This is a genomic window from Paraburkholderia sp. RL17-337-BIB-A (assembly GCF_046025895.1).
GTDB classification, from domain to species: domain Bacteria; phylum Pseudomonadota; class Gammaproteobacteria; order Burkholderiales; family Burkholderiaceae; genus Paraburkholderia; species Paraburkholderia fungorum_C.
In genome coordinates, this window is sequence record NZ_JARESY010000003.1 from 342810 (window position 1) to 400480 (window position 57671).

The 57671-nt window shown below is 60.7% G+C and carries 43 protein-coding genes and 14 pseudogenes (2 of these 57 cut by a window edge); 36 read left to right on the forward strand and 21 right to left on the reverse strand.

From position 1 onward, the window contains the following. From P0D84_RS39465 to P0D84_RS39495, 7 genes and pseudogenes are all read right to left on the reverse strand, one after another. A protein-coding gene (locus P0D84_RS39465) for a glycosyltransferase family 4 protein (protein ID WP_408347291.1) crosses the window boundary here: on the reverse strand, window positions 1–569 show its 5' portion. It extends 388 nt beyond the left edge of the window; the window shows 569 of its 957 coding nt (coding positions 1–569); it begins with the start codon at window positions 567–569; its stop codon lies beyond the left edge, outside the window. After that, window positions 559–1690 (reverse strand): annotated as a pseudogene (locus P0D84_RS39470) (glycosyltransferase family 9 protein). The gene P0D84_RS39465 and the pseudogene P0D84_RS39470 overlap by 11 nt, the downstream one beginning before the upstream one ends. Further along, window positions 1687–2724 carry a glycosyltransferase family 2 protein gene (locus tag P0D84_RS39475; RefSeq protein WP_408349699.1) on the reverse strand — a complete coding sequence of 346 codons (1038 nt, stop codon included), beginning with the start codon at window positions 2722–2724 and terminating at the stop codon, window positions 1687–1689. Before P0D84_RS39475 ends, P0D84_RS39470 begins: the two are co-directional and overlap by 4 nt. A 35-nt stretch (window positions 2725–2759) precedes the next feature. Further along, a complete protein-coding gene (locus P0D84_RS39480) occupies window positions 2760–4505 on the reverse strand; it encodes a carbamoyltransferase family protein (RefSeq protein ID WP_408347294.1) in 1746 nt (581 codons plus the stop codon). Between the two features lie 23 nt (window positions 4506–4528). Further along, window positions 4529–5770: a lipopolysaccharide heptosyltransferase II gene (waaF, locus tag P0D84_RS39485; RefSeq protein WP_408347297.1), complete on the reverse strand. Its 1242-nt coding sequence runs from the start codon at window positions 5768–5770 to the stop codon at window positions 4529–4531. Beyond that, entirely contained in the window at window positions 5767–6372 is a 606-nt protein-coding gene (locus P0D84_RS39490) for a D-glycero-alpha-D-manno-heptose-1,7-bisphosphate 7-phosphatase (RefSeq protein ID WP_408347300.1), read from the reverse strand. The genes waaF and P0D84_RS39490 overlap by 4 nt, the downstream gene beginning before the upstream one ends. Window positions 6373–6479: 107 nt before the next feature. Continuing rightward, entirely contained in the window at window positions 6480–7775 is a 1296-nt protein-coding gene (locus P0D84_RS39495) for a glycosyltransferase family 4 protein (protein WP_408347303.1), read from the reverse strand. Between the two features lie 468 nt (window positions 7776–8243). Here P0D84_RS39495 and P0D84_RS39500 point away from each other — a divergent pair, with 468 nt between their 5' ends. Next, the gene (locus P0D84_RS39500) at window positions 8244–10919 is read left to right on the forward strand and encodes an ATP-binding cassette domain-containing protein (protein WP_408347306.1); all 2676 of its coding nucleotides are present in this window, start codon (window positions 8244–8246) and stop codon (window positions 10917–10919) included. A 534-nt stretch (window positions 10920–11453) separates the two neighbouring features. Here P0D84_RS39500 and P0D84_RS39505 read toward each other — a convergent pair. After that, window positions 11454–12290: a PIG-L deacetylase family protein gene (locus P0D84_RS39505; protein ID WP_408347309.1), complete on the reverse strand. Its 837-nt coding sequence runs from the start codon at window positions 12288–12290 to the stop codon at window positions 11454–11456. Between the two features lie 20 nt (window positions 12291–12310). On the opposite strand from P0D84_RS39505, the pseudogene P0D84_RS39510 reads away from it, so the two are divergent. The 3 genes and pseudogenes from P0D84_RS39510 to P0D84_RS39520 form a co-directional block, all read left to right on the forward strand. Then, window positions 12311–12583: pseudogene (locus P0D84_RS39510) on the forward strand (chemotaxis protein CheB); the annotation flags it as partial. 174 nt (window positions 12584–12757) lie between these two features. Further along, on the forward strand, window positions 12758–12898 hold the full coding sequence (locus P0D84_RS39515) for a hypothetical protein (RefSeq protein ID WP_408349881.1): 141 nt from the start codon (window positions 12758–12760) through the stop codon (window positions 12896–12898). Between the two features lie 502 nt (window positions 12899–13400). Continuing rightward, window positions 13401–14126 (forward strand): annotated as a pseudogene (locus P0D84_RS39520) (IS6 family transposase). A gap of 493 nt (window positions 14127–14619) precedes the next feature. Here P0D84_RS39520 and P0D84_RS39525 read toward each other — a convergent pair. Then, the gene (locus tag P0D84_RS39525) at window positions 14620–15636 is read right to left on the reverse strand and encodes an IS110 family RNA-guided transposase (RefSeq protein WP_408347312.1); all 1017 of its coding nucleotides are present in this window, start codon (window positions 15634–15636) and stop codon (window positions 14620–14622) included. Window positions 15637–15944: 308 nt separating this feature from the next. Here P0D84_RS39525 and P0D84_RS39530 point away from each other — a divergent pair, with 308 nt between their 5' ends. The 3 genes from P0D84_RS39530 to P0D84_RS39540 all read left to right on the forward strand — a co-directional run bounded on the left by P0D84_RS39530 (window position 15945) and on the right by P0D84_RS39540 (window position 17460). Continuing rightward, window positions 15945–16487, forward strand: a complete 543-nt coding sequence (locus P0D84_RS39530; RefSeq protein ID WP_408347315.1) for a DUF4142 domain-containing protein — start codon at window positions 15945–15947, stop codon at window positions 16485–16487. A 112-nt stretch (window positions 16488–16599) separates the two neighbouring features. Next, on the forward strand, window positions 16600–16818 hold the full coding sequence (locus P0D84_RS39535; protein ID WP_408347318.1) for a DUF2795 domain-containing protein: 219 nt from the start codon (window positions 16600–16602) through the stop codon (window positions 16816–16818). Between the two features lie 399 nt (window positions 16819–17217). Continuing rightward, on the forward strand, window positions 17218–17460 hold the full coding sequence (locus tag P0D84_RS39540; RefSeq protein WP_408347321.1) for a hypothetical protein: 243 nt from the start codon (window positions 17218–17220) through the stop codon (window positions 17458–17460). Window positions 17461–17914: 454 nt separating this feature from the next. Here the strand turns inward: P0D84_RS39540 and P0D84_RS39545 are convergent, their stop codons facing one another. Beyond that, the gene (locus P0D84_RS39545) at window positions 17915–18139 is read right to left on the reverse strand and encodes an integrase core domain-containing protein (protein ID WP_408347323.1); all 225 of its coding nucleotides are present in this window, start codon (window positions 18137–18139) and stop codon (window positions 17915–17917) included. Between the two features lie 418 nt (window positions 18140–18557). Between P0D84_RS39545 and P0D84_RS39550 the strand changes: the two genes are divergently transcribed. The 3 genes from P0D84_RS39550 to P0D84_RS39560 all read left to right on the forward strand — a co-directional run bounded on the left by P0D84_RS39550 (window position 18558) and on the right by P0D84_RS39560 (window position 22103). After that, window positions 18558–19085: a hypothetical protein gene (locus tag P0D84_RS39550; protein WP_408347326.1), complete on the forward strand. Its 528-nt coding sequence runs from the start codon at window positions 18558–18560 to the stop codon at window positions 19083–19085. Between the two features lie 680 nt (window positions 19086–19765). Then, a complete protein-coding gene (locus P0D84_RS39555; RefSeq protein ID WP_408347329.1) occupies window positions 19766–20158 on the forward strand; it encodes a hypothetical protein in 393 nt (130 codons plus the stop codon). A 928-nt stretch (window positions 20159–21086) separates the two neighbouring features. Beyond that, a complete protein-coding gene (locus tag P0D84_RS39560) occupies window positions 21087–22103 on the forward strand; it encodes an IS110 family RNA-guided transposase (RefSeq protein ID WP_408347312.1) in 1017 nt (338 codons plus the stop codon). A gap of 493 nt (window positions 22104–22596) precedes the next feature. Here the strand turns inward: P0D84_RS39560 and P0D84_RS39565 are convergent. Beyond that, window positions 22597–22794 (reverse strand): annotated as a pseudogene (locus tag P0D84_RS39565) (IS6 family transposase); the annotation flags it as partial. A 62-nt stretch (window positions 22795–22856) separates the two neighbouring features. On the opposite strand from P0D84_RS39565, the gene P0D84_RS39570 reads away from it, so the two are divergent. The 8 genes and pseudogenes from P0D84_RS39570 to P0D84_RS39605 all read left to right on the forward strand — a co-directional run bounded on the left by P0D84_RS39570 (window position 22857) and on the right by P0D84_RS39605 (window position 31777). Beyond that, window positions 22857–23558 carry an IS6 family transposase gene (locus tag P0D84_RS39570; RefSeq protein ID WP_408347332.1) on the forward strand — a complete coding sequence of 234 codons (702 nt, stop codon included), beginning with the start codon at window positions 22857–22859 and terminating at the stop codon, window positions 23556–23558. Between the two features lie 112 nt (window positions 23559–23670). Next, window positions 23671–23847: pseudogene (locus P0D84_RS39575) on the forward strand (glycosyltransferase); the annotation flags it as partial. A gap of 102 nt (window positions 23848–23949) precedes the next feature. After that, on the forward strand, window positions 23950–25371 hold the full coding sequence (gene hpnJ / locus P0D84_RS39580) for a hopanoid biosynthesis associated radical SAM protein HpnJ (RefSeq protein ID WP_408347335.1): 1422 nt from the start codon (window positions 23950–23952) through the stop codon (window positions 25369–25371). 7 nt (window positions 25372–25378) lie between these two features. Further along, a pseudogene (hpnI, locus tag P0D84_RS39585) lies at window positions 25379–26468 on the forward strand (bacteriohopanetetrol glucosamine biosynthesis glycosyltransferase HpnI). Between the two features lie 960 nt (window positions 26469–27428). Beyond that, on the forward strand, window positions 27429–28562 hold the full coding sequence (locus P0D84_RS39590) for an EAL domain-containing protein (protein WP_408347338.1): 1134 nt from the start codon (window positions 27429–27431) through the stop codon (window positions 28560–28562). 95 nt (window positions 28563–28657) lie between these two features. Beyond that, the gene (locus P0D84_RS39595; protein ID WP_408347342.1) at window positions 28658–30241 is read left to right on the forward strand and encodes a methyl-accepting chemotaxis protein; all 1584 of its coding nucleotides are present in this window, start codon (window positions 28658–28660) and stop codon (window positions 30239–30241) included. Between the two features lie 202 nt (window positions 30242–30443). Beyond that, window positions 30444–31538 carry an IS630 family transposase gene (locus tag P0D84_RS39600; RefSeq protein WP_408347345.1) on the forward strand — a complete coding sequence of 365 codons (1095 nt, stop codon included), beginning with the start codon at window positions 30444–30446 and terminating at the stop codon, window positions 31536–31538. After that, window positions 31535–31777 (forward strand): DUF6429 family protein, encoded by a 243-nt coding sequence (locus P0D84_RS39605; protein ID WP_408347348.1) that lies wholly within the window; start codon window positions 31535–31537, stop codon window positions 31775–31777. The genes P0D84_RS39600 and P0D84_RS39605 overlap by 4 nt, the downstream gene beginning before the upstream one ends. Before the next feature lie 303 nt (window positions 31778–32080). Here P0D84_RS39605 and P0D84_RS39610 read toward each other — a convergent pair whose 3' ends face one another. The 6 genes and pseudogenes from P0D84_RS39610 to P0D84_RS39630 form a co-directional block, all read right to left on the reverse strand. Further along, entirely contained in the window at window positions 32081–32323 is a 243-nt protein-coding gene (locus P0D84_RS39610; protein WP_408347351.1) for a hypothetical protein, read from the reverse strand. An 81-nt stretch (window positions 32324–32404) separates the two neighbouring features. After that, entirely contained in the window at window positions 32405–33310 is a 906-nt protein-coding gene (locus P0D84_RS39615) for an MlaA family lipoprotein (RefSeq protein WP_408347354.1), read from the reverse strand. Window positions 33311–33373: 63 nt separating this feature from the next. Continuing rightward, a pseudogene (locus tag P0D84_RS39620) lies at window positions 33374–34065 on the reverse strand (LpxL/LpxP family acyltransferase). A 347-nt stretch (window positions 34066–34412) separates the two neighbouring features. After that, a complete protein-coding gene (locus P0D84_RS49110) occupies window positions 34413–34664 on the reverse strand; it encodes a glycosyltransferase (RefSeq protein ID WP_459252229.1) in 252 nt (83 codons plus the stop codon). Beyond that, window positions 34658–34933: a glycosyltransferase gene (locus P0D84_RS49115; protein ID WP_459252230.1), complete on the reverse strand. Its 276-nt coding sequence runs from the start codon at window positions 34931–34933 to the stop codon at window positions 34658–34660. The genes P0D84_RS49110 and P0D84_RS49115 overlap by 7 nt, the downstream gene beginning before the upstream one ends. Before the next feature lie 530 nt (window positions 34934–35463). After that, window positions 35464–35799: a hypothetical protein gene (locus tag P0D84_RS39630; protein ID WP_408347356.1), complete on the reverse strand. Its 336-nt coding sequence runs from the start codon at window positions 35797–35799 to the stop codon at window positions 35464–35466. A 276-nt stretch (window positions 35800–36075) separates the two neighbouring features. On the opposite strand from P0D84_RS39630, the pseudogene P0D84_RS39635 reads away from it, so the two are divergent. Next, window positions 36076–36291: pseudogene (locus P0D84_RS39635) on the forward strand (response regulator); the annotation flags it as partial. Window positions 36292–36467: 176 nt separating this feature from the next. Here the strand turns inward: P0D84_RS39635 and P0D84_RS39640 are convergent. Further along, on the reverse strand, window positions 36468–36755 hold the full coding sequence (locus tag P0D84_RS39640) for a DUF4148 domain-containing protein (RefSeq protein WP_408347359.1): 288 nt from the start codon (window positions 36753–36755) through the stop codon (window positions 36468–36470). Window positions 36756–37027: 272 nt separating this feature from the next. Between P0D84_RS39640 and P0D84_RS39645 the strand changes: the two genes are divergently transcribed. The 3 genes from P0D84_RS39645 to P0D84_RS39655 are packed head-to-tail and all read left to right on the forward strand — an operon-like array spanning window position 37028 to window position 43127. After that, window positions 37028–40273: an efflux RND transporter permease subunit gene (locus P0D84_RS39645; RefSeq protein WP_408347362.1), complete on the forward strand. Its 3246-nt coding sequence runs from the start codon at window positions 37028–37030 to the stop codon at window positions 40271–40273. A 19-nt stretch (window positions 40274–40292) separates the two neighbouring features. After that, window positions 40293–41609, forward strand: a complete 1317-nt coding sequence (locus P0D84_RS39650) for an efflux RND transporter periplasmic adaptor subunit (protein WP_408347365.1) — start codon at window positions 40293–40295, stop codon at window positions 41607–41609. A gap of 27 nt (window positions 41610–41636) precedes the next feature. Then, a complete protein-coding gene (locus P0D84_RS39655; protein ID WP_408347368.1) occupies window positions 41637–43127 on the forward strand; it encodes an efflux transporter outer membrane subunit in 1491 nt (496 codons plus the stop codon). Window positions 43128–43310: 183 nt separating this feature from the next. Here P0D84_RS39655 and P0D84_RS39660 read toward each other — a convergent pair. Together P0D84_RS39660 and P0D84_RS39665 are read right to left on the reverse strand one after the other, a co-directional pair. Beyond that, a pseudogene (locus P0D84_RS39660) lies at window positions 43311–43758 on the reverse strand (winged helix-turn-helix domain-containing protein); the annotation flags it as partial. Between the two features lie 156 nt (window positions 43759–43914). Further along, a pseudogene (locus P0D84_RS39665) lies at window positions 43915–44139 on the reverse strand (DDE-type integrase/transposase/recombinase); the annotation flags it as partial. Between the two features lie 80 nt (window positions 44140–44219). On the opposite strand from P0D84_RS39665, the gene P0D84_RS39670 reads away from it, so the two are divergent. The 14 genes and pseudogenes from P0D84_RS39670 (at window position 44220) to P0D84_RS39735 (ending at window position 56528) form a co-directional block, all read left to right on the forward strand. Further along, entirely contained in the window at window positions 44220–44942 is a 723-nt protein-coding gene (locus P0D84_RS39670) for an IS6 family transposase (RefSeq protein WP_408347371.1), read from the forward strand. 216 nt (window positions 44943–45158) lie between these two features. After that, window positions 45159–45437, forward strand: coding sequence for a hypothetical protein (locus tag P0D84_RS39675; protein WP_408347374.1), 279 nt, complete (start codon window positions 45159–45161; stop codon window positions 45435–45437). Next, window positions 45437–45679 (forward strand): annotated as a pseudogene (locus P0D84_RS39680) (IS6 family transposase); the annotation flags it as partial. The gene P0D84_RS39675 and the pseudogene P0D84_RS39680, both read left to right, overlap by 1 nt. 742 nt (window positions 45680–46421) lie before the next feature. Continuing rightward, window positions 46422–47900 (forward strand): group II intron reverse transcriptase/maturase, encoded by a 1479-nt coding sequence (ltrA, locus tag P0D84_RS39685; protein ID WP_459252231.1) that lies wholly within the window; start codon window positions 46422–46424, stop codon window positions 47898–47900. Window positions 47901–48120: 220 nt separating this feature from the next. After that, entirely contained in the window at window positions 48121–49365 is a 1245-nt protein-coding gene (gene ltrA / locus P0D84_RS39690) for a group II intron reverse transcriptase/maturase (protein ID WP_408347377.1), read from the forward strand. Further along, window positions 49361–49897, forward strand: a pseudogene (locus P0D84_RS39695) (DDE-type integrase/transposase/recombinase); the annotation flags it as partial. The gene ltrA (P0D84_RS39690) and the pseudogene P0D84_RS39695, both read left to right, overlap by 5 nt. A 58-nt stretch (window positions 49898–49955) precedes the next feature. Beyond that, window positions 49956–50444, forward strand: a complete 489-nt coding sequence (locus P0D84_RS39700; protein WP_408347380.1) for a transposase — start codon at window positions 49956–49958, stop codon at window positions 50442–50444. A 40-nt stretch (window positions 50445–50484) separates the two neighbouring features. Continuing rightward, the gene (gene tnpB, locus P0D84_RS39705; protein WP_408349704.1) at window positions 50485–50775 is read left to right on the forward strand and encodes an IS66 family insertion sequence element accessory protein TnpB; all 291 of its coding nucleotides are present in this window, start codon (window positions 50485–50487) and stop codon (window positions 50773–50775) included. Window positions 50776–50805: 30 nt separating this feature from the next. Then, window positions 50806–52163: pseudogene (tnpC, locus tag P0D84_RS39710) on the forward strand (IS66 family transposase); the annotation flags it as partial. Window positions 52164–52311: 148 nt separating this feature from the next. Continuing rightward, entirely contained in the window at window positions 52312–53559 is a 1248-nt protein-coding gene (locus P0D84_RS39715; protein WP_408347383.1) for a tyrosine-type recombinase/integrase, read from the forward strand. Then, the gene (locus tag P0D84_RS39720) at window positions 53559–54365 is read left to right on the forward strand and encodes a tyrosine-type recombinase/integrase (protein WP_408346594.1); all 807 of its coding nucleotides are present in this window, start codon (window positions 53559–53561) and stop codon (window positions 54363–54365) included. The genes P0D84_RS39715 and P0D84_RS39720 overlap by 1 nt, the downstream gene beginning before the upstream one ends. 136 nt (window positions 54366–54501) lie before the next feature. Beyond that, complete coding sequence (locus tag P0D84_RS39725) at window positions 54502–55497, forward strand: tyrosine-type recombinase/integrase (RefSeq protein WP_408346597.1); 996 nt, start codon at window positions 54502–54504, stop codon at window positions 55495–55497. 99 nt (window positions 55498–55596) lie between these two features. Next, window positions 55597–55872 (forward strand): annotated as a pseudogene (locus P0D84_RS39730) (transposase domain-containing protein); the annotation flags it as partial. 521 nt (window positions 55873–56393) lie between these two features. Beyond that, the gene (locus P0D84_RS39735; RefSeq protein ID WP_408347386.1) at window positions 56394–56528 is read left to right on the forward strand and encodes a hypothetical protein; all 135 of its coding nucleotides are present in this window, start codon (window positions 56394–56396) and stop codon (window positions 56526–56528) included. Window positions 56529–56720: 192 nt separating this feature from the next. On the opposite strand, the gene P0D84_RS39740 is transcribed toward P0D84_RS39735, so the two are convergent. Beyond that, window positions 56721–57671, reverse strand: partial view of a tyrosine-type recombinase/integrase gene (locus tag P0D84_RS39740; RefSeq protein WP_408347389.1) — the 3' portion only. 225 nt of this gene lie beyond the right edge of the window; 951 of the gene's 1176 nt are visible here — the last part of the coding sequence; its start codon lies beyond the right edge, outside the window; its stop codon occupies window positions 56721–56723.

Genomic DNA, 57671 nt, shown 5'->3' on the forward strand with positions numbered 1-57671 from the left:
AGCGGCACGCGCGTGCGGATTTCGCTGAATACATCCGCGCCGAGCCGCCGTCCGCGCTGCGCCAGGTGGTTCACCACCACGATGCCGCGCTCAAGCTCACCGCTGTAACGCACGCCCGCGGGCACGAACACGCCGTGCTCGATGACACGCGTCGGCGTGACGCCGCAGTCCCACATCAACTGGTTGAAGTGGGTGACGTGAACCAGCAGCGTGTCGGGGTCGTCGACCCAATGCCATTGCTGGAATGGATTGTCCTGCGGCGGATCGTGCTCGATATAGACGCGCGGCAGGCGCCGTTGCGCCGCGCTCAATACGTGCTTGCGGTCGTGTTCCCAATGGTCTTTGTGCTGGTACAGGATCACGTCGAATTCCTGATCGGGCACATCGTCCACAGCGATTTCGTGGACGTTGTCACCCCACGGCAGAACGCCTGTTTTGCCCGCATAGCCGGGTGGATTGCCCGGTTTGGTGACGAGATAGAAGTCGTGCGGCGTCTGCGTGAGGTAGTACAGGTAATTGCCATGTACGTGCCAGGTCAACACGCGCAGACGGCGGAGGCTATGCAGCATGAGGCATCTCCTTCAAAGTCCGGCTGTCCGCGTGCAATGCGTTCGGCGCGCCCGGACATGCACCCCGAACTTGCGCGAGTTGTGCGCGGGCGGCCTCGACGACGTGTTCGACGCTGACGTTCAATGCACAAGGATGCCCGTACGGGCAATCGCGGTACGCGCACGGCCGGCACGCGGGGTAGTCGGCGAGGACGCGATGCCGTGCGTGGTCCAGCGGCGCCCAGCGGCGCGTATCGCTGCCGGACGCGATCACTACCGATGCCGTGGCCACGGCTGCGGCAATGTGCGAGATGCCGGTGTCGTTGCAGACCACGAGTCGCGCGCGGGCAACCAGCGCGGCCAGTCCACCGAGCGAAGTGGCGCCCGCCAGGTACAGCGCGGGCGCGGTGATCGCGCCTAACACGGCGCCCGTCAGTGCCGCTTCGGCGGCGGTGCCGGTTGGCGATCTGCCAGCCGTCGCCGGCCAGGTGGTCGGCCACCGCGGCAAAACGCTCCGCGGGCCAGCGGCGCGACGGCAATTGCGCGCCGGGATGAATCAGCACAAGCCGCTGTGCTTCCACGCCATGCACCGCCGCAAGCTCGGCGTACTCGTGGCCGTCGCGCCAGGTCAAGGGAAACGCAGATTGCCGTTCGACCACGGGCGCACCGATGGCGCTGGTCAGGGCAAGATAGCGTTCAGACTCTGGCAGGTCGTCTGGCCAGTCAATGAAGCAACCATGCCTCACCGGTTCGCCAGGCTGTACGAAACCGGCATGGGCTCGTGCGCCGAGTTCGTGCAACAGATCATTGGCGATGCCGCCGCTGCCGTGCCACTGGATCGCGAGATCGAAACGCCTTCCACGCATTTGCGAAAAGAATGCGGGTAGCCCGGCGTTCGATTCTGACTGTTCGGGGAAGCCCACCGCGCCGGGAAAGACGATCAACTCGTCGATGAGATCGCCGTAGCGCTCGACGAACGCCTGCGCCCACGGTAACCCGATCAGCGCGATATGCGCTTGCGGGGCTGCATTTCGTAGCGCCCGCAGCGCGGGCACTGCACACAGCATGTCGCCGAGTTGCAGCGCGCGAAAAATGACGATACGGCGCGGCGCGAATGCCGTCAGGAACGAGGGTGCGTTCATAGAAAGAACACCTTGAAGCGAAGGGCGCCATAGAGCCGCCAGAAGATCGAAAGAAACGGAATGGGGATTGACGTCCATGCCATCTCGGCGACGTGCCGCCAACTGCGATCGCGACCGCGCAAACGCATCACGCAGAAGTAGCCCGTGAGTGCCAGCCACGCAATCAGCGCCGTGAGCGCTGTGGGGGCGTTGCCGGCCAGCATACCGCCCAACGCCGCCACCGCACTGCACACAGTCGCGTAATACAGGAGCGGCGGCGTCGCGCGAATGCGTGTTCTGAATAATTCGGGATGTTTCCTGTAGAGCAGCGCGTCGAACTGGCTTTTTTTCTGCTGCGCAATGCTGACCCCCCAGCGCGCGGGCCTGACCGGATGCACGACTACTGCACCGGGCGCGCGCACGATCTCGCCGCCCGCCTGCATCAGCGTGAACTGCAGGTCGGAGTCCTCACGCCATGCCGACGTGAAACGTTCGTCGAAGCCGCCCGTCGTGGCGAGGAACGAGCGGACGACAAAGGCATTCGCGGTCGCGAACTCGGCGCGTTCGAGGCCGCTTGCATCGGCTTCGTAATCGGTCGGCAAGGGCGGTAGCGGCACGACGATCGCTCCGGGGGCGGCCGCGGCGCCGTGCACGAGCGCCGCGACGCCGGCCGTCAGCCAGTGCGGGTCGGGCAGGGTGTCGTCGTCGGTGAAGGCGATCACTGGCGAGCGTGCCTGCTGCCAGCCGGCGTTGCGTGCGCCGGCCGGCCCTTGGGTGCGAGTGACCGGCACATAGCGGACGGCGGGTCCACGCGCGGCCAGGGCTTCGGCAAAGCGCTCGACGCAGGCTCGCGTAGCCTCGTCGGGACCGTCATCGCAGACTACGATCTCGTAGCGCCCGGCGGGAAAATCCTGCTCGGACAGCGCGGCGAGACACGCGGCGAGCATTGCCGGACGACGGTAGGTCGGCACGACCACGGAGACATCGAAATGGGCCGGCAGCGCGCCGGGATAGCCGGACGCGACCGGTTCGCTCACAACGCGCGGGTTGGCCATTGCGCCGGCTGGTTCGATCGGACCGGTCACTGAACTCATGCGCCGGCTCCAGATTTTTTGACGAGGAACGGGCCGATCACAAGCGCGTCGAGAGGCGACGTCCAGAACGATTCGACGGCGTCGCGCGGCGAATTCACCATCGGTTCGCCACGCGTATTGAACGACGTGTTGACGAGAATCGGCACCCCCGTGCGCTGCCTGAACGCGTCCAGCAGGTCGTAATACAGCGGATGCTGCGAGCGGTTGACAGTTTGCACCCGCGCCGTGCCGTCGACGTGCCGCACAGCCGGAATGCGGGCGGCCTTGTCGGCGCGCACGTCGAAGACGAACAGCATGAAAGGCGCGACCTTGGCGTCGACGAACCATTCGTTGGCGTGTTCTTCCATCACCACCGGCGCCACGGGGCGAAAGTCTTCGCGGTCCTTGATCTCGTTGAGCTTCGCCTGCATGTGCGGGTCCACTGGCGAGGCGAGGATCGAACGCGCGCCGAGTGCGCGCGGTCCGAATTCCGTGCGGCCCTGATACCAGCCGATGACCTTGCCGTCGGCGAGCAGATCGGCGGTCTCGCCGGCAATGTCGGACAGGCGCCGGTAGGGCACTTTCGACCAACTCAGGAATTGCTCGATTTCCGCTTCGCCGTATTCCGGTCCGAGATACGCGTGATCCATCACCCAGTGACGCTGGCGGTCGCCGTGCGCGCTGCGCTCCCGGTAGTCGATCCACAGCGCGGCACCCAGCGCCGTGCCGGCATCGCCCGCAGCGGGCTGAACCCAGACGTCGGAAAACGGACCCGCGTCGCGCAGTTTCGAATTCATCACGCAGTTCAACGCAACGCCGCCGGCCATGCCCAGCTTGCTCAAGCCGGTGCGCTGATGCAGCCAGCCCGCCAGTTGCAGCACGGTCTCTTCGAGCACACGTTGCAAGGAGTGCGCGATATCGAAGTGACGCTGTTCAAGCGGAGCGCCGCGTTCGCGCGCTGGTCCGAAGCGCTCGGCAAGACGCGTCGCTTCCACGGTATAGCTCCCATCGTTGCGATAGCGAACGATGTCGCGGAATACATCGACGTATTGCGGCTGGCCGTATGAGGCGAGCGCCATGACTTTGTATTCGTCCGATGAGTGCAGAAATCCGAGCCAGTCGGTGACGGCTTCGTAAAGCAAGCCAAGCGAATGCGGTAACTCGACCTGTTTAAGCCGCGTATATTCACCACCGACGAATTGCCCCATGCTCGTAGTCACGCCTTCGCCGCGGCCATCGATGGTCAGGACCGCGGTGTCGCCGAAGGGCGCGGCGAGGAAGGCGCTTGCTTCGTGCGCGAGGTGATGCTCGACAAAGTGCCATTTGAAGCCGGTGTCCCGGCCCACACCCTGGAAGCGCTTGCGCAGATGATGCGGTGCGCCGTCGAGCAATTGCCCTTTGGCAGTCGCGATGTAGCTGAGGAAGAGGGGATCCCAGGGCGACGCGGACGCGTCCGTCAGCCGTGTGCTGGCGGGATCGAACGGCAGTTCGATGGTGGCGCCCGGCCGTCTGTGCCTGCCGCCGAACAGGGTGGGATCGTACGAATAAGCCACGTGGTCGACGTCGGCGAGGGTGATGCCGGCGGCCTTCAGGCAATAGTCGATCGCATCGAAAGGCAGTTGCCAGGTCGAGAACGGCACAGGACGTTTCGCATGTTTGACGTGGGTGAAGCGTTCGTCCTCGGCGGCGGCGAGCACCACCCCGTCGCGCAGCAGGGCTGCGGCGCTGTCGTGATAGACGGCATTGATTCCGAGTGTGTACATGGGCGTTCGCGATGGAAGAGGGTTCAGGGGGCTACGGGCACATCGGCAAGCGGCGGGGTGTCGGTGCTACGGGCACTGTCGCGCGTCTCGGCAGCGGGGGCGGCAACGCGCGACGGCGCCTGGGCATGCAGTTCGAGCGCCGCCTGCACGACTTCGCCCGGCGCGACGCCGAGCAGACAGGCGTGATGCTGTCGCGGACACACACTGCGATAGCACCAGCGGCATTCGACGTCGCGAAACAGCACGCGCTGCGGTGTCTGCCACGGCGTATGTTGCGGATTGGTCAGTGCGTACAGATCGACGACCGGCGTGCCCAGCGCGGACGCCAGATGTACGGGACCGCTGTTGTTGGAGACGAGCACGCCTGCACGCTCGATCAGCGCGGCCAGTTCACCGAGCGTGAGTGCGCCGCTCAGATCGTGCAGTTGCGTCCGCACGCCGGGCGCGGCCGATCGGATTACCGCTTCCACTAGCGAACGTTCGCTCGAACTGCCGGTGATCAGCACCGGGGCGCCGGTTTCGCGCACCAGCCGCGTGGCCACTTCGCCGAACCGCTCCGGCGGATAGCGGCGCGACGCGGCGGTGGCGCCGGGGTGCAACACGAACCAACCGACTTCGCGATCGACGCCGCGCGCCGACAGTTGCGCGTCGAGTGTTCGCCGGTCGGCTTCGTCCACGCTGAAGCGCATGCGCGTATCCGGCGTGTGTGCGCCGACGTGGCGCGCGAGATCGAGCTGACGTTGTACTTCATGGCGCGTGCGCTGCTGCGGTTCCGGTTCGCGCAGCCAGTCGGTCAGCAACGCATAGGGGTTCTCGCGGCAATGAGCGAGGCGCCGTGGAATGCCAGCCAGATAGCAGAGCATCGCCGCAGGTAACGGGCTTTGACTGTAGACGGTGAAAATCACAGCAGCGTCGAAACTGCCGCGGCGCAAACGATCCTGCATCCGCTGATCGTCGACCAGCGTGCGCGTGTCGCTCAGCGGTTGGGCGACCCACGGCGCGTCATACTCGATCACTTCGTCGACGTCATCGAGAAAGGGGGCGAGAGCGACCCCGCTGCGCGAGGCGAGCAGTGTGATATGACGATTCGCGGCGGATCGACGCAGCGCGTGCACTGCGGGGGTGGTCATCAGCACGTCGCCCAGATTGTCCAGACGCACGCAGAGGATCCGTTTGACATCTTCGCCCCACCATGACGGCTGCGACGTATCGGGCACGCGTGCGTGCGCCTGGGTCGGCTGGGCGAGCAGCAGCGGGGCGTTCATCGGGCAGCTTCCTGGCGGCTCGGGGCTCGCTGCGTTCCGTCACGGCCGCTGCGCACGACAATCCGCGCGGCCTCGTGCAGATCGGCGGCGCGCGCGCTCGGCGCACGCTGCGCTCTGTCCAGCCATTCGGTTTCGTGGCCGTTGTCAAGCAGCACGGTGCGACAGCCTGCACGGTTGCCCGCTTCGACGTCGTCGAGAATGTCGCCGATAAACCAGCATTGGGCGAGATTGAGCCGGTGTTCGTGCGCCGCGCGCAGCAGGAGGCCAGGGGCAGGCTTGCGACAGCTGCACACGGCCGCATAGCGCGCGACGCTGCCGTGAGGATGATGCGGACACCAGTACACGCCGCTCAAGCTCGCGCCGCACCCGGCGAACATGCGATGCAATTGGGCTTCAACCTCGTTCAATGCCGCATGCTCGAACTTGCCCAGCGCCACGCCCGACTGATTGCTGATTACGAACAGTGCGAACGGATGCGCTGCGAGCAACGTCAGTGCCTCGTGCGCGCCCGGCCCGAAACGCATCAGCGAGGGATCGACGTTGTACGGCACGTCGTCGAGCAGCGTGCCATCCTTGTCGAGGAACACAGCGGGTTGCATCATGATCGTCCAGACAAGAAGCGTGAGGGGCGATATCGACAGCGGCGCCGCGGGTCGGCGCCTGCAGGTCGGGCGAACAGAACAATAAGAGGCGCGGCGCGCTCGCTATCTCAGCCGAAAGACGCGCCAGCCATGGCGCGCTTCGGTATCTCGACCTGTTCCACTCCGGTTCTTTCCGGCACGAATCCCGCCGCGCGCGCATAGATCTGCGCTAGTGCTTCGCCGACGCCCTGCCAGGTGAATTCCGCCTGTGCGCGCGCGAGGCCCGCTTCGCCCATGCGGCGCGCGAGCGCCGGGTCGCGCCGCAACTGGTCGAGGCGCGCGGCAAGTGCGACTGGATCGCGCGGCGGCACCAGAAATCCGGTCACGCCGTCGGCCACCGAATAGCGGATTCCGCCGACGTCGGCGCCGATCACGGGCGTGCCGCAAGCCATTGCCTCGACCGGTGTGATGCCGAAGGGCTCGTACCACGGCGTGGTTACGAAGACATCGGCGGCGCTGTAGAAATAGCGCAGTTGCGCCCGTCCGCGCCGTCCGACGAAGGTAGTCTGCCGGGCCACGCCGCATTCCCGGGAAATGCCGCGCAAACGCGCGATCTCCGGCGTGGCCAGTTCATTCGGCGCGTCAGAATTGCCGCCCACCACATACAGTCGCGCGGAGGCTCGGAAAACCTGCTTCAGAACGCCCACGCCGCGCACCACGTTGTCGATGCCTTTACGTTGCACCAGCCGGCCGAGTTGCAGCACGGTAAATTCGTCCTTGTGCCAGCCAAGCGCCTCGCGCGCAGTGGCGCGCTCGATGGGCCGGAATTCGTCGGCGTCGAAACCGCAGGGCACGATTTGGATGCGGGACGGATCGGCCCGGTAGTGCTCGATCAGATCGGCCTCGTCCTGCGGGCACTCGGCGACGACAATGTCGGATTGGGCGACCAGTTCGTCTTCGATCGTCAAACGCTCGTCCGGAAAGCCATCGTCCGCGCCTTGGTGAATCCGGCGTACGCGTCCCAGCGCATGGAAGGTGGTGACGAGCGGAACGCCGAGGGCCGGCTTGACCTTCAACGCGGCGAGGCCGGACATGAAGAAGTTCGCGTGCATAACCTGGTACGGGTCTCTTTCCCGCTGAAAGAATTCGATGAGAAACGCTGCGAACTCATCCATGAACGGCAGTAGCTGTTCCTTCGGCAGTTGCTTCGGCGGCCCGGCTGGCACATGAATCACCCGTACGCCGTTCATGTCCGAGATGAGCGGGAGCAGCGCCCGGTCGCAGCGCGTGAAGACATCGACCTCATGGCCCATCTCCACGAGTTGGCGCGCAACGTTGGCAACGTAGATGTTTTGTCCTCCGCTGTCGACGCCGCCGGCAACCGCAAGTGGCGAGGCGTGTTCACTGATGAGAGCGATCTTCATGACGTTCCTTCGCTAGCGGACAGTATCGGAAGTCGATACGGCTGCTTTGTCTAATGCGGCTTGGAAACCCCACGCGACGAAGCCGACACTCGACCGCAGCATGCGGTGTGCCACTCGCGTGAACAGAGGCCTTAGAAAGATGCAGCGCTTTTGCAGGCGGACTTCTCGCTGTGCGCGCCCCGTTTTTCACATGAGAAACGCTGTGGCGTTCCCTGTTTTTACAACGCGGATGTAAATTCACGTGGCCGAAACATTTGTTGGTACTACGATGATTTCAATGTGAAAAACGGATCGAGCCGCGACGCTACACAGGTGTCACTTTTGACCAATTTGCAGGCGCGTTGCTTGCTCAAAGGTCGCTCGCTGCGCATTTCTTTTCGCTTAATGTTGGCAATGCCGCGGCGCGGCATCGGAATTGCCGGACAACCACGAGTCAACCACTATCGCGCGTGCAATTACAGGAGCACCATGCCCTCCGCGAAGCTGCCCCGTTCACGACTGACAGCCCGCATGGCCGGCGACCTCGCGCGTGCCGTATGGCGCTATCGCAAGCAAACCGTGGTGTCCGTTGTCCTCATGATGGCCGCAAAGCTGTCCCTTGTGCTGATCCCGCTCGCGCTCAAGCACATCGTCGACGAACTCGGGCGGCCGGTGGCGCAGGCGCTGTTTCCGGTCTTTCTTGTGCTGGCCTATGCGTTGCTGCGCTTTCTCGGCGATGCGCTGAACGAAGCGCGCGACGTGGTCTTCAGTATCGTCACGCAGCGTACGGTGGCTGCATTCACTGAGCGGACCTTTGCGCATCTGCATCGGATGAGCGCGCGCTTTCATACGCGGCGCGAGACCGGCGCGATTGTCCGCGACGTCCAGAAAGGGGCCGACGGAATCGGGTTTCTGCTAGGCGTTGCGCTGTTCACCATCGTTCCGACCGCTTTCGAGATTGCGACGATCGTTGCAATCATGGTCCACAACTATGCGCGCGAATTCACGCTGGCAATCGCCGTCACCTTCGTTTGCTACGCGGTGTACACGTTCATTTTCACGCGCCGGCGGGTCGCCTTCCAGCGCGCTGTCAACGACCTGGAAGCGCAATCGGATGGCCGGCTCGTCGACAGTCTGCTGAACTACGACACCGTCAAGTATTTTGCGACGGAAGAAACCGAAACGCGCCGGCTGAGCGAAGTGCTGGAAAAGTGGGTTCACGCGAGAACGGTGAATCAACGCGCGCTGACCGCCTTGCACGTCGGGCAGAGCGCGGCGATCGCGCTCGGCATCGCGGCGGTCATGCTGCTCGCCGCGCAGCACGTGGTGGGCGGCAGCATGAGCGTGGGCGATCTGATTCTGGTGAATGCCTATATCGTCCAGATCTGCATGCCGCTGAACACGCTCGGATTTGTGTTCCGCGAGACGAACGACGCGCTGGTCAACGTGGAGCGTATGTTCACCATTCTCGGCACACAAGGGCGAGTGGGTGAAGATATTGACGACCCAGCGGCGAAGCCGTTGATAGTGAGTGCGGGGAAAATCGACTTCGAGAATGTGAATTTCGGTTACGACCCGGCGCGCCAGATATTGCGCGATGTCGACTTTCACGCTTATGCCGGCAAGACGCTGGCTGTGGTCGGCGGCAGCGGATCGGGAAAATCGACGATCGTGAAGCTGCTTTTCCGGCTCTATCAGCCAGGAAGCGGCACGATCCGGATCGACGGCCAGGGGATCGGCCTGGTGACGCAAAAAAGTTTGCGCGAGGCGATTGGCATTGTGCCGCAAGACACCGTGTTATTTAACGAGACGATCGCCTACAACATTGCCTATGGGCGGCCCTCCGCAACGCGCGCGGAGGTCGTGCGCGCAGCGCGCGCCGCACAACTGGACCAGTTTATCGAGCGACTCCCGGACCATTACGATACCCGCGTGGGCGAACGCGGCGTGCGGCTCTCGGGCGGCGAGCGGCAGCGCATCGCCATTGCCAGGGCGATTCTGAAAGATCCTCGCATCATCGTGTTCGATGAAGCGACCTCCGCGCTGGATACGCGCTCAGAACGCGCGATCCAGGCTGAGCTGACGCGTCTGGCGCGAGGCCGCACTTCGATCGTCATTGCGCATCGTCTTTCGACCGTGGTGGACGCCGACTGGATTCTGGCGATGGAGCACGGCAGAGTGGTGGAACAGGGTACGCACCGCGAACTGCTCTCGCGCGAGGGCGTCTACGCGAAGATGTGGTCACTGCAATGGCAGCAGGGCGAACTGGAACATGCGCAGCGCAAGCTGACCGCGCAGTCGGTCAGCGTGGCCGCGCTGATGACGGCCGTGATCAGCGCATTGCGTGATGAGATCGCCGCGCAGCGTGTGACCATCCACACTGAACTCAGTGACAACGATCTGCGTGTGACGGGTGATCCGAGCGTGTTGCAGCCGCTGATCGTGGAGTTGTGCCGCAATGAGATCGCGCAGGCGAAGCCGGGCCATCGAATCGCGCTGCGCGGGGAGCGTCATAACAACCATGCATGGGTCAGCATGCTCGGCATGGGCGGCGAGCCGGCGGAGCTTTCGCAGGCGGCCGCGCAGCATATCGAGGCGTCGCTGGCCGCCGCAGGTGGCAGTTTTTCGCTGATGCCGTTGCATGGGCGGCTCGCGTATATCGCGATGCTGCCGCTGCATCCGGTGGCGGGTGCGGAGTCGCGCGCAGCGCCGACAGAGCAGCCGGACGGCACGCGGCCGCTGGACAATCTGTTCGTCATGGCGATCGACGATCAGGAAGAAGCGCGCGATGCGCTCGAAGCGGTGTTGAGCGCGAGCGGTGCGCGCGTGCAGCTCGCGTCATCTGGCGACGAGGCGCTGGAGTGGCTTACCCACGCCGACGCAAACAAGTGGCCGCAAGTCCTGCTATGCGACATCGTGCTCGCGGACGAAGACGGCTACGAAGTGCTGCGGCGACTGCGGGCGCTGGAAGGCGAACGGAACTTGCCGCCGGCGTCGCATCTGCCGGCGATCGCTTTGACCGGCTACGCCGAAGTGGAGGACCGCCTGCGCGCGCAGCAAGCCGGCTTTGAGGCGCATTTGAGCAAACCGGTCTCGCCTGATAGGTTAATCAGCGAAATCAGAAAGCTGACAAGTGCGGATGCGCGTGCAAACGCAGGTCAATGACGCACGTGCCATGATGAGCAAAAAGTAAGCTCGGGGGTAGTGTCCGTTTGCCCGTCGGCTTGTAAAGAGATTGCGCGTTACCCGCGTTCGAGCCTGGCGGGTCAGATGCGCGCGTCGAGCTTGCCGACCGGGGTTTTGCGTCGGTGTTTCGCCGCTGTCGCGGGGATATGCCGTTCAACGGCGTGCACACGCGTGCGCAGGTTGGATACTTGCGCCGGAACGACCCGCCGCCGCGGCAACGTCCACGCGAGCCGCGCAGTAACTCCGCACTGTCGCGCGCGAAGTTGCCCTCGCGCGCGAGCAGGTCCACCGCGCGCAAGGTCGTGCGGCAGGCCTCCTGCCACGGCAGACGCAGCCACGCGATCCTGGCGGCGGTACGGCCCAGCGTGCGGCGTCGCAAGCCGCGATCGCGTGAGAACGGTGCGTGATAGTGCACCGCTAACTGGTGGGATCGCCTGGTAGGCGGCGAGCGGGTCGAGCGCCACCAGTTCTTCTCCGCCGCCAATGGAGAGCCGTGGTTCGTAGCCACCCACCTCACGGAACACCGACGCGCGAAACACGCACGCACGCGCCCGGCCCTATAGCAGACCAGCGCGGGGCCCGGCAACCTGTTGAGATTCTTCTTAGAGGCGGTAACGGCATCGAGCAAGCGTTGTGCCCATCGTCCTGCGCGCGAGCAGTATCGTGGCCGGCGATGTCGAGAAGTCGCCAGTAACGCTCAGGTGAATCGAGGCTGGCTTGCGCGTCAGGACCAAATGCGCGTAACTGGCTCTGATAGGAGTTGATTGCGGTCTGCTTCAACTGATGATGCCGCGCGTCCGTCTTCACGCTGGTGATGTCCGCGGGATCTGCTATGAACCCGCGTTCTAGTAGCACGCTCAAACGGTCTTGGAGAATGCCGGGGATTTTTCGGTAGGGCACGTCTTCGTAAGCGAGGACCGACATGTTCTCGAACGATCGCATCGATGCGAGGCAGGCGTCCGCCACCATGACGTGATCCGAATGGAAGAGTCCCAAGGGCATCAGCAAGGTCGCGGGCTCCAGTTCGACGAACGTCTTTTTTAACGCTGCGACCAGCGCTGCGTGCGAGGGCGATGACAGGTATTGCGCGTCACAGAATGGCAAATGAATGGGCGAAGCACCTAGCGTACTCAGAGCGCGTGCGTCCTCCGACTTGCGTGCGCGCATCGCTTCAAATGCGTCCGTAAATCCTGAATCGCGATCCCAGTCGGTCGTCATGTTCGCTTCGGGTGGCGCCGTGAAGATCGTACATACGACCGCATTCGAATGCCCGGCCAGGAATAGGCCGCAACTGAGCACTGCGTCGTCGAGATGTGGAGAGACGACGAGCAGTCGGACGGAAGAATTCATGAGCTTATCCTGACGTGCGCGTGGCAGCGCGTGGGTCTTCGCCGCGAGCGAACAGCATTCCCATAGTGGCTCCCGCGTGCTACGGTGGCAGTCTTTCCCTCATGCCACTGAGGAACCTCGAGCTGGAGCAGGGGCCCAAGGTCCGCCACCCACTACCCGCCTTGGACCGCCGGCTTGCGATGGCGGCTCGTATCTTCGGCGCGCGCGATCTCGGAGTCGTGTTGTCGGGCGGCGATAATGATCGAACAAATGGGCTAATCGCAATAGGCGACGCCCGGGGCATACCTATCGTCCAGATCCCGAGAGGAGGCGCGATCCCCAAATGCCTTTTAGCGCCGTGCGGACTGATCATCCGAACTACATCGTCGATGTGGATAAGAGCGTGCCGCGTTTGTTCGGCTCACGCGTTGAACCGTCAAAGGCGGCAAGTTCTGATCGCGGGCCCGCGGGGGACGGGTGGCTGCGGCTTGCCGCAAGCGTACGAACCTCCGCTCGATGGCCGCTATTGGCTCGCTCCGGCGGATCTGTCGCTGGCGGCCGTGGTGGGCGCTGCCACTGCCGGGCCACTTTGCGCGGCGGCGCTTGCTGCGGCGGCACCGCCCGCTTGACCGCCACCTGCCGATCCTGAGCGATCGCAGCCCGGCAGGGCGATCATCAATGTCAATGCGGCTGTGCTGAGCCATGTGAAGCTACGGTGCGTGGTCATGGTAAACTCACCTGGAAGGGGGCGGCAGGGGCCGCGAATGTGATGTCTCCGACGATGCAGCAACGCATGTGCCGCATGTGCCGTTATCAAAACTGCGAGCACGGCCGTGTAAAACTTGGCGGACACTCCGCGCTGGACCCGAAGTCCGTTCGGGTGAACGGTGCCTGATTTGCGGAGACGTCCTGTTGATCCATCGGCGCACCCGCTCGAGAACCAGACGTACATGGAGTCGACCGCGGCGATCGCGGCCATGTGTGCGTATGTGCGCCAGCTATCCGGCGTGGCGTCGCCGCGATTATGGATGCGCTCGCTGAGGCAAGACCTATGCGATCCGGTATTGCGTCGGGCTGCTGCATCTGGAGGGCACTGTCAGGTTGATGGGGAGGCGGCGGTAGAATGAAGTGATGAAGAAAACGAAATCGCTTTATCACGGTCACCGCTTCCCGTTGTCATCAGCTGCGCGGTTCGGTGGTATTTCCGGTTCAGCCTTAGCCTGCGCGACGTCGAGGAGTTGTTGCTCGAGCGTGGTGTCGTGGTCACTTACGAAACGATCCGTTGCTGGTGCGACAAATTCGGCGCTGAATTCGCCCGGTGCGCCAAAGCGGTGAGACCCAGGCCGGGCAGCATATGGCATCTGGACGAGATGTTCGTGACGCTGCGCGGCGAGCCGTATCTGTTGTGGCGAGCGGTCGACGGGCACGGCGCTGAGCTCGATGTGCTGGTGCAAAAACGGAGCGAAGGCTGCGGCAAAGCGCTTCTTCCGGAAGGTGCTGCGTTCAAACCCGGTGCCGCGCAAGATCGTGACGGACCAGTTGCGCAGCTATCCGGCGGCGAAGGCTGACATTCCTGAGCTCGCTCATGTGAAGCACGTTTTCGTCAAGGCGGCTGCACGTGTGAACAACCGTGCCGAGAACAGCCACCAGCCGACCCGCAGGCGCGAACGCCAGATGTGCGGCTTTCGCGATGCGCGTCGCACGCAAGCGTTTCTTTCATGTTTTGGCCCGATCCGGCAGCACTTCGCACTGCCAAGACATCAGATGAAGGCAGCATGTCATCGCGCCGTACTCCAGGAACGCCTCGCCACATGGCATGGTTGGACTGTCACTTCCGCATCTCAGAAAGCTATTTAATAAAGACAACTACACTTCAGCCAAACAGGTAGTCTAAAGCCGTCAACTTGACACCCATTAGTCGGCCGGAGTCAAGGTACAAATCTCTTCCCCCTTGCGATTGCCATGTCGATATGTTTTTCATCGACATGGCAATCGCAAGGACGCTTGTGGTGCGTCTCCTGTCTGCATGATCAGTATCGCATCCGGTTTCTCAAAGCTGGTTGCGAAACGGATCGCACCAGACACCCATCTGGATCAAGCATGCCGTGAGGTAAGTCACGTGTGCCCTGGCGGCCATGGCCGCCCCGGAGAAACGTTGGTGCCGGACGAGGTCCAAGGGGTTGGTCAAAGCCGTGGCTGTTGCGTTTGCAGCGCCAGTCAAACGTGGCTCCCCGCCCGGGCGACCCGATTGCTTGCAGACAGTCGGTGAGGTGAAGCAAAGGGAAGACCCAATCAAAGCCATGGCTGTGCACCAGTCAAGTTACCGGGTTCGTTCCCCTTGCATCACCTGCTAGCCAAAACAGCGAACTGTCTCAAATGGTTTGTGCTCCCGAAGCATGTGATAGCAGGCGCGGGCCAGCTTGTGCGCCAGTGCCTTGATCGCAACGATGCCGTTACGCATTCGCTTCTTGCGTTCGTAAAAGCGCCTGGCTTGCGGACACGTACGGATCGCGAAGTTGGCCGCTTCGACAAACGCCCATGCCAGGTAGCGGTTCCCGTTCTTCGTGTTGCCTTCGCCTTTCTTCCTGCGGTTGCTTTCGCGCCTGCTGTCCACGCAGCGACAGTAGGAACTGAAGTGGCCAACGGTGGCAAAGCGCGAGATGGTGCCGGTTTCCAGCATGATGGTGGTCGCCAGCACTGGACCAATGCCGGGCACCGTGTTCAGCAGCGCGTAATCCGGATTCAGTTTCACCTGCTGCGTGAGTCGCTTTTCGACGATCTCGATTTGCTGCTGAAGCGTTTGCAGGACCGCTAGGTTGGCCCGGATCGCGAGCGTTACGTCGGGCGCAAAACCGAATCGGCTCACCTGCGCGCCATCGAGGCGCTTGACCTGCGGCCCGTGCATCTGAGAACCAGTATGCCGCGCGAACAGGTTGCCGATCGCGAGAATCTGGGCGGTGCGGCACTGCACGAGCTGCATCCGTTTGCGTGCAAGGTCGCGTACCTGCCGTCCGTCCGCGGGGTAGATGTAGCCTTCGGGGAGCAGCCCCAGACGCAGTAATTGTGCGAGATGGGCCGCATCGGTGAAATCACCACTGTATTTCAGCCCCTCGTACTGCCTGATCGCTGCGGGGTTGGCGAGATGAACATGATATCCATCCGCAAGCAGTGCATCGACCAACCAGTACCAGTTGTACGTCGCCTCGATGACCACGCCTTCCAGTTCTTCGCGATGCGGCGCCAGTGCGGCGCGGATCTGCACCGCGTCGTTTGGCAACCGCCGCTGATAGACGATGTGGTCCACCTCATCGCTGACCACGACCACACTGTTGTTCGAGTGCAGGTCGATTCCGCTAAACTTTTTCATGCCGGCCTCCTGTGCGTCACGTTGGTGTCGCAACCCTGACTCTACGCCAGCCGTCCTATCGGAACGGCGCGAGGCCGGCTATATGATTATCAATGCCTGCAAAACCTGTCAAGCGCGGCGAACTGGCTTCGGCTGAAGGATCCGCTCGCGATTCCGGCGCGCGGTGCTTGTTTGTAAGCACGAGCGTCATTTCAACGTCCCAAAGACATCCACAGGAACGGTTCGGCATGCGCGTTGCTACACGACAGACACCGCATGGCAACGCTGCATCGACGGATCAACCCATTTGAATGTGCAAGGAGAAGAAAATGAGAAAGATGACAGGAATAACACTCGCATGCGCATGTCTTAGCCTGGTTCCGGTCGCCGGCGTCGCGCGAACGCAAGCCGCATCCACGACGGCTGCCAATCCGCTGCCCCGGGTCGATAAGGACTTTGTCGAGGCCGCCAGCATGTCTTCCTCGACAGAGATTGATGCGGCCAAGCTTGCAACCAGCAACTCAAGCGACAAGGATGTGAAGTCATTCGCACACCACATGATGCTCGACCACACGAAGCTCACAGCCCAGTTGAAGATGGCGGCGCCGCACGGCGTCGAGGTGCCGAAAGACAACTCGGACACCACCGTTCTGGACGCGCTGAAGCCGCTCAAGAACAAGGAGTTCGATCAGGCGTATATACGGAAGGTCGGGCTCGAAGGGCACAAAAAGACGATTTCGGCCTTCGAAAAGGAGATCGCCGACGGACAGAACGCTGATCTGAAGAAGGCGGCGCAAAAAGCCTTGCCGACCATCCAGGAGCACTACAAGCGGGCGCAAGAACTGGCGGCGAAAAAGGGCGTGACCGAATAGCAAACGCAAATGTGATGTGCAGGCGTTGCAGCGGCGCCATCCGTGATTTTGACCAGCAACGCCGCGCCGAGGTACGACGGCCGGCAATACTGTCACTGAAGGAGGATGTCAAATGGCAACGTCAAACTCGAATGGCGGCCCGATCGGCAAATTCATCGATGTTCAGAAAGCGCTGAAAGGTATGTCGTATCCGGCCGACAAGAACAGCCTGATCGAGACGGCCAGATCCAATGGTGCGGATGACGAGGTATTGGATGCGCTGGCCGGGCTACCAGATCAGCAGTACGGTAGCCCGGCGGACGTTTCGAAAGGCGTCGGTAACGAGCAGTAGCGGTGAGGGGCGGTGGCTGTTCGGCGCAATGCGAAAGACGTATACCAATAACGCAGTCCGGGCGCGCAGTCGTGAACAGGTGACATTACGCGATAGCGACGGCTACCATCGGCACAACACTGAACGCCTGCATTCGTCGTTGGACTACGTGAGCCCGAGTCATAATGAGTGTCGAGTACCCGCCGCCGGCCGACGTCGTGGTCGTGACAGGCGACCCGCCGACCGGCCGTGATAACTCTCGAAAGCCACTTTATGGCGTCCACGGAATGGGCACCGCTCCATTGTCACCCGGCGCTGGGAACCCGCCCTCTGCACTATCGCTCCGATTGATTGGAACTGCAGGCATCCTCTTTGCGTGGCATCAGGCATTCGATCATTCAGCGTGACAAGGAGAGCAAGATGAATCACGAACCTTCCGACCCGGTCGAACGCGCCGATCAGCGGCGACAATCCACCCGCGACAACGACGTCCACGTCAAACGCGACGGCACGGTCGAGCAACGCGCGCACGGCAATATGGACGAAACCATGGTGCCGAAAGGCAAGGATCATCCCGAGGAAAGGCCTTACGTTCCGGAGCATGATCACCTCGATCCAGACCTTGAACCGGCGGCGGACAGTCGGCCGCGCAAAAGCGAGTAGCCAGGTTCCTCGAAGAAAAAAACGGGAACCATGACAATCGGCGAGCATGATGCCCCGAATAGACCGTCGCCGTTGCGGGCGCCTGTCCAGCATGGGTCACATGAGCGCGCTGGTGCAGCGCGACAGGACGTTGACGCCGCGTTGATCGTATCAGACCCACGGCCCCGGAGAAACGGCCGAGCAGATCTGCACGGCGGCGCACTGGCGCTGTGATGCACACCGACCTCAGTGACGCAGAAGCCCTCGGAGCCCCCCGCGCGACGTTATGGGCGGAACTCCCGGGTGCGATGGTCGCACGGTCGGAGAGGCGTGAGCCCAAAAGTCGTTTAATAACGGAAACACAGCCGTTCTCTGGCTGGAATGATGTTTTCCTCAGCAGCCGGAATGCAGACAGTTATCGGAGGGCACCCATTCGCCAGCGCGCGAAGCCAGGACGCGCGGGCAAAGAGCGCGGTTAGTACCCGAGGTACTCCATGATGGACAACCGGGCCTGTTCGCGCGTGGCGTAGTGCTCTGCATACACGCACCCGACTTTCACGGTCCGGTTGGACGATTCCATTGGTGCGTTATTCCAGCAGCTCGCCTTTCGGCTCATCGAGACGGTGATGCCGCGTGCGGCGAGGACGCTGCGGTACTCGTTTGCCGCATACTGGGCGAATTCAATCGGTCGTTGCAACATCTAGAGTTTGGAGGTGTAAATGGGACGACCACGAGGTTGGGCTGCGCAACAGACGGGGCGGGCATCGATGTCTTCACCGGGCAGGCCAGGTGTCAATCAGTTCGAGACGAAACAAGCATTCTGGAACCGCATTGCCGAGAGAATGGAAAGTGATGCCGCCGCGTTGGCGTGCAGCGTGTCGCAGCGCTTGGGCCGGCGATAGTTTCGCCAGACTGGAGGCATGCCGCCGATAGACTTGACCGGCATTCGTGTCGCTGCGTCAGTCGGTCAGCACGTATTCCACGGTATCGCCCAAATGGAATACAACAATCCACCTAAACTGCACCGCGACGACCCGATGTGAAACTTCGCGTTAGCCATTGAAAATTCGATCCGCGCAATCCGCAAGGCGCGCGGCAAGAAGAATCCCGAAGACTGCGTGCCCGGCTCCCAAGAGCGCGAGACCATAGTCAATGAGTTCCTCAGTGATGTGCTTACCTACTTCGCCGACACCATTGACGAAGCGGACGACTTAGGCGCGGCAGGTGACTCTGCGGCGTCGGACCGGGATTTCCCTAGGCGCCCCACGGTTCGGCACGGTGGTCGCGCGATGCTTCTCGCACACCGCGCGTCATCTCGTCAGGGGAACGATCATGCCTTACCAATCTGCGCTCCCTACCGTGAATTCAACATCGATATTCAGGCCACGACAGGCAAGTCTCTGTGTTTCCACCCACCAGGGCACCGATACGAGGTGTCTTGGACCATCAGTTCGTTTGGTCAATCTGCGCAGGCGCTTGCAAGTTTTCCAGAGCAGCTGGAATTCCTCACAGAAAATGAGGCATTCCGGTACGCCGAGGACCGAGCGCATACGCTCATCGACGGCATGCTCACTGCGAATCCATCGATCTATTCTGAGGGCCAGACGACGTACGCTCCAGAGCGCCGAGAGCGTCCTGAAGCGTGAGGCGCGCCCAGCTCGATGCCTCATGTGATCGAAGCCCGGGGCGGCCGAATGTGGTCGCGGGCGACCGCGCCAGGATTTTTGGTTTATCTGGAAACGGCTATCTTTACTACGCAATACGGGTACTGCGACGCCAGCGTTTGCCGTGGTTTACATAATTCGTTGTGCGCAGCTTCCGCTTAATCGACCACCGACGTTTTTCGATCAGGTCTGCTTCGCCCCTATCTGAATGACCTATGCTTATTGCACAGGTCAGTTGTGTCGTAGAGGGAGGGCAAAATGGAACGGTGCCTTGCTTGCGAGACGTTGATCGGAAGAGCTTCAACAGTCCCCCCGCACGAAAAACTCGAGTGCTCTGGAGCCGGTGTCTTTGGTACGCCAAAATCGCCGATAACACGCTACGTCCTTTACCGATGCACCTCTTGCGGTTGCTGGATGAAGCAGAACACGTCCTATGGATTACCGGCCGGCCTTTGGTGGGAATGCGGGTCGAGCGTTCCTGTCCCGCAAGTTCCTGAGCGCCAGGCTCCCGACGATGCCCTGAGGAAGGCGGTAATTGCCTCAGTGCTGGGACGACCCCGATAGCCTTGCAGATCGAGCGGTTGTGGCCGCTCATGGTGCACCGAACCGGCAGGTCTAGATGCTGCTGAACGCCGGTCAACACTGAGTTTCGGGACTGTCAGATGGACAAAAGCTCGGCGTACAGAGAGATCGAAGAGAATGGTGGCGAGCCGTACGCACTGCATTTCGCCCAAGAAAACCCTAACCATCCACTCACCCCGTTTTGTCGGCGATACCTGTTCGAGAAAGATCGCGAGGCGCGCGCGGCAAAGGATGAGTCAGATCGAACTTTCGCGCTGAAGTCGTTGGCCGAAATGCAGTCTTCGTCGAACATCGCACGAGTTGCCGCTGCGTCATCAAAGCAGGCGGCTGATGCATCGAAAGAATCTGCAGCCGCCGCTCGCAATTCGGCCTTCTGGACAATGATTGCGGCAATCGCTAGCGCTGTCGGAATTTTGGTCAATGCAGCCATCAACCTCGGCTGGCTCGATTGGGCAAAGCACGTCATCAAATGACTCTCCTAAACTCTAAAACCCACACCCAAGGGTTTGCATCCCACCGATAGCCGGCCTCGGCAGCTGAGGCTGTCTCACAGGTCGCGATAGAGCCCAATAGCGTCAACGAGACGGTTTCCGCAATGTCCGCACGACGGAACTATGTTGATAATGTCATCAGGACCACAACGGCACGCGTTTCCGTCGTACACGCCTTCGGCTAGCGCATCCGCCTCGCTGATGTCCTGTAGCCGCTCGACGCGCACGCCGGTTACCTCGAGGGTGATGCGCGACAGAGCGCGCGGCATGTGAATGGACGGCCTCCAAGTTATGGCGCCCGCCGGCGGCAGATTCGTAAGCGGCTCACGGCGGCCGTTTCCTATCCCGCGAGAGGGTTGGGCATGATGTGAGCACACCGTGGAGATCCGGATGGATCGTACCCACGATTCTTGATCATGGATGGGATCTATCTGCATGCCGAACGACACGGACAACAAGGTTCGCCACCCCCACCGCACATACTCGCTGGCGTTCAAGCAACAAGTCATCAGAGAAACTACAAGGGCTTCCCCTTTGAGCACAAGCTCAATCGAAGTTCGCACGTTGATACATTCTGCATTGCCGCGTCAGTGCGTGTGAGAAGGTGAAGGACTGCTGTACTACAACCGGTCATGTTGGGCTGCTGGCCCGGACCCTGATGAAAGACGCGCGCAAGAACCTCATTCGTTGGGCGGGATAGAAATCCCCGTTTCTCTGACAGGTATGCCTTGCGCGGGTCCAACCCGCTTCACATCACCGCTGGCAGTGCAAAGTGATCGTTTATCCGCTCCTGGTTGCTGTAGTGCTTTGAGCGGCTTTGATAATCATATAGCCGGCCTCGCGCCGTTCCGATAGGACGGCTGGCGTAGAGTCAGGGTTGCGACACCAACGTGACGCACAGGAGGCCGGCATGAAAAAGTTTAGCGGAATCGACCTGCACTCGAACAACAGTGTGGTCGTGGTCAGCGATGAGGTGGACCACATCGTCTATCAGCGGCGGTTGCCAAACGACGCGGTGCAGATCCGCGCCGCACTGGCGCCGCATCGCGAAGAACTGGAAGGCGTGGTCATCGAGGCGACGTACAACTGGTACTGGTTGGTCGATGCACTGCTTGCGGATGGATATCATGTTCATCTCGCCAACCCCGCAGCGATCAGGCAGTACGAGGGGCTGAAATACAGTGGTGATTTCACCGATGCGGCCCATCTCGCACAATTACTGCGTCTGGGGCTGCTCCCCGAAGGCTACATCTACCCCGCGGACGGACGGCAGGTACGCGACCTTGCACGCAAACGGATGCAGCTCGTGCAGTGCCGCACCGCCCAGATTCTCGCGATCGGCAACCTGTTCGCGCGGCATACTGGTTCTCAGATGCACGGGCCGCAGGTCAAGCGCCTCGATGGCGCGCAGGTGAGCCGATTCGGTTTTGCGCCCGACGTAACGCTCGCGATCCGGGCCAACCTAGCGGTCCTGCAAACGCTTCAGCAGCAAATCGAGATCGTCGAAAAGCGACTCACGCAGCAGGTGAAACTGAATCCGGATTACGCGCTGCTGAACACGGTGCCCGGCATTGGTCCAGTGCTGGCGACCACCATCATGCTGGAAACCGGCACCATCTCGCGCTTTGCCACCGTTGGCCACTTCAGTTCCTACTGTCGCTGCGTGGACAGCAGGCGCGAAAGCAACCGCAGGAAGAAAGGCGAAGGCAACACGAAGAACGGGAACCGCTACCTGGCATGGGCGTTTGTCGAAGCGGCCAACTTCGCGATCCGTACGTGTCCGCAAGCCAGGCGCTTTTACGAACGCAAGAAGCGAATGCGTAACGGCATCGTTGCGATCAAGGCACTGGCGCACAAGCTGGCCCGCGCCTGCTATCACATGCTTCGGGAGCACAAACCATTTGAGACAGTTCGCTGTTTTGGCTAGCAGGTGATGCAAGGGGAACGAACCCGGTAACTTGACTGGTGCACAGCCATGGCTTTGATTGGGTCTTCCCTTTGCTTCACCTCACCGACTGTCTGCAAGCAATCGGGTCGCCCGGGCGGGGAGCCACGTTTGACTGGCGCTGCAAACGCAACAGCCACGGCTTTGACCAACCCCTTGGACCTCGTCCGGCACCAACGTTTCTCCGGGGCGGCCATGGCCGCCAGGGCACACGTGACTTACCTCACGGCATGCTTGATCCAGATGGGTGTCTGGTGCGATCCGTTTCGCAACCAGCTTTGAGAAACCGGATGCGATACTGATCATGCAGACAGGAGACGCACCACAAGCGTCCTTGCGATTGCCATGTCGATGAAAAACATATCGACATGGCAATCGCAAGGGGGAAGAGATTTGTACCTTGACTCCGGCCGACTAATGGGTGTCAAGTTGACGGCTGTAGGCTACCTGTTTGGATGAAGCGTAGTTGTCTTTATTAAATAGCTTTCTGAGATGCGGAAGTGACAGTCCAACCGTGCCATGTGGCGAGGCGTTCCTGGAGTACGGCGCGGTGACATGCTGCGTTCATCTGATGTCTTGGCAGCGCGAAGTGCTGCCGGATCGGGCCAAAACATGAGAGAAACGCTTGCGTGCGACGCGCATCGCGAAAGCCGCACATCTGGCGTTCGCGCCGGTTTTGTCGCAATAAGGCGCTCTGGTAATCTGGCTGAATCGAAATGGTTGCGTGGGTGAAGAATGAAGACGCTGGATCCGGGTGTGACACGCGTGCTTAAACGGCTACATTATCCGCTGGAGGTGATTCTGACTTGCGTGCGTTGGTACGTCGCCTATCCGCTTAGCTTGCGTCATCTCGAGGAAATGATGGCCGAGCGTGGGATTGCGGTCGATCATTCGACGGTGCACCGCTGGGCCATCAAGCTTCTACCCGTGCTTGAGAAGGCGTTCCGCCGCTGCAAGCGAGCAGCTGGCAAGAGCTGGCGGATGGACGAAACCTACGTGAAGATCCGGGGCGAATGGAGCTACCTCTACCGGGCCGTCGACAAGGACGGCAACACCGTTGACTTTCTGCTACGCGCCCATCGGGACAAGACTGCAGCCCGGCGTTATTTCGAAAAATCGATCCAGCAAAACGGCGTACCCGAGACGGTGACGATCGACAAAAGCGGAGCCAATCTGGCTGCACTGCACGCGGTGAACGCCGGGCGCGACACACCCATCAAGATTCGTCAGGTCAAGTATCTGAACAACGTAGTTGAGCAGGACCATCGGGCCATCAAACGCATCACCCGACCGATGCTCGGGTTCAAGAATTTCCGCTGCGCGCGTGTCATTCTGAGTGGCATTGAGATCATGCATATGATCGCCAAAGGGCAGATGAAACACACTGGGAAAATCAAGCCATCTGCAGCAAGCCAGTTCTACTCGTTGGTGACTTAAGCAATCCTTATCATATCGGCCTTTGTACGACTCAACTGCCTTACCGCGACAGAACCCCCTAAGCGCCTCGGCCGGAAGATGAACGGCTTAGTCCGCCGGCCATGAAGAGACGTCGCGCAGTTTCTGGCACGACCTGCTGCTCGTGCCGTTGCGCGATACCCTGTTGGCGGAGCAGTGGCTCGCTGCAGTGTTCGGCTCACATGTCGCGTGGCGCGGTGCGCGGATGCGGGGCGTCAATCGTGTGACGCAGCCGCGAGTGTCGATTGTGGAGATTTCCGATCGCGGATAGGCGCTTCTGTGGATCGAACAGCGGGTGCGCGGTTTGTCCGGCGCATCGGTGCAGTATCACCGGGTTAAGCAGTCGGAATCAACGCAGGTTGCGGGAGTAATCATGAAAACGCTGTTTTTGCAGGCCCCATCGTACGACGGCTTCGACGGTGGCGCGGGTTCGCGCTACCAGGCCAAGCGTGAAGTGCGCTCGTTCTGGTATCCGACGTGGCTCGCGCAGCCTGCCGCCCTCGTGCCCGACAGCCGCGTACTCGACGCCCCCGCCGACGGTCTCTCCGTCGACGCGTCGCTCGATATTGCACAGCAATACGATCTGGTGGTCATTCACACCAGCACACCGTCGTTTCCCACCGATGCGCTCTTTGCCGAAGACCTGAAGAAACGCAAGCCTTCGATGCTGATCGGCATGGTCGGCGCGAAGGTCGCGGTCGATCCCCACAATTCGCTGACCGCGAGCGAGGCGATCGATTTCGTCTGCCGCGAAGAATTCGATTTCACCTGCCAGGAAGTCGCCGAGGGTAAGCCGTTCGCCGGAATCAAAGGTCTCAGCTATCGCGCCCCCGACGGTTCGATCGAGCACAATGAAGCGCGTCCGATTCTCGAGAACATGGACGAGCTGCCGTTCGTGGCGCCCGTCTACAAGCGCGACCTGAAGATCGACAACTATTTCATCGGCTATCTGAAGCACCCCTACGTGTCCATCTACACGGGCCGCGGTTGCCGTTCGAAATGCACGTTCTGCCTGTGGCCGCAAACGGTGGGCGGGCATCGCTACCGCACCCGTTCGGTCGAGAACGTGCTCGAAGAAGTGAAGTGGATTCGCGACAACATGCCTGAAGTCAAGGAGATCATGTTCGACGACGACACCTTCACCGACTTCAAGCCGCGCGTCGAGGAAATCGCCCGCGGTCTTGGGCAATTGGGCGTGACGTGGTCATGCAACGCGAAGGCGAACGTGCCGTACGCGACGCTGAAGATCATGAAGGAAAACGGCCTGCGCCTGTTGCTGGTCGGTTACGAGTCCGGCGACGACCAGATTCTGCTGAACATCAAGAAGGGTCTGCGTACCGACATTGCCCGGCGTTTCAGCGAAGATTGCCGCAAGCTCGGCATCAAGATTCACGGCACCTTCATTCTCGGGCTGCCCGGCGAGACGCAGGACACGATCCAGAAGACCATCGAGTACGCGAAGGACATCAATCCGCATACGATCCAGGTGTCGCTCGCCGCGCCGTATCCTGGCACGACGCTCTACAACCAGGCGGTCGAAAACGGCTGGCTGGAAGAGAACAAGGTGATCAATCTCGTCAGCAAGTCCGGGGTGCAACTGGCGGCGATCGGCTATCCGCATCTACCGCGCGACGAGATCTACCACCAGCTCGAAAACTTCTATAAGCGCTTCTATTTCCGTCCGTCGAAGATCTGGGAAATTCTGCGTGAGATGCTGACGAGCTGGGACATGATGAAACGGCGCTTGCGTGAAGGCGTCGAATTCTTCCGCTTCCTGCACGCTCACCAAGCGTGATGCGGCAATGAAGTCTCTGGCGTGGCTTGCCTGCCTGACCGGTCTGCTGCTCGCAAGCGGACTGATTGCCCTTGAAGGTCCTCTGCACGGGGAGCATCTTATCCTCATGGCGCTGGCGTTTCTCTGCGGTACGGGCGCCGCGCTCGGCATCGTTTATACGGTGCTGGCCGGCGCATTGATCGGGCGTTTCTTTGCCCGTACCACCGCGGAGCCCACCAGCTATCCGGCCGTGACGATCGTCAAGCCGCTGCATGGTCACGAGTGGACCGGCCGATGCGCGTCTGTATGGGCCCAACCGCAAGATGAGCAACATCCTCAATATGCTGCCCGAGGCACGGCATGATGTGCTGGTGTTTGCAGACAGCGACGTCAGTGTGGGGCCGAACTATCTGCGCAATGTGATCGGCGAGCTGCAGAAGCCCGGCGTGGGTCTCGTCACCTGCGTCTATCGCGGTCAACCCGATCCGGGTTTCTGGCCACGCCTGTCGGCCAAGGCGACCAATTACCAGTTCCTGCCTGGCGTTGTGACGGGGCTCGCGCTGGGGATGGCGCGTCCATGCTTTGGACAGACCATTGCAATGCGGCGGGAAACGCTCGAAAAGATCGGCGGTTTCGCGCAATTCGTGCACCACCTGGCGGAGGATCATGCAATTGGCGAGGCCGTGCGTATGATTGGCGAGAAGGTGGCGATTCCGCCATTCACGGTATCGCATGCCTGCGTCGAGACCAGCGCCACCAAGCTGATTGCGCACGAATTGCGCTGGAGCCGCACCATCCGCATCATCGACCCGATCGGTCATCTGGGTTCCTCGCTGATGCATCCGCTCGCTTTTGCGTTGCTTGCCGTGGCACTTTCAGGCGGTATGGCTTGGGCATGGCCGCTTGTGGCCGCGGCGCTGCTCGCCCGGCTCGCGCTGAAAGTGCAATCGGATCACGCTTTGCAACAAGCGTATCGCGACCTGTGGCTGTTACCGTTCTGGGATATCGTGTCGTTTTCGATCTTCGTGGCGAGCTTTTTCTCGACGCGGGTGATCTGGCGAGGTTTCAGCTTCAAGGTGGACGGCGATGGTTTGCTGTCGCCGGTACAGGATGAGTAACGAGCATTGGAAATTTTTTTTACCGGTAGCCTGCCCCATTAAGAAGCGCGCCTCCCGACAAGTTCGCGCATGTAATGTACCACTCGGATTTGCGCTGAGGGAGCACCATACGGTCGTGGCATGGTGAAACATCCAGGTCGTATCGTCGCGCCAGGGTTGATGCGTGCGTCTCGCCCATCCTTGGGAACGTTCGCGACTAAAGGACCCTGCTACGCGGCGCAGACCGACCCGGCATTTTCTCGGAGTTCACAGCCCTCGATATAAGAAATGTAGTTGAACGCTTCCTTGACCTATTGCACGCGATGGTGCCACCTGCGTGTGAATTCTGCGGGCGGCTAACCGATGACCGCGGCAAAGTAAGCTGGATGGGGCCAGCTCGTCGCGTCTCCTGACAGTTGAACGTATGTCGCACGAGATGGTCGCTGGGCCCTTCGTGAGTCAGTTAAGGTTCTCTTCAGGACTTTAGGACAAACTCGTGGCGAGATGTCCACACTGCGGCCTTAATGCGACAAAACCCAGGTGCGCTGTGATGGGCTGATAGCGGAAGCGTCTGAGTGCTACCCCGGAACTGCCCTTCGACATAAGCGTGCGAATGTCCGAATATTAACCACTTTTTGACGGATGGGGCAGACATGACAAAGATGCCATCTCGACGACCGGATCATCTCATGTTGGTGAAGGCACACTGATCAAGTATGGTGCAGCAGCAGGATTCAAAACAGAAACGGGATGCTCATGATCCCGGGGCCACTTGGGTCCTCTGCCCTTTGCCCGAAATAGTCGTCTGACGCAACACACGGCAGCTTTACCGAATCCGGATCGTACAGAGCATGTAGCTCACGGATCGGATACTCACGAGATCCAGAAAATAGTTTGATACATGCAAATGAAGTCGCTGAAGTGTACGTGCCGCGGCGATCGGGGTTGTCGCAAATGACCGGGAGCATTGGCGTCCTGAGCGTGAACATTGCGGACAGCAAGCACCTGTCTGAAATCTTCGGTGATGAAGCTGCCCGCCAGGCAATGGCCGATTTTGGCGAAGCAGCAGATGGCTTGCTCACGCGTTTGCTGGCGCAACATGCGGTGATTGACCGATATGGTCGTGCTGCCGATGGAAGGTGGGCGGCATGCTTTCGTGTCCTTTCGGACGGCCTGCCGCGAGATGCCAGGGAAGTGACGGAGACCATAGAGCACGCAGGGCGCAACCTGATCCGGGAGTCACTGCTGGCTGTTTTCGGGGGCGCGACGGGCGCTCGCATAACCGCCGACTTGTCCGTATTCCTCATGCCCCCCGAAACAGGCGAACGGGATGCAAAGGCATGCTGGACTCAATGGACCGAAGACCAGTTGAGGTCTGAACCCCAACGTCAGGTTGTGGAGCAGACAGGATCTTCTACCGACGTGACAGCGATTCTGACCCACCGCTGCATACAGACATTTCTGCAGCCGATCGTTCGCGTCAGCGATCGTGCGGTGGTTGGTTTCGAAGCCCTTTCCCGAGGTCCGCAGGGGTCACCTCTTGAGCGCCCGGATAAGTTGTTTGATGCGGCCTACGCCGCCGGGCGCACCGTGGATGCGGAATTGTTGTGTGCCGAATTGGCTCTTGAGCGCACTAAAGACAAATTACCGCCAGGCGCCTTCCTGACCATCAATTTGGGCCCGGATGCCTTGGCCCTTGCGGCGGACAAGCTGGCGTTAGCCGGCAGACCGGAAGTGATGATCGAACTCACTGAGCACCTGCCGCTCAACGAAGCAGAGGGTTTGGTGGAAGTGGTCAATCGTTTGCGCACCCTGGGGATTCGGTTGGCTCTGGATGACACAGGATGCGGGTTCGCCGACTTCGACACCGTTCGCCTGTTGCGGCCGGACATCGTCAAACTTTGCATCACGGTGATACGCAACGCCGACAAGGGCTCGCACTTTATGGCCGCGATTCGTGAGTCAGCAGAGCGGCTCTGCAAGCTGGGTTGCCTGGTGCTCGCCGAAGGCGTGGAAAGAGAACATCAGCATGCCGCGTTGCGGGGTTGCGGTATCGAACTCGCCCAAGGCTGGCTCTATGGCAAGCCGGAGGCCGTCGAGTCTGTCCTACTCTGAAGGTCTGATCGCGTGGCACCGCAAGACAAGCTGGAACGAGCGCGAGAACCAACGGTCCATACAAGTCAAGGCTGCGTCAGCACACGGGGAACCCCATGAACACAAACAAGAAGACATTGACCATTCGGGCGCGCTTGATCGCGGGGTTCGGCGTGGTTCTTATCGCGCTCGTCGCGCTGACGGTAATCGCGATCAGCCAGGTCGAGATGGTTCGAGCGCGGCTCGACGACATCATCGACGTAAACGGCGTAAAGGAACGTTACGCGATTAACTTTCGCGGAAGTGTCCACGACCGCTCCATAGCAGTGCGTGACGTGACGCTTGTATCCGCAGCTGAACTTCCTTCGGTCATCGATCACATTCATGGGCTCGCGAGCCAGTACGAAGAATCGGCTGGCCCGCTCGCCAGGATCTATGCCGAACGTACCGACATCACCGCGGAGGAACGGGCCATCTATGCACGTGTCAACGCCGCGTGGGAGCAAAGCCTGCCGCTGATCCAGCAGGTGATCAGCTTGCAGCAGGCGGGCGACGTCGAGGGTGCGCGCAGGATCCTGCTCAATGATGCGCGTCCCGCGCTTGTCGAATGGCTGGCCGGAATCAACGCGCTGATCGACTATCAGGAGCACCTCAACCAGCAGGAAAGCGCCGAGGCGCGCAAGATCAGCACAGATTTTCGCTGGTTGATGATCGTGCTGACGCTGCTTGCGTGCGGGGTTGGCATCGCCGTCGTCTACGCGACCGTGCGCAACATCACCCAGGCCCTCGGGGCTGAGCCGGGCGACGTGGTGGAGCTGGCCGAGTCGATCCGCGCGGGCAACCTCGCGCGCCGGATTGAGTTGCGGCGCGGCGATACGTCGAGCGTGATCGCCGCGATGGCGCGCATGCAGCAAAGGCTCGCCGAAATCGTCACGCAAATGCGCGACGCCGCGCAGGGCGTCGCGGCCGCCACGGAGCAAATCGCGCTGGGTAACGCCGACCTGAGTACGCGCACCGAGCGACAGGCCACCGAGCTCGAACAGGCGAGCGGCGCGCTCGAAGAGTTCGACTCCAGCGTGGCGGCCAATGCCCAAAGCGCGGGCAACGCCGACGAACTGGCAAAGCATGCTTCGGCTACTTCAGCACAGGGTGGCACCGTGGTTGGTCAGGTCGTGAACACGATGCGCGCGATCAGCGAATCGTCGAACCGCATCGAGGACATCATCTCTGTCATCGATTCGATCGCATTCCAGACTAATTTGCTGTCGTTGAATGCCGCAGTCGAAGCGGCGCGGGCCGGTACTGAGGGTCGCGGCTTCGCGGTCGTCGCCAGCGAGGTGCGCATGCTCGCACAACGCAGCGCAGCTGCCGCGAAGGAAATCAAGGAACTTATCGGCGCGAGCAGCGCGCGGATTAGCGAGGGGGAGCGGCAGGTCGATGCGGCCGGTACGACGATCTCCAACATCGTCGAAGCATCGCAGCGCGTCACGCACATCATGGAAGCGATGCACCAGGCCTGCCGTGCGCAGACGCAGCAGATTGGCGAAGTACGCGGCGTGATCGGGAACCTTGAGCAAAACACGCAGCAAAACGTGACGCTGGTGCAGCAGTCGGCCGCTGCGGCGCAGACGCTGAAGGAACAGGCGCAGGGCTTGCTGGACACGGCGCGGGTATTCACGCTCCCGTTTCAGACGCATTGAACGAGCCGGTCGATAATATTTGACTATAGGTCCAGTTGTAAGGGACGCGGCTTCATTGATGTTGGAGCCGATCTATGGATTAAGAAACGCCTCAACTGCTTGTGACCTGATCGTCGGCTAGTGTCATGAGTTAAAAATTCATTGAATGATGCCGATCACGTACTAAAGTGTTCTGTGTAGCACTTGATACGCGGAGGCAACGATGAGTGGACGGTCCAAAGGGGAACTCGTGCTGAGCGATTCGGAGCGCGAAGACCTGCAAGCGTTGACGATGCGACGCAAGACCGCGCAGGCCCTGGCATTGCGGGCGCGCATCGTGTTGGCCTGTGCCGATGGCATGGACAACAAGACAGTCGCGACGAAACAGCGGGTCACTCAGCAAACGGTTTCGAAGTGGCGGGCGCGGTTCGTGATCCATCGTGTGGACGGACTGCTCGATGCACCACGGCCCGGCGCACCGAGGACGATTGATGACGCGCGCGTCGATGCGGTCATCGCCAGGACGCTCGAGTCCGTGCCTGTCGGAGCGACTCACTGGAGCACGCGCACGATGGCTCGCGAAATGAAATTGTCGCAGACGGCGGTCACGCGGATCTGGCGTGCCTTTGGTTTGCAGCCGCATCGGCAGGAAACGTTCAAGCTTTCCAGCGATCCGATGTTCGTCGACAAGGTGCGAGATATCGTCGGGCTTTACCTGGACCCGCCGCTCAAGGCCATGGTGCTGTGCGTGGACGAGAAAAGCCAGATTCAGGCGCTCGATCGCACGCAACCCATGTTGCCGTTGGCACCCGGTATCCCTGAGCGACGCACCCACGATTACATGCGCCACGGCACGACCACGCTGTTCGCGGCGCTGGACATCGCTACTGGTGAAGTCATCGGCGAGGTACATCGGCGCCATCGCAGCAGCGAATTTGTACGCTTTCTGCGCACCATCGAAGCCAGCGTGCCGTCTTACCTGGAGGTGCATCTGGTGATGGACAACTATGGCACGCACAAAACGCCCTCGATCAAAGCCTGGTTCGCTCGTCATCCCCGCTTCCATGTTCATTTCACACCCACCTCGGCGTCGTGGCTTAACCAGGTCGAACGATGGTTCGCTGCGCTCACTGAAAAATACCTTCGACGCGGTACGCATCGGTCGACACGTCAACTCGAAGACGCGATCCGTCATTACCTGGACGTCTATAACGCGAACCCCAAACCGTTTGTCTGGAGCAAGTCGGCCGATGAGATTCTGGCCAGCCTCGAACGGTTTTGTGTGCGGGTCCGGAAGGCTGCGGCAGGAGCATCATGAATATCAATACCGACGCAATTGATGAAGTTTCCCTGGCGCTTCTCTATCTGACCCTGCATGACCGATACCGTGCATGGAAGGGCTTCGACTGGGATGTGCTGAACCGACTCCATGAACGAGGCTTCATCGAAGACCCTGTCAACAAGACGAAATCCGTGATCTTTACGGAAGGAGGACTGCGAGAGTCCGAGCGACTTTTTAATCGGCACTTTGTCATTCCGGAAGGAACAGGGAGTTGATTCAACGAACTTCTAACTCACGACACTAGCACTCCACATCCGCGGGCCATCTGGACACACAACCAGAATCGGGCGAGGAGGCATGGCGCCAAAGAAGAATGCAGCCCTGTATCGCTTGATCAGTACATGGTGCCATCACAGATTCAGTTGCGGACCCATAGACCAGATCGGGATCTGCTGGATCTTGTCGTTTGGTGTGCGCTGGAAACCGCGGTCAGGTCTGATCGGAACGTCCGACGTCTTGCACGTGCAAATGCTCTGTCTGTGGATCATATGCCTTGCAGGAAGCTGGCGCTATCGGCGTCAGGCCACCTGGAAGAACTCCGAGGAATATGCCTGGCCCATGCCTTCCGATAACACATCAAACGCGTCTATGGATATCTCGACCACGTTTTCGCCGTCTGCAGTCATGACACCCACACTATCGCGAATACCTTTCCGGATCCAGCATCTGAAATCCCGATCCATACAGATCATATTGTCCGGCTCGCTTTTGAGCACATCACGTGCGTCTTTCACAGAGCAAATCATCGCCATATCTTTCATTGCCTGACCACCTGTGCATCCCCACCCACGATTTCCGTTGGACTGGATGTACGTTGCCCGGTTCACCCGCGCGAATACCCGTTACCTTGGCAGTGGGTTCGGCAAACTGTAATACCGTCCCGGCGGCATTATCTGTAGGCCTGGGACGGTCGACCCAGCAGCGCCGGAGGCGGCCCGAGGTGCGCTTGCAGCAGCGGGTGCGGGAACAACTGTACTGGACTGTCGGCCCGCTTCGGACGCCGGTGTGCTGCTGCCGGACGAGTCCGCGTCGGAACCCGGGTCGTCTTTATAGACCGGCGGCGCCGGATTGCCGTCGGAGATCAGGTACTGGCGACGCTGCAGATACGCGTCCCGCACGAATGAATACTTGTCGAGGGCGGCTCCCGCCAGGAGGTCGCCTGCTCCGAGCAGCGATGCGCGCAAGCTGACCACCCGCACCCCATAAAGGGTCGTGCGGAGCCAGATCGGCTGGACGAACGTTGTCAGATCGCCTTCGAATTCGACGAGCATCCCCGCGGTATCACGCACGGTGCTTGGACCGAGCAGCGGCAGAACGAGATACGGCCCCGGCGGCACGCCATAGTGGCCGAGCGTCAGTCCAAAGTCGGCCGTGTGCTTTGGCAGCCTCGCTATCGTCGCGACGTCGAACAGGCCACCGACACCAAAGACTGTATTGATGGCAACGCGCATGACATCCTCGACGCCATCGGTAATCTTCAGCTGCAGCAGATCGTTGGCAGCCGTGTACACGTCGCCGATGTTTGAAAAGACGTTCGTAACACTGTCCTGTGCCGGCTGCGGAAGCGCCCATACATACACCTGTGCTACTGGCCTCAAGGCATACTGGTCGACCTTGTCATTAAGCGTGAAAACAGTGCGATTGAGTCCTTCGAGCGGATCGCCTTTCGTCGGCGTCTTTACCGTCGCGCAGCCCGCCAGTACAAATGTTGCCGCCACCACCATCCCTGTGGCGCGTATCGTCACCATTACTGCTCTCCTGATTTTGCCTCGGGACTAGCCTCCGGCTGGATCCTTGACAATGCGAAACATTCAATACACCGCAGGCATACCTGGCGGCCGATGTTTGAAGCGTCGGTGCACCCAGTAATATTGCTCGGGGAATCTCACGATCTGTTCCTCAAGAAATTCATTCATGCGACGCGCGTCGGCAATGTCACTCCCTGACGGGAAATCGGTTAGCGGCCTGAAGATCTTCAACTTATAAGCACTTCAGTTACGAATGGCACAACCCGCGCGTGCCCCAGTCTTGCGAGCCGCGAAACCATCTCTGCGCCAAACCTGCCGCGTTGTCGCCTGGCCAGGTCGCACATCCGGGCATCTGACATACGGGTGTAAAGCGAGGCAACCGGGAAATGTGTCGAGTAGAGCATGCAGCCGACCTCAATGCCCACAAAATGAAAGCCCATAAAGATGGTAGGTGGAGCATTCTTGTCATCGAGATCAATTTCACTTTCAAGCTGCACACAATCCCTGATCGACTGCGCGCTGCCAAACCACTGAATGCCCCGTTCAAGATAGCTGCGAACTACATGCCGAAAGTGTTCTCTCGCAAGCTCGTCGTGTTCACGCGTAGTCTTCTCCGGGAAGCAGAGACGAAGGTTCACGAGGACCACATGTTTGCGACGACTGGGAAGGGTATAAAGCGCTCCCCCAAGTGCACTGCCGAGCCTCGCGACAAACGTGTAAGGAAGCATGGACAATATGCGGAGCAACGCTACCATGAGCGCAAAGCCAAGTTTTTTCAAAAGTTTCCCTACCCAGGATGCGCCATGACTCGGCGAGGAGAAGCCCTCCTTGGACAGCCCCGCACCACGAGCACCCGCTCCGATGCACCCGAGCCTCAGTTGAACGTTTCCGTTCGCGAAATCAATCGACAACCATACAACCTAGGAGCAAGTGACTGGTTACCAACAAGACATACAGTGTTACTGAATCTGACGGGCGACGCAGTCGATCGTGAGACACACGACAGAGACGCTGTGCAACGTGCTTTGGATCCGACAACCGATTGAATGAATGATGCTGCAACGGCGCGAAAGCGCGCGGACATGTCCGATGCGTGGCAACCTCACCCGCGATCAGAAATCTCCACGATCGACGTGCGTGGCCGCGTCACGCGATTGACTACCGGCATCCGCGCCCCGCGCCACACGACGTGCGAGCCGAACGCCGCGCTCAACCACTGCAGCGCCAGCAAGGTGTCGCGCAATGGCACGAGCGGCAGGTCGCGCCAGAAGCTGCTCGAATAGCGGGCGCTGCGCGCATGCAACAGGATGCGCGCACTGACACCCGTAACCGTGCTAATCGACAGCGTTAACAACAAGCGTGCCGCGCCCGCTCGAGCATATTGATCAGGTTGCTGACCTTCCGGTTGCTGCTGTGCACGCGCGAATCGACGGCCAGTTCGATGTCGCGATGCGAACAGGCGGCCTGCAAACGCCGGACCACCGCGATGGCCGGATCAACCGGCGAAGACACGCCGAATAGCAACTGGAAGCATGAATGCGCCTGCTCGCAGAACGTGACGAGGTTTTCATACAGACGCGGCTCAATCCCGCACAACGGCTTAAGCACGCTAACGGAGGACAAGCCTGGCTGCCGGGCACAGGTGCGCTTGCTAAAAAAGGCATCGCAACGGCGGCTATGCCCGCGTAGATTGTAGCAACAGAGCACAGCAGAACCAGCGGCCACTCAAATATATGAAGCGAATACACCGTCATTGCTTTCCGCCTCCTGTGGACTATGGCACTTTTTGCGTTAAACTGACCAATGGAACTATTGCTGGGACGCTGATTCGCACGTTCATACTCCCATGTTTCGTACATCCGGGCGGCATCGATTTGCCGCAGCACCGAAGCGAAGCATTCGCCAGCAATTCCACACGCAAGCAACACTATTGCGCGAGGTTGTGTGCCGACCTTCACCTCAATTACAAACAGGAGCTCAAGCTCAATTCTCGTGCGTCGATGGCCGCCGCAGATACATGGGTGATGTCAGAACCGCTTGGAAAAGCCGATGCTAAAGCCACGCGGAAGCAACTGAACGAATACCGGCCTATCCCACCTTGTGGTCCAATAGCCGACCGCTGTACCCAGCGCGAGTACTAGTAATCCACCAAATCAGATAGTCTGCGACTGAATCTCAGGTTGCAGGATGACAAGCTGACGTCCTGGACACTCGCGTGAGCCGGAGATGCTGTGGCCCATTGGGCCGATGGGGGTGACGTGGCGACCGGCGACTGCTGAGTGGAACGCGAGTCTAGCCGCCTTTTTGGTTAGCAGCACCAGGCAGATGATGGCTGTAACAGCACCGGTCCGAAAGACTGGAGTCTGAAAGGTCTCGTCGGATAAACCGAATACCGCGAGCGTGGCCAGCGCGAGCGCCACGATGAAGACAGATGCCAGTGACGCTGTCATCAGATACGCTCGAAGCATGTCCATGGTGGACGGTTTCATAAGGGTGTTCAACGGTGTCAATGCCAAAAATCTCGAAGACGCTTGCGCAGCGCCTTCACCTATCGCGCAGCGGCAGCGCGGCGCTCCAACTCTATGTGCCTTTCTACAGTAACAGACTCTTTCGGAGATGCTACCCCGCGGTCCTGAAGGAAAACTTAGCCAAATCAGCGTAACGTGCATCAAACCGAGAAAGGCCGCTAAACTCGTATTGGCCGGCAGACAAGCATTGAAAGTGAAAGACGCCGTCGATGACGATACCTTGGGGTACCCCTCTTTATGCGCACTCTCCTTGTTGAAGACGACAATCTGATTGGTAGCGGTGTTGAAGCAGGACTTCGCCAGGCGGCATTCACTGTTGACGGGGCGCGCGACGGCCGGGATGCGCAACTTGCTTTGGGTACCACGAAATATGCTCTGGTCGTTCTAGATCTCGGCCTTTCCAAGGGCTCTGTCAGGTTGATGGTGAGGCGGCAGGGAAGCGGTGGCCGTGATAAAAGGGACTTTCTCTTCTAGGGACTTTCTCTTCTTCATCACCGCATTGTACTGCCGCCTCACCATCAACCTGGCAGAGCCTTGGCCAGTGAATGCCGACCATGTCCCAATTGCCTTGCCCGGTGTAGTCGGCGCCCACGCAGGCGTCGGCATTGGCATGTTGAACCACCCGGGCATCAGTTCGAGGCCGGCGCGGAATGATCGGCAGGCATCCCAGCTGTGTTCACCTCGTGTGCCCCGTCCGTGTGGTGCTGGATCGCGTAGATCTCGCGATTGCGGGCGATCGTGGCTTCCGACGGCGGATAGTCGTTGTTGTGGGACGGGACCAGTCCTTCGGCCTGGGCCTGTTGCAGTTGCGCCATGACTTCCGCATGCGTCAGTCCCGACGGATTGGATTGCGCAAAGGCGGCACTGCCGAACGACAGACTAAGGGCGGCAACGGCAAAAGCAGTAAGCAGTTTCATGATGTCTCTCCGATGGTGTGCAAGAAATGAGTGGTCCGAACCACGCTTCACATTCTTGTCATTTCACCTGTCGGCGCACTGACCCGCAGATTACGGTTCTGTTAACCGCACGCAAGCGATAAAAAAACTCCAGATAACAGACTTGTAATTTATCGGACCGTAGCCCGTAAGCCCCCAGCCAGCACACTTCCGACTCATGAAGCGCATGCCATGCGCCGTCCGTTGCATTGAAAAGACGGGCGCTTCCATCTGCCTCTTTTCAGGAATCCGTCATGTGGATCGTCAAGCTCGCGCTGCGCCGGCCCTACACATTCGTGGTCCTCGCCCTGCTGATCTTTATCGTTGGCCCGCTGGCGATACTGCGCACGCCGACCGATATCTTTCCGAACATCGACATTCCGGTGGTCAGCATCGTCTGGTCGTATAACGGCTTCTCCGCGCAGGACATGGCGAACCGCATCACGTCGAATTACGAACGCGCGCTGACTTCCGACGTCGACGATATCGAGCACATCGAGTCGCAATCGCTGAACGGCGTTTCAGTGGTGAAGATCTTTTTCCATCAGGGTGCGGACATCAATCGCGCGATCGCCGAGGCCGCGTCCAATTCGGCGTCGATCTTGCGGGTGCTGCCGCCCGGCACGCTGCCGCCGAACATCATCACGTACAACGCGTCGACGGTGCCGATCCTGCAGTTGGGTCTCTCCAGCAACACCTTGTCCGAACAGCAGCTCTACGACCTCGGCAATAGCCAGATCCGCACGCAACTGGCGACGGTGCAAGGCGCTTCCGTGCCCCTGCCGTTTGGCGGCAAGGTCCGCCAGATCATGGTCGATATCAACCCGCGCGCGTTGCAGGCCAAGGGCCTCGCGCCGCTCGACGTGGTCAACGCCGTGAACGCGCAGAATCTGATCCTGCCGGGCGGCACGGCCAAGATCGGCACGAAGGAATACAACGTGCAGATGAACGGCAGCACGGACACGGTCGCCGCGCTGAACGACCTGCCGATCAAGACGGTGGCCGGTGGCGTGGTGTATGTGCGCGATGTGGCCCATGTGCGCGACGGCTATGCGCCGCAAACCAACATCGTGCGCAGCGACGGCAAGCGCGCGGCACTGCTGACCATCGAGAAATCCGGCAGCACGTCGACGCTGACGATCATCCAGCAGGTCAAGGCGATGCTGCCGCATATCGCGGCCGGCTTGCCGAGCGCGCTGCATATCACGGCGCTAGCCGACCAGTCGGTGTTCGTCAAATCCGCGGTGGTCGGCGTCGCGCGCGAAGCGCTGATCGCCGCCTGCCTGACCGCGTTGATGATTTTGTTGTTTCTCGGCAGCTGGCGCGCCACGCTGATCATCGCTGTGTCGATTCCGCTCGCGGTGCTGACCTCGCTGATCGCGCTGGCCGCGCTCGGCCAGACCATCAACATCATGACGCTCGGCGGCCTCGCGCTCGCCGTCGGGATTCTCGTCGACGATGCCACCGTCGCGATCGAAAACATCACGCATCATCTGGAGAATGGCGAGCCGCTGCATGACGCGATCCTGAACGGTTCGGGAGAAATCGCCGTGCCGACCTTCGTGTCGACGCTGTCGATCTGCATCGTGTTCGTGCCGATGTTCCTGCTTTCCGGTGTCGCGCGCTATCTGTTCGTGCCGCTCGCCGAAGCGGTGGTGTTCGCGATGATCGCCTCGTATTTCTTCTCGCGCACGTTGATCCCGACGCTCGCCATGTACCTGATGCGGCCGCGCGGCAATGCGCCGGTGACGGGCAACGGACCGATCGCGCGTCTCGTACGTTTTCAGGCTGGCTTCGAGCATCGTTTTGAATTGCTGCGCGAACGCTACCGCGGCGTGCTCGCCGCGGGGATCGCCCGCCCGCGCCGCTTCGTCGCGATCTTCCTGCTGCTGTGCATCGGCTCGCTCGCGCTCGTGCCGTTTGCCGGACGCGACTTCTTTCCCGCTGTCGATACCGGCGAAATCCGGCTGCATCTGCGCGCCCCTACCGGTACACGGATTGAAGATACCGCCAGCCTCACCGATGAAGTCGAAGCCCGCGTGCGCAGCGTGATTCCCAAACAGGAGTTGTCCGCGATGCTCGACAACATCGGCGTGCCGGTGAGCGGCATCAACCTCACCTACGATTCGTCGGACCCGATTGGTCCCGAAGACGCCGACGTGATGATCACGCTCGCGGCAAAACACAAGCCGACCGCGGCCTATGTCGCGACCCTGCGCACGACGCTCGCCAAGGATTTCCCGGGCGTGAGCTTCGCCTTCCTGCCGGCCGACATCGTCAGCCAGATTCTGAATTTCGGCCTGCCCGCACCGATCGATATCCAGATCGTCGGCAATAAGCTCGCTGCCAACCGCGTGGTGGCGAACCGCCTGCTCGCGCAACTACGCGGCGTGCGCGGCCTCGTCGACGCGCGCATCCAGCAGCCGGGCGACGAGCCGGCGATCAACGTCAACGTGGACCGCACACGGGCGATCCAGGCGGGCTTGCTGCAACGCGACGTGTCGCAGAATCTGCTGATCGCGCTGTCCGGCAGCTCGCAGACCACGCCGAATTTCTGGCTCGATCCGAAGAACGGCGTCAGCTATCCGCTGATGGCGATGATGCCGCAGTACGACATCGACTCGCTGCAGGCGCTGGCCAATATTCCAGTGGCGCCAAGCGGCAGCGCGGGTTCTGCTGCCAGTAGCGCGGCCGCTTTTGCCAATGGCGCCGGCGCTGCTCCACAGAACCTGCTCGGCGCGCTGGGCACGCTGTCGCGCGGCACTCAGCAAGCCGTCGTCTCGCACTACAACGTGCAACCCGTGCTCGACATTTTCGCCTCGGCGCAAGGCCGCGACCTCGGCGGCGTGGCGGCCGACGTGAACCGTCTGGTCGACCAGATCCGGCCGCAATTGCCGCCGGGCGCGTCGATCGTCGTACGCGGCCAGGTGCAGGCGATGCACGATTCGTTCGCCGGTCTCGCAAGCGGCATGGTGTTCGCGATCGCCCTCGTCTATCTGCTGATGGTCATCAATTTCCAGTCGTGGCTCGATCCGTTCATCACGATCAGCGGCTTGCCGGGCTCGCTCGCGGGCATCGCGTGGATGCTGTTCAGCACGGGGACCCGGCTGAGCGTGCCGGCGCTCACCGGCACCATTCTGTGTATCGGCATCGCGACGGCCAACAGCATTCTCGTGATCAACACCGCGCGTGAACTGCACCACGGCGGCAAGCCGCCCCTGCAGGCGGCGCTGGAAGCGGGCTTCAGCCGCTTCCGCCCGGTCTTGATGACCGCGCTGGCGATGCTGATCGGCATGCTGCCCATGGCGCTCGGCCTCGGCGACGGCGGCGAACAGAACGCGCCGCTCGGCCGCGCGGTGATCGGCGGGCTCGCGCTCGGCACGGTCTCCACGCTGCTGTTCGTGCCGGTCGTCTACGGGATGGTGCATGCGTGGCGGGACAAACGCCGCGCCGCCGAGCAGAGCACGCAGGAAGCCGACCTTGCCGCCCGCACCCATTGATTCCGACGAGAGCCTCCCCATGAACGATTCATCTCTTCCGCCCGAACTCGACGATCGCGCCGGGCCGTCCGCGAACCGCGCTGACCGTCACGTGGAAAATGCCGCGGGAAATGCCGCGGGAAATGCCGCGGGAAATGCCGCGGGAAATTCCGCGAAAAGCGCGGCGCAAGCGCCCGCGGCGGCCGCGCACCCGACACCGCGCCGGCGCCTGTGGCCACTCGCCCTGACCGGCCTCGCGGCCGCCTTGCTGCTCGCCGGCATCCTGCCGCGTGTCTCCGCGAGCGCCGCACTGACGCAACAGACCCAGGCGCAAAGCGCGCTCAGCGTATCGGTGCTCACGCCACGCCCCGCGCCGTCCTCGAACGAGTTGCTGTTGCCCGGCGCGGTCACGCCGTTCGCGGAAGCGTCGATCTACGCGCGCACGAGCGGCTATCTGGCGCACTGGACGAGCGATATCGGCGCCCAGGTCAAAAGCGGCCAGACGCTCGCGACGATCGACGCCCCCGACCTCGACGCGCAACTGCGCCAGGCCCGCGCCGACGAAAGCACCGCGCAGGCCAACTACGACTACGCGAAGACCACCGCGCAGCGCTGGCAGGACATGTTGAAAACGCAGTCGGTCGCGCAGCAGGACGCCGATACGAAAACGAGCGACATGGAAGCGCGCCGCGCGATGCTGGACTCGGCGCAGGCGAACGTCGCACATCTGGCCGAACTGGTCTCGTACGAAAAAATCGCCGCGCCGTTCGACGGCGTGATCACCGCCCGCCACGTCGATGTCGGCGCGCTGGTGACGGCGGGCGGCACGCCCGGCACCGCCGGCATGTCGGGCGAGCTGTTTCATATCCAGCAGAACGGCATTCTGCGGGTCTTCGTGGACGTGCCGCAGAACGACGCGCCGTATGTCACGCCGGACACCGCCGTCTATCTGACTGCCCAGCAGTATCCCGGCCGTCACATTGCCGGGCGGGTGGCGCGCAGCACCGGCTCGATCGATCCGGCGAGCCGCACGTTGCGCGTCGAGGTGGACGTCGACAACAAGGACGGCGCGTTGATGCCGGGCGCCTATGTGCAGGTGCATCTGGCGTTGCAATCGTCGACGCCCGCGCTCGATTTGCCGGTCAGCACACTGCTGTTTCGCCCGGATGGCGTGACGGTCGCGGTGGTGGACGGCAACGGCAAGGTGGCGCTGAAGACCGTGCACATCGGCCGCGATTTCGGCACACATGTGGAAATCACCACGGGCCTGGCGGCCACGGATCGCGTGATCGACAACCCGGGCGATTCGCTGAGTGCGGGACAGGCCGTGCAGATCGCGCCGGCCACGCATAGCTGAGCGCCCGTCATCGTAAGGATGTTTGCCATGTCTTTTAGCTTTACTTGCCCGTTGCTGCGGCGCTCGCTGGCCGTGGCGCTGACCGGCGCGCTGGCCGCCTGCTCGACGCTCCCCGCTTATCAGCGGCCCACTGCCGATGTGCCCTCGCAATTCGCGGGCGCCACGCCCGGCTGGGCGCAGGCGGCGCCCGCCGACGCCGCGCCGCGCGGGCCCTGGTGGACGATCTTCGGCGATCCCGTGCTCGACCAGCTCGAAGCGCGCATCGACGTCTCGAACCAGACCGTGCGCAAGGCCGTCGCGCAGGTCCAGCAGGCGCGCTCGATGGTCGACTATCAGCGCGCGGGATTTTTCCCGACCATCACCGCCGGCACCGCCCAGGAGCGCTTTCGGACCTCGCAGAACATCGTGGGACGCTCGCTCGCGGGCAAGACCATACCTGACTATTCAGCGGGCGTGTCGGCGAGCTGGGAGCCCGATCTGTTCGGCCGGGTGCGCGACAGCGTCACGGGTGCGCAAGCCAATGCCGATGCCAGCGCAGCGGACCTCGAAGCGGTGCGTCTGTCGATGAGCTCGGATCTCGCCGTCGACTATTTCGCGCTGCGCTCGCTGGATACGCAGAAAAAGCTGCTTGACGACAGCGTGCATGCGTACGCCGATGCATTGAATCTGCTCCAGCAGCAGTTGAAGAACGGCGCGATCGACGCTTCCGCAGTCGCTCAGGCCACCACGCAGCTCGAAGCGACACGCACTCAGGACACCGACATCGACGTGACCCGCGCGCAGATGCAGCACGCGATCGCGACCCTGATCGGCGAACCTGCTTCGACCTTTGCGCTGCCGGCGAACGGCTCGGCCATGGCGCCGCCGGCCATTCCGGTCGGCGTGCCCTCGCAACTGCTCGAACGGCGGCCCGATATCGCCGCTGCCGAACGGCGCGTGGCGGCGGCAAATGCGCAGATCGGTGTGGCGCACGCGGCGTTCTTCCCCGATCTGATGTTGTCGGCGAGTGCGGGGCTGGAAAGCAGCTTCTTCGCGCCGTGGCTGAGCGCGCCGAGCCTGTTCTGGTCGATCGGGTCGCAACTCGTCGGCACGCTGTTCGACGGCGGCCAGCGCAGCGCCACGCTGCACGGCGCGACCGCGCAATACGACGGCACGGTCGCCGATTACCGGCAGTTGGTGCTCGTGGCGTTTCAGCAGGTCGAGGACAACCTCTCGGCCTTGAATTCGCTTGCGGACGAAGCCGCCAGCCAGCAGCGCGCGACCAGCGCCGCCGATCTGTCGTTGCGCCTCACGACCAATCGTTACAACGCGGGCGCGGTCAGCTATCTCGACGTGGTGACTGCGCAGACGATCGCGTTGACGAACGAGCGCACGGCGGATCAGATTGCCGCGCGCCGGCTGGAGTCGAGCGTGTTGTTGATGAAGGCGTTGGGCGGCACGTGGCATGACGTTGGTGCGAGCCCAACGGCGGCTGATGTGGCGGCTGCGGCGGTTGCCGCGAAGCCCAACGGCGGCTGATGCGGCGGCTGCGGCGGCTGCGGCGGTTGCCGCGACGCCCGGCGCTGAGACCGGTATTGACCCGCTTGCAGGCAAGCGTGCGATGCGACCCGAAGTGCAGTCCGAAGTGCGGCCTGTTACGCAGTCCGCAGGAACGTGAGAATGAAGCGCGTGCCGTGCATGTCGCTTTCCGCGCGCACGGTTGAGTTCAAGCACGTAGCCAACGCCACGCACCGTATGAATCAGCTTGATGGGGAAATTGTCGTCGATCTTTGTGCGCAGCCGGCGAATCGCCACTTCAACAACGTTAGTGTCGCTATCGAAGTTCATGTCCCACACATAGGATGCGATCTGCGTGCGGCTCAGCACCTCGCCCTGGCGGCGCGCGAGCAGTTGCAGCAGCGAGAACTCGCGCGGCGCGAGATCGACACGGATACCGCCGCGCTTGACGCGCCGGCGTCTTGACGATGGTCCAGCCGTCCATGCCGGGCAGCATCACATCGAGCACGATGACGTCGTACTCCTCTTCCTGCGCGAGGATCAGGCCTTGCGGGCCGTCGTTGGCGACGTCGACCGCGTAGCCGGATTCCTCCAGACCATTTCTCAGATAGGCCGCTGTTTTCAGCTCGTCCTCGATCACCAGGATTCGCATTTGACGCTCCGCGTTGCATTGATCTCTAAATCATACCGGCAAGCATCGGGCGTCGAGATTACGACGCCGGTAATGTTATGCGTTGATTGCGGCCTCGTGAGGGTTCTGGTGCAAACAGCCGGTGAAACCGAGACGTCTCCAATACATAAGGAGTCCTTATTTATTGAATAGGACAGCATTCCAGACGGCGGGTGCAGTAGTATCCTTGAGTCCGAGAGTGCGGAGATTAAACTGACCCTTGCGGATGCGGTGCATCAACTCGATGCCTGAAATCGTGGTCTTCGCACACCTGAATCGTTTGAATCCGAGCATCACGTTCGTTCTGGACTTGATGTTTCGATGATCCTGTTCGATCGCGTTATTCAGATACTTCGAGGAGCGCACTTGCGTTCCCTCAGGTTCTGTCGCAATAACGATGCCGCGTTAAAGTTCGGGATGCACAAACTTTGCTTCGGCTCACGATGAAGAAGACCGCGATACCACGAACGGCCCTTGCTACAGGCATTGCGAAGGTTTTGAAGCGGCTTCATTATCCGCTGGATGTGATGCTGCTGTGCGTGCGATGGTATGTGGCCTATTCGCTAAGTCTTCGCAATCTCGAGGAGATGATGTCTGAGCGCGCCATCGGCGTCGATCATTCGACGGTGCATCGGTGGGTGATCAAACTGCTACCGTTGTTCGCAAAGACGTTTCGCAAGCACAAACGCCCGGTGGGCACGAGCTGGCGCATGGATGAAACATATATCAAGGTCAAAGGCTCGTGGAAATACCTGTATCGCGCCGTGGACAAGGCGGGTAACACCATCGACTTTCTGTTCAGGGCCAAGCGGGACAAAGCCGCCGCGCGCCGCTTCTTCGATAAAGCCATCGCTCAGAACGGCGCACCCGAGACGGTGACCATCGACAAAAGCGGTTCCAATCTGGCGGCGCTTCATGCGGTGAACGCCGAGCGCGAGACGCCCATCAAGGTCCGGCAGGTCAAGTATTTGAACAACGTGGTGGAGCAGGACCACCGGGCTATCAAACGTCGCACTAGACCGATGCTCGGGTTCAAGAATTTTGACTGCGCGCGTGTCATTCTGAGCGGCATCGAAGTCATGCACATGATCAAAAAAGGACAGATGCAGGACTTTGGCAAAATCCAACTGTCCGCCGCGCAGCAGTTTTACTCGCTCGTTTCATAAGCAATACATAACAATTGCGTTTCCTCGTCCATCGCGCCTTACTGCGACAAAACCCATAAGTGCTGGCCCCGCAACTCCATCGATTCAAGGCGCTTTGAAGCCAGCCAGCGCGCAAGTTGTCGGCACCGTCACGGATGGCAGCGATCCGGCGACCGGGTTGGGCTTAAAGAATACGTAATTGGAAAGAGCAAGAAGGAATTTTCGTTGGCGCGATGTGTGAATATCGATAACCGATCAGATTTGCAGATGTGTTTGCCGAAAAATGTTCAAACGACGATTGCGAAGGTGCCAGCCGTAATTAAGATATTGACATTCAAGGATGACAAGCTTGCCTCCGTTGAGGTAGACATTCCGTTCAGCAATCGGGTCGGTGGGGAGGGAGTCGCCCAAGCACTTCTCGCGGAATATGGTCAGCCTCAATTCGAAGGCGAAAGTCCATCGCATGGCGCAAACGGCACTGTCACGTTGCTGAGATGGTCGAGTAAGATCGCGTGATGAAGAATGCAAAATCGCTCCACCACGGTCATCGCTTTCCGGCGGCGGTCATCAGTTGCGCGGTGCGGTGGTGTTTTAGGTTTCCGCTCAGCCTGCGTGATATCGAAGAGCTGCAGTTCGAGCGCGGGGTTATCGTGAGCTACGAAACTGTCCGTCGCTGGTGCGATAAATTCGGTGCATGTTTCGCACACCGCATGAAAGCCGCGCGGCGCAAGCTTGGCAACACCTGGCATCTTGACGAAGGTGTGTCACGAACACAAGCGAAAGCTTGTGGTGCTGTACTGAAGATGGGAGTTGGCCTCCCGGAGTCGGCTTGCAGGAGCAGGCTTCAAACCGCCCGGTGCTGCTGCGTTCAAAAGGCGTGGTGGTGAGCGACCGCGGAAAAGTCATCCATCAGGGTGGCAGGTAGGTGTTGAGAAGATGAGCGAAAGCAAACCGTTCGATGACGCGTCGTTAAGGTGTTAAAGCGCTGTCAAAACTGGAGTCGTTTCGTCACTCCAGGATCAGTCAGGACGAGACCTGCTTACGGACCTGATGGCAGCCGGCGTAAAGGCGGCATGAGCTCAACACAGGCTTCGGTACGGAACGTGAGAACCTTGTTGCGGATGCAAAGGGAAATGACAAATGGGTGCGCCGGGAGACCGGCAAGGAGTAGATGGTGAAAGTCCATTACGATGAAGGTGTAGCGAACCACATCGGCCCCGAGCCGTGCGCAGGCGCCCGCGAGGGTGTCGGCGAAGCGTCGGTAGGGGAGCGTGCAGGCCAGCCATTGAGCCGCGATATCTTTAACGTCTCAGGTGCCGACGTCGTCCATTTGGCGGAAGGCAACACGGAGGGGCGCGCCATCGCAAGTGCCTCGACGACTTGGCGCGGTCGCAGACCCTGGCATGCACGGACGATCCTTGTGCGGGAACCGGGAGATCTCTCGTCTGGCCTGTCGCAGCACGGGCAGGTCCGCATCGGGAAGGCGAGGAGCCGTAGCCGATGATGGACGGACGTGAGAAGTCAGACTCCGCCGTAGTAGCGACGAAGCCTGCGAACAACGCCGGGAAACCGGCTGCGGAGTGGGCGGAGCCAAGGGCGGGGACCAAGGGGAGCACGGGTCAGTCCAACACGTGCCGGGCACAGAACCGGGAAAGCGTGTCACACGGGCTGGAACGTGTACGGCAGGCAGCAAGGCAGCGGAAGAAGGAGCGGTTCACTGCGTTGCTGCACTATGTCACTATCGACCGGCTGCGGGAGTCATTCCGTGCGCTTAAGCGCATGGCGGCTCCGGGTGTGGACGGTATGACATGGCAGTACTTCGAGGCGGCGCTGGAGGAGAATCTCCAGCGCCTGCACGCACAGGTACAGAGCGGCGCGTACCGGGCGTTGCCCGTTCGGCGGCAGTACATACCCAAGCCGGATGGCAAACAGCGCCCGCTGGGAATTGCCGCGCTGGAGGATAAAATCGTCCAGCGCGCGGTGGTTGAAGTTCTCAACGCTATCTACGAAGAAGATTTTCTTGGCTTCTCGTACGGGTTTCGGCCCGGGCGCAGTCAACATGATGCGATGGATGCGTTGTCAACCGCCATCGATCGCACCTCGGTGAACTGGATACTGGACGCCGATATTCGGAACTTCTTTGACGGACTGAGCCAGGAATGGCTAGTCCGTTTTCTGGAGAACCGGATCGGCGATCAGCGCATCATCCGCCTTGTGCGCAAGTGGCTCAAGGCGGGCGTTCTGGAGGATGGAGAGCTTAGCGTCAGTGAAACCGGTACACCGCAAGGGGCAGTGGCCTCGCCGCTGCTCGCGAACGTGTACCTGCACTACGTGTTTGATCTCTGGGCGCAGCAGTGGCGACGGCGAGAAGCCAAAGGCAACGTAATCATCTCGCGGTACGCGGATGATATCGTGGTCGGTTTCGAACACGAAGCAGACGCGAGGCGCTTCTGGGACGCGATGCGAGCGAGGTTGGCGAAGTTCGAGCTTGCGCTGCACCCGGACAAGACGAGACTGCTGGAGTTTGGGCGCTATGCAGCGCACAGGCGAAAGCATCAGGGTCTTGGTCGGCCAGAGACGTTCACCTTTCTGGGCTTCATCTTCATCTGCGGGCGTTCACGCCGCGGCGCCTTCCAGCTACAGCGGAAGACTCGCGGAGATCGCATGCGGGCGAAGCTCAGACAGATCAAGGACGCACTCCGTCGGCGTATGCACGAGTCAATTCCAGAGCAAGGGAAGTGGCTCAAACAGGTCGTTCAGGGGTACTTCGCATATCATGCGGTGCCCACGAACTTCCGCGCGCTTTGTGCTTTTCGCCACCACGTCCGATCCCTCTGGATGCGCGCGCTACGGCGGCGTAGTCAGAAAGACCGCACGTCATGGACGCGGATGACGCACATCGCAGACGCATGGCTCCCGCATCCTCGCATACTTCACCCGTGGCCGAACCAGCGATTTGCCGTCAAGCACCCGAGGTAGGAGCCGTATGCCCGAATTGGGCACGTACGGATCTGTGCGGGGGGTGCCCGGTAACGGGCATCCCTACCGCGATCAGACACCATGAGGAAGAATACCGATGCCGCAACGAGGGGCGGAGCTGCCCGTAGTAGTGTTGAAGCCCTTGTAATGAGGGTGAAGCGAAGGGGCGGCGTTATCCTGTTGGCGACGGTCACCAACCTGCTTGCTGGGGATGAGTGACATGAGCTCAACAAAACCGTATTGCATTGCGAAGCGCACGGTGTGGGAAGCGTATCAGTTGGTGAGGGCCAACCGGGGTGCTGCAGGCGTGGACGATGAAACGATCGCCATGTTTGAGCAGGACCTGTCGGGCAATCTGTACAAGTTGTGGAACCGGATGTCATCGGGGTCGTACTTCCCGCCACCGGTGAAGCAGGTTGAGATACCGAAAGCCAGGGGTGGTACCAGAAAGCTGGGCGTGCCCACCGTGTCTGATCGAATTGCCCAGACAGTTGTCAAGCTCATGATCGAGCCGATACTCGAACCGATATTCCATGAAGATTCCTATGGGTACCGGCCGGGGAGGTCGGCGAAACAGGCGGTTGCGGTAACGCGTGAGCGCTGCTGGAAATACGACTGGGTTGTTGAGTTTGACATCAAGGCGGCATTCGATCAGATCGATCATGGCCTCCTGCTCAAGGCGGTGCGCAGGCATATCAAGGCGGACTGGATCCTGCTGTATATCGAGCGGTGGCTGACAGCGCCGTTCGAGACTGCGGACGGAGCGAGACTGCCGCGAGTGCGCGGTACACCCCAAGGTGGAGTGGTCAGCCCGATGCTGATGAATCTGTTCATGCACTATGCGCTTGATGCATGGATGCAGCGACACTTCCCGCAATGTCCCTTTGCGCGTTATGCCGATGATGCGGTGGTTCACTGCCGCAGCGAGGCGCAGGCGCAGGAGGTCATGCACGCCATTGCCCAGCGGCTGGCGGAATGCGGGTTGGAGATGCATCCTGAGAAGTCAGGCATCGTGTATTGCAGGGACCGAAGTCGTACTCAAGCCTACCCGAATGTGACCTTCACATTTCTAGGTTTCCTGTTTCGTCCGCGAAGGGTGATGACCAGGTCTGGGCAGCTCTCAACGAGCTTTCTGCCCGGGGTGAGTCGTGATGCCCTGACACGGATGAGGCAGAAAGTACGGGGGTGGCGACTACCTCGTCAGACGTTTCGGTCACTGGTCGAACTGGCCGATCAATGCAATCCCACGATACGTGGCTGGTGGAACTATTACGGGGCTTTCTATCGGACGGCCATGCAGGGGCTCGGTCTGTATCTCGACCGCAAGCTCGCACGCTGGGCCCGATGCAAGTACAAGACACTACGACGGCATAAACGGCGTAGCGAGGAGTGGTTGCACAAGATGAGGAAGGGGTACCCGCGACAGTTTGTGCACTGGCAGTTTCTGGGGGTAAAGGTTGGATAACGGGAGCCGTGTAAATCGAGAGGTTTACGCACGGTTCTGCGAGAGGCTCGGGGTGAAATCCCCCGGGCCTACTTACCTATTTGTGACGTTGCGCGGCGAGCCTTATCTTTTGTGGCGCGCCGTCGATCAGCACGGGGCTGAACTTGATATCCTGCGGCAGAAGCCCCGCGACAAGGCTGCAGCGAAGCGGTTTTTCAAGCGTGTGCTTGCCTCATGTGCGGAAGTGCCGCGCAAGATCGTAACCGACCAGCTGCGCAGCTATCCGGCGGCGAAAGCCGAGATTCCTGAACTCGCTCATGTCAAGCATGTCTACGTCACAGCCAGCGCCCGGGTCAATAACCGGGCCGAAAACAGTCATCAGCCGACGCGCGAACGGGAACGACGAATGCGTGGCTTCCGCGATCCCGAACGTACGCAAGTCTTCTTATCGAGCTTCGGTCCGATCCGTCAGCACTTCGCGCTCAAGCGACACCTGCTACGCGCCTCACTCTATCGCAAAGAACTGTATGCGGTCCGTCAGCGACGTCCTTGAGCGAATTTCGTAACACTCTGATGCTACGTGTCCACGTGGACAGCTGGCATCAGAGTGTATGAGTGAGAAACGAGATTTGCTTACCCGGTTGGTGACCGGCCGGAAACGAGATGGTCGTCGTGAATACGACGATGCCGCTCGCGATGAACTTGTGCAGCTTTGTCTGCAGCCTGGCGTCTCCATCGCGAGGACTGCAATGGAGCACGAACTCAATCCGAACCTGCTGCGCAGCTGGATCGCGCGGTATCAGAAGAGCCAGGCCCAGGTAGAGCGCGAGAAGGTCGCCCAAGCGCCGATGGTCGCCGATTGCGTCCCGATCGACCTCTCGGGTACACCGTCGGCATTCGTGCCGGTCGTGTCGACTGCTGCTCCGCCGGTGGCACTGCCACCAACATCGTCGGCTCCAGTTCCTTCGATGACGCTCTCGTTGCGCGTGCGTCTTTCGAACGGCGTCGAATGCGATGTTGGTGAGGCTAGCATCGACGAACTGATCACGGTGATCCACACGCTCGGGAGGATGCCGTGTTCCGGTTCGACAAAGATCTGAAGGTGTACCTGCACCGCGATCCCATCGATTTCCGGCCGGCATCAACAGCCTGTCGATACTTGTCGAGCAGGCGATGCGTTTGAATCCAATGTCGTCAGCGCTCTACGTGTTCGGCAACCGGCGTTGCGACAAGATCAAGATTCTCGGCTGGAGTGGCAATGGCTTCTGGCTCCTGATGAAAAGACTCGAAGCGAAGGACCATTTCGTCTGGCCTGATAGCAAGACGCAGATCGTAACGCTGTCCGTCGAGCAGTTGCATTGGCTTATCGAGAGCATCAACATCACTGCGGTCCAGCGACATCCCAAACGCAACTATGCCCGGGTAAGCTGAACATGTCATCAGCATACTGGTCTAAGCGGTATGCCGATCAACGTGACGATCACTGCTGAAGAGCTGAAGCAGTTGCTCGACGAGCGCAACGCCGCTCGTGAACTCCGGGACGAGCGCGAAGCTTTACGTGGCGAATTGCGCCTTGTGACCGCACAACGCGATCTCGCCGAAGAGCGGCTACGAGCTTATCGGCGTGAACTGTTCGGCGCGAAGAGCGAAGCGCGCGCCTCTGAGCAGCCCGGTCTGTTCAATGAAGCCGAAGCGCTCGGCACGAACACCACGCCCGCGCAGGAAGATACTCCGGAAACGAAGGTCGCTGAACACACACGCAAAAAGCGTGGTCACCGCAAACTGCTCGATCCCAATCTGCCCCGCGAGGTCCGTCGTCACGAACTTTCCGAAGCAGAACGTTTCTGCGCTCCCGACGGTCATGCTCTTGTTGAGATCGGTGTCGAGACCAGCGAGCAGCTCGACGTGATCCCGGAACAGGTTCGTGTGGTCCAGCACCAGCGCGTTAAATACGCGTGCCCGTGCTGCGATCTCGGCATCAAGGTGACGCCGGCGCCGCCGCGGATCATTCCGCGCGGGCTGTTTACCGAATCGGCCCTTGCGTGGATAGCGGCCGGCAAATATCAGTTCGGCATGCCGATTTACCGTCAGTCGGGCTTGCTGCGCCGCTTCGGCGGCGACATCTCGTCGAACACGGTCGCCGCGAGCATGGTCCGGGTTGGTGTGGCTGCACAGCCCGTGATCAACCTGATGCGCGACGCGCTACTTGATGCAGAGGTGATCTATTGCGACGAGACAACGTTCCAGGTCCTGAAAGAGAAAGGACGTCGCCCACAAACGAAGAGTTACCTGTGGGCGCAGATGACCGGTTCGGGTATCCCGATACGATGCTTCACTTATACACCCGGACGTGGCGGTGAGCTGGCCGACAAACTGTTCGCCGGCATCCGCGAGGGTGCAGTCCTGATGACCGACGGGTATGAACCCTACAACGGCATCGCGGAGCGCTACCAGCTCGTCCACCTTGGATGCCTGGCTCACGCGAGACGGTACTTCGTCAAGGCAGAGGACAACGTTCCCAAGGCTGCGCGCACGCCGGATCTGCTTGCGACCCGCTTCATAAATTATTCGGCAAACTGTTCGCCGCCGAAGCGCGCAGCGAGACGTGGACCGTCGGGCGACGGCAGCGGTTGCGACGCCGATACAGCACACACGTGCTCGACGCGATCAAGAAGCTGATGCTCGAACAGCTGCCTGCCGTCCTGCCCAATAGCCTGCTTGGCAAGGCGCTGAACTACCTGCGCGGGCAATGGCCGAAGCTCGTTCGCTACGTCGAGAATGGCAGTTGGCCAATATCAAACAATCCCTGTCATGCCGCTAGCGGCATGACAAGGATAATGCCGCCGGTCGAATTATGCCGCGCTGGAAGCACCCAAACCACGTCGTGTGCGCTCGGACCGAGCATTGACGCGGCATAATTCTTGGGCTCTCCTTTAACTGGCTTGACGCCAGAGAAGGAGGTGCATCATGTCCGTAGATACCCACCCACCGGCCGCCGGAGTTCCGACGGCTCATACGTTCGACGAATTTGTCGAACGCTATCTCAATTACCTTCGTTCGGTTGACTACGCTCCGTCCACGCTTCGTAAGAAACGGCGAGTGATTGCCGCGTTCGCGCAATGGATTCGGTCCGAGAAGCCCGTGATGACTGTTCTCAAAGACCAAGACATCGAAGTGTTCTCGTCATGCTTGTACCGCGCCGGACCCTACAGGCTGCCGTTCGTACGGCGCACTTTGACGCATCTGTTCAGGTATCTTCGCACGCAAACTGAGTTTGCGACGCCGACCATATCAGCGAACGTTGATTCTCGCGCCGACGAACTGTTGCGAGCCTACACTCAATTTCTGCGCTCTGATCGTGGATTGACCGAATGTTCGGTTCGTGTCTATTCGCCCTTTGTCCGGGCATTTCTCTCCGAGCGAGCAGTTGGAATCAATGTCGATGCGGCGGACTGGTTCAGTGCAGCTGCAATCCGAAGTTTCCTTCTGGACCACGCCAGAAACCACTCAAGCGAGTATTCGCGCCTGCTCGCTATAGCACTCCGATCGTTTTGCCGATTTCTTTTCATTCACGGTCACATAGAACGTGATCTCTCAGTTTGCGTTCCTACCGTACGTCGCTGGCGCCACGCAGAGATTCCCGCGTTTCTTACGCCTGAACAGGTCGAGCGAATGCTGGCGACCACCGATCGGCCTACGTCAAGTGGGCGCCGCAATCGCGCAATCCTGCTTTTACTTGCACGGCTTGGCTTGCGTCCCGGGGAAGTTGCGGCACTTGAGCTTGACGATCTCCATTGGCGAACCGGTGAGATCACAATACACGGCAAAGGACGGGCTGTGCAATGTTTGCCCCTACTTCCCGATGTTGGCGAAGCGCTGGCGGCATACCTTCGTGAGGATCGCGGCATCTGTCGATCGCGACGCGTTTTTCTACGAGAGAAAGCTCCGTGTGGTGAACTGGCCGGGCCGGGGGCCATCGGCCAGATCGTATGTCAGGCGCTTGCGCGTGCGGGAATCGAGAGAACAAGTCGCGGAGCGGCCCATTTGCTGCGGCACAGCCTCGCGACACAAATGATCCGTCATGGGGCATCACTCTCGCAAATCGCCGAGGTGTTGCGACATCGCACGGAGAACACCACCGCGATCTATACGAAGGTTTCTTGCGAGGCACTACGTGCCGTGGCGAAGCCTTGGCCTGTCCCGGGAGACATGTGATGACCACTCTTCGTGAATCACTGAAGCAATACATTGATCTGCGCCGTGCGTTTGGAACCAAGTATCAGGAGCCCGCACAAACGCTCGGATATTTCGTCGACTTCATGGAGCGTAAGGGAGCGCGACTCATCACCACAAAGCTGGCCATGCAGTGGGCCATGCAACCTCAGGGTGTACAACATGCCACATGGGCACGACGACTTACGATGGTAAGGCGATTCGCATGCTGGCTCAGCGCTAGCGAACCACTTACGCAGGTGCCACCTCCACGTCTTATCGCCGGAAGAAGACGTCGCAAACTGCCGTACATATTCTCGGACGACGAGATAACCCGCCTCATGAGTGCGGCAGCGGAACTGTCTTCGCCGTCGGGACTGCGTGCGGCGACGTACACGACGCTCATTGGGCTGTATGCGGCAACGGGGCTGCGCCCCGGCGAAGCGTGGGCTCTCGACCGGTCGGATGTAGATTTGCGCAGCGGCATCCTCACGATCCGGCAAAGCAAATTCGGCAAGTCGCGCTTGGTCCCGGTCTCCGAATCCACGCGACTGGCGCTTGAGCGATATCAACAGCGAAGGATTGAATGCGCTCCGCAATTGCGCAGCGAAGCCTTCTTCCTATCGGAGCGCGGAAGGCGACTTAATGCAACATCCGTTCGCCGTACCTTCGCGAAGGTTTCTCGTACTGTCGGCTTGCGTGTCGACGTTGGGAATGGGCGCGTCGGCCACGGTCCCAGATTGCAGGATATCCGTCACAGCTTCGCCACACGAACGCTCATCGATTGGTACCGAGGTGTTTGGACGTAGGCCTGGAACTGCCGAAGTTGGCCACTTACCTTGGTCACGTAGACGTGGGGCACACCTACTGGTACGTCGAAGGAGTTCCGGAACTGCTTGGCCTGGCCGCCGAGCGGCTAGGCTCTCATGTGTCGAGAGGCCGGGTATGAATACGCCAACGTTGGCCCCGCTACTTCAACGGTTCTTTACCGATCGGCTATTAGGCCAGCTGGGCGCGAGCCCACACACAGTCGCGAGTTACCGCGATACATTTCGCCTACTGCTTCTGTTCGCTTCAGAGCAGTTCAAGCGAGCGCCTTCCTCATTGCTGGCGGAGAACCTTGATGTCCGCTTCCTCTCGAGGTTTCTCGATCATCTCGAGCGTGACCGAGGCAATACTCCGCGTACGCGCAATACGCGTCTTTCCGCGCTTCATGCCTTCTTTCAATACGTGGCATTAAATGAGCCGGCGCTCGCATTACACTGCCAGCGAGTCCTCGCGATGCCGGCAAAGCGTTGTGAACATCACCCCGTCGAGTTCCTCAAGGATGACGAGGTCAGTGCGCTTATAGCGTCACCTGACGTTCGCACCTGGATCGGTCGGCGCGATCGGGCCTTACTGCTGCTTGCTGTCCAGACCGGCCTTCGCAACAGCGAAATCACGTCGCTGCGAAACCGGGACCTGCAATTGGGAGTCGGCGCCCATGTTCGCTGCATGGGAAAGGGTCGCAAGGCACGCTGTACGCCTTTGCGTCCAGACGTCGTCGCGATTCTCAAGGAATGGTTCGAGGAACAACACGGTGCGCCTGATGATCCGCTGTTTCCCGCTCTGACCGGCAATCGCCTCAGCGCCGACGCTCTCCAAAGGCTCGTTGCGCGTCATGTCGCGACCGCAGAGCAGATCTGTCCTTCGCTGAAGCTCAAGAACGTCACGCCACACACGCTACGCCACGCCGCTGCAATGACATTGTTAAGACGAGGTGTGGACTTGAGTGTCATCGCACTTTGGCTCGGCCACGAATCTACCGAGTCAACACAGATTTACCTGCACGCTGACATGGAACTCAAGGAACGTGCTCTGTCTCATGTGTCGCGATCCGGGCAAGTCCCCGGTCGATATCAGCCGCCGGACTCATTGCTTGCATTCCTCGAGGGGCTTTGATTATGCCGCTCGTCAAGCGTTCGATCCGAGCGCCGCCGGCATCTGCAGTGAGGCAATCCAGTGCGCGCGGCATAATTCCACCGGCGGCATTATGCCTGCGAAAATTCGATCCGCCCCTTCTGCCTTGGACGCCGCAGCTGGTTATTTGCTGACACCGTTGACGGTGCCCGTGCAAGCGCGAATCTCTATACCCTGGTCGAATCTGCGAAGGCGAATCAGATCGACCCATATCGATACCTTACCTGGCTATTTACGAAGCTGGCGCTGGCAAAAGCCGTCGACGACTACGACGCGCTTCTCCCCTGGAAGATGCCTGCCGAACTCCGCTTATCCCTGTCACCAACAAATATGACGCGTTCCTCGACGTCACTCTGAGGGGCGTCGTCAATGGACCGCATACAAACAACTCGCCACACGCTTCCCCGACCGGTATCGTTTCACCGACGTTACCCAAGTTCCGTCCGTTTTCTGAGCAAACGCGCGTCCTCTCCGCTATTTTGTGTCAAACAAATTAACGTGACAGAGCCCCGGTAAACCGGTCAAGATCGATAGCTGTTATGCCTATGGCGCCTCGCGACATCGTGAAGGTCCTGTGAAGCGTCAATCCGCCTCCTTAGGTCGATCAGAAGATTCTTCGCCTTTCGCATGGCGCTGCGAAGTTCAACTCCCCTAAAGATTCACCTTGAAAATCGGTGCCGATCATAATCGTATAACTAACAGTCGACGCCTCTGCATCTTTGTTAACCGCAAGCCCCGTCTTCAGTGGGGCAGGCTGAACCTGCTCCGGCGGTTCTCCAGGCGGCCTGGATCGCTGCACGCTCCCGTTCTCCGTTCTGTAAAATTGAATACAGGCAACAGGGAGAGTAAAAGTTCGCAGCTGAATGTGGAGGGTAGAAGTGATGGACGTTATTGACTCGATGTCCGAGGTCGCGGCGGACCGGCATGAAATTTCGCTTCGCCTGAGCGGGCATCGCAGCGAGGTCACCGGTGCGATTACGCGAGAGGCGCTCGAAGCGAGGTCACCGGTGTGATTACGCGAGAGGCGAAGCGCAATTCTGGCTGCCCAAAGATGCTGACGAGGTCCGCATCCTCAAAGCATTTGCGGACGAACGGCGCCGCATTATCGCGGTCGCCGGATGAAAAGTCCGCCTGCGACCGGGTGAACCGGTCAGGCTCACGGCCGCGGATTTCCAGATCAGGCGGTAGGGCGTGGCTGCCGTCTGTCACCAGTCAATACGGTGTTTCTCGTCGGTCTCGCGGTGCCGGCGATCGTCGTCGGCGTGAAGATACTGACTGGTCGTCGTCAGTGACGCATGCCCGAGGTTATCGCGCACGAGTCGCAGATCGACCTGCTGGTCCGCCATGTGGGACCCTGCGCTGTGCCGCAGCCAGTGTGCCGATGCCTGCTTAAGGCGCTCCGCGCGCTGCGCATGGTCTTCACCACGCGCGCGCAGGGATTGCGCCGCACCGCTAAAAACATCCTTCACGATCCGGTGTAACGCTGCGCGCGTGAGCGGTTTGCGCGACTGGCCAACCGGCAGCACGAGCGGCGTGTCCTCGCCCGGCGAGGGCAGGGCTGGCAGTCCGCGTGAGCGCCGGTAGGTGCCAAGTTCCGTCATCATTTCCGCGGTGGCGGGCACCAGCCGCTCCTTGCCGCCCTTGCCCATCACTTCCAGCCACCATCGATCCTTGCCGGTTTCGTCACCACGACGGAAAAACCGTCCCATCGTGTTCGTGCCGACCTCCGTGATCCGCAGACCGCCCAGATAGAGCAGGGTAAAGAGCCAGCGCACGCGTGCGTGGTGTTCGCGCTCGCGGCCGGTCTGCACTGGCATGCCCTGGATGTAGGTCTTGACCTCGAGCCACAACTCGGGCGACAGATACCGCACGATGCGCGGCCTCGCCCGTCGGGCGCGCTGACGCGACAGCGATAGTGGATTGCCGGCCAGATAACCGGCCTGCACGAGCCACGCAAACATAACGTTGAGGATCACCATGGCCTGGCGCTGGCTTGATCCGGACAGCGGCCCGCAGAACGGCCGCCAGCGCGGATCGTTGCGGGGATGCTTGCGCCCGCCGTTAGCTGCCCACCGTGCGGCAGGCTGGGGATCGCCGAGAAAGTGCTGGTAGACGAGCAGGTCCTCGTGCGTGAGCGAGGAGAGCGGTTTGCCCAA

Excerpts from the sequence above, each read along its gene's own strand:
- P0D84_RS39610 (WP_408347351.1), bottom strand. The coding sequence starts at position 32,323 with ATGAAAGATATGGCGATGATTTGCTCTGTGAAAGACGCACGTGATGTG.
- P0D84_RS39615 (WP_408347354.1), bottom strand. The coding sequence starts at position 33,310 with ATGGTGACGATACGCGCCACAGGGATGGTGGTGGCGGCAACATTTGTA.
- P0D84_RS39535 (WP_408347318.1), top strand. The coding sequence starts at position 16,600 with ATGGCAACGTCAAACTCGAATGGCGGCCCGATCGGCAAATTCATCGAT.
- P0D84_RS39545 (WP_408347323.1), bottom strand. The coding sequence starts at position 18,139 with ATGTTGCAACGACCGATTGAATTCGCCCAGTATGCGGCAAACGAGTAC.
- P0D84_RS39560 (WP_408347312.1), top strand. The coding sequence starts at position 21,087 with ATGAAAAAGTTTAGCGGAATCGACCTGCACTCGAACAACAGTGTGGTC.
- P0D84_RS39605 (WP_408347348.1), top strand. The coding sequence starts at position 31,535 with ATGAATATCAATACCGACGCAATTGATGAAGTTTCCCTGGCGCTTCTC.
- P0D84_RS39595 (WP_408347342.1), top strand. The coding sequence starts at position 28,658 with ATGAACACAAACAAGAAGACATTGACCATTCGGGCGCGCTTGATCGCG.
- P0D84_RS39700 (WP_408347380.1), top strand. The coding sequence starts at position 49,956 with ATGAGTGAGAAACGAGATTTGCTTACCCGGTTGGTGACCGGCCGGAAA.
- P0D84_RS39475 (WP_408349699.1), bottom strand. The coding sequence starts at position 2,724 with ATGGCCAACCCGCGCGTTGTGAGCGAACCGGTCGCGTCCGGCTATCCC.
- P0D84_RS39540 (WP_408347321.1), top strand. The coding sequence starts at position 17,218 with ATGAATCACGAACCTTCCGACCCGGTCGAACGCGCCGATCAGCGGCGA.
- P0D84_RS39570 (WP_408347332.1), top strand. The coding sequence starts at position 22,857 with ATGAAGACGCTGGATCCGGGTGTGACACGCGTGCTTAAACGGCTACAT.
- hpnJ (WP_408347335.1), top strand. The coding sequence starts at position 23,950 with ATGAAAACGCTGTTTTTGCAGGCCCCATCGTACGACGGCTTCGACGGT.
- P0D84_RS39500 (WP_408347306.1), top strand. The coding sequence starts at position 8,244 with ATGCCCTCCGCGAAGCTGCCCCGTTCACGACTGACAGCCCGCATGGCC.
- P0D84_RS39480 (WP_408347294.1), bottom strand. The coding sequence starts at position 4,505 with ATGTACACACTCGGAATCAATGCCGTCTATCACGACAGCGCCGCAGCC.
- P0D84_RS39670 (WP_408347371.1), top strand. The coding sequence starts at position 44,220 with ATGAAGAAGACCGCGATACCACGAACGGCCCTTGCTACAGGCATTGCG.
- P0D84_RS39495 (WP_408347303.1), bottom strand. The coding sequence starts at position 7,775 with ATGAAGATCGCTCTCATCAGTGAACACGCCTCGCCACTTGCGGTTGCC.
- P0D84_RS39530 (WP_408347315.1), top strand. The coding sequence starts at position 15,945 with ATGAGAAAGATGACAGGAATAACACTCGCATGCGCATGTCTTAGCCTG.
- P0D84_RS39640 (WP_408347359.1), bottom strand. The coding sequence starts at position 36,755 with ATGAAACTGCTTACTGCTTTTGCCGTTGCCGCCCTTAGTCTGTCGTTC.
- P0D84_RS39600 (WP_408347345.1), top strand. The coding sequence starts at position 30,444 with ATGAGTGGACGGTCCAAAGGGGAACTCGTGCTGAGCGATTCGGAGCGC.
- P0D84_RS39505 (WP_408347309.1), bottom strand. The coding sequence starts at position 12,290 with ATGAATTCTTCCGTCCGACTGCTCGTCGTCTCTCCACATCTCGACGAC.
- P0D84_RS39720 (WP_408346594.1), top strand. The coding sequence starts at position 53,559 with ATGACCACTCTTCGTGAATCACTGAAGCAATACATTGATCTGCGCCGT.
- ltrA (WP_408347377.1), top strand. The coding sequence starts at position 48,121 with ATGAGCTCAACAAAACCGTATTGCATTGCGAAGCGCACGGTGTGGGAA.
- P0D84_RS39725 (WP_408346597.1), top strand. The coding sequence starts at position 54,502 with ATGAATACGCCAACGTTGGCCCCGCTACTTCAACGGTTCTTTACCGAT.
- ltrA (WP_459252231.1), top strand. The coding sequence starts at position 46,422 with ATGATGGACGGACGTGAGAAGTCAGACTCCGCCGTAGTAGCGACGAAG.
- P0D84_RS39630 (WP_408347356.1), bottom strand. The coding sequence starts at position 35,799 with ATGAAACCGTCCACCATGGACATGCTTCGAGCGTATCTGATGACAGCG.
- P0D84_RS39650 (WP_408347365.1), top strand. The coding sequence starts at position 40,293 with ATGAACGATTCATCTCTTCCGCCCGAACTCGACGATCGCGCCGGGCCG.
- P0D84_RS39525 (WP_408347312.1), bottom strand. The coding sequence starts at position 15,636 with ATGAAAAAGTTTAGCGGAATCGACCTGCACTCGAACAACAGTGTGGTC.
- P0D84_RS39555 (WP_408347329.1), top strand. The coding sequence starts at position 19,766 with ATGGACAAAAGCTCGGCGTACAGAGAGATCGAAGAGAATGGTGGCGAG.
- waaF (WP_408347297.1), bottom strand. The coding sequence starts at position 5,770 with ATGAACGCCCCGCTGCTGCTCGCCCAGCCGACCCAGGCGCACGCACGC.
- P0D84_RS39645 (WP_408347362.1), top strand. The coding sequence starts at position 37,028 with ATGTGGATCGTCAAGCTCGCGCTGCGCCGGCCCTACACATTCGTGGTC.
- P0D84_RS39490 (WP_408347300.1), bottom strand. The coding sequence starts at position 6,372 with ATGATGCAACCCGCTGTGTTCCTCGACAAGGATGGCACGCTGCTCGAC.
- P0D84_RS39715 (WP_408347383.1), top strand. The coding sequence starts at position 52,312 with ATGTCCGTAGATACCCACCCACCGGCCGCCGGAGTTCCGACGGCTCAT.
- P0D84_RS39655 (WP_408347368.1), top strand. The coding sequence starts at position 41,637 with ATGTCTTTTAGCTTTACTTGCCCGTTGCTGCGGCGCTCGCTGGCCGTG.